A 56,715-nucleotide genomic window follows, 5' to 3' on the forward strand; every position below is an offset into this window, starting at 1 on the left:
CTTGAGCGTGGTCTCGAGGCCGACCTCGACCTCGATGTAGTCGGCACGCTGGGACAGCTGGAAACCGGCGTGGTCGCCCGACTGGCCGATGCCGACCCGGCCCGCGCCGCAGATCACCTGACGGGAGACGAAGAACGGGGTCAGTCCAGCGATGATGTGGCTGAACGGGGTGTCGCGGCTCATCAGGTAGTTCTCGTGGGTGCCGTAGGAGGCGCCCTTGCCGTCGACATTGTTCTTGTACAGCTGCAACCGTGGCGCGCCCGGCACGCTCGAGGCGTGCCGCGCGGCCGCCTCCATCACCCGCTCGCCCGCTTTGTCCCAGATGACCGCGTCGAGAGGGTCGACGACCTCGGGCGCGGAGTACTCCGGGTGCGCGTGGTCGACGTAGAGCCGGGCGCCGTTGGTGAGGATCATGTTCGCCGCGCCCACCTCGTCGGCGTCGATCACCGGGGCGGGTCCGCTCATCCGGCTCAGGTCGAATCCACGCGCGTCACGCAGCGGGGATTCCACCTCGTAGTCCCACCGGGTCCGCTTGGCTCGCGGCACTCCCGCGGCGGCGGCATAGGCGAGAACGGCCTGCGTGGAGGTGAGGATCGGGTTGGCCGTCGGCTCCGTGGGGGTCGAGATGCCGTATTCGACCTCGATTCCGATGATGCGCTGCATAGCGTCGAGCCTAATGGGTGCGGACGCGCAGCGGTCCCAAGTCGAGAGCGCACGGCCGGGGACGTCCCCCGAGAGGAGGACCCGGAAATGGTCCTCCTGAGCGATCCGGTGGGCAGGTCGACGCACTGATACTCGGTGCATGACCGATGCCGTCGCTCCCGCCACCGAAGCGCCCGCCGCGCCCCGGCCCGCTCGCCTGATCGCGCTGGACGTGCTGCGCGGCATCGCGATCTTGGGCACCCTCGGTACCAACATCTGGATCTTCACCAGTCCGGCAGGCATGATCGGCTACCTCGACGAGCTCGGCGCGACCCCGGAGAACGCCTGGATGTGGTCCGAACGGGTGCTCCAGCAGCTCGCGCAGGGCAAGTTCCTCGGGCTGCTGACCGTGATGTTCGGGATCGGGCTGGCCATCCAGCAGGCCTCGGCGCGGCGAGGTGGACGGCCGTGGCCCGGCAAGTACCCGTACCGGGCGGGACTGCTCTTCCTGGACGGCCTGCTGAACTTCCTGTTCGTCGCGGAGTTCGACGTACTGATGGGTTACGCGGTCACCGGCCTCGTGGTCGCCTATATCCTCGCGACGAGCGAACGAGCACAACACCGTTGGCTGATCATCGCCGCCGCGGTCCACGTGACGATGCTGACGTTGATCGCGGCCGCACTGGCGTTCGCGCCACAGCGGGAGGGCGCCGACCCGGCGCCGCTGGATCCGAATCCCTACGCGGACGGATCCTTCTGGGATCTGGTGCTGTTCCGGCTCGACCACGCGCTGATGTTCCGGCTCGAGGCTGTCTTCGTGTTCCCGATGTCGATCGCGCTGTTCCTGGTCGGTGTGCGACTGCTGCGCGCGGGCGTGTTCCTGCCCGAGGGCGCACGCATTCGCCGGTGGCTCATGGTGATCGGATTCGGGGTGGCCGCGCCGCTGGATCTGACGGTCGGCATCGTGGGCGGCGGGGATCTCCTGCTCTTCACGCGATACGGGACGGCACCGTTGTTCGCCCTGGGCATCCTGGCGGCGGTCGCCGAGTTCTACCTGCGCAGGTCTCGCGTCGGATTCGCCGGCGCACGCTTGAGCGAAGTCGGCCGCACCGCGCTCAGCTGCTACATCCTGCAGAACCTGATCGCCGGAATACTGTGCTATGGCTGGGGTTTCGGCCTGGCGGCGCGGGTCTCGGAGTCGGCGCGAGTGCCGTTCACCGTGGGCATCTACCTACTTGTCTGTGCCGCGATCATCGTCTTCGCACACCTGTGGTTGCGCCGTTTCGAGCGCGGGCCCGTCGAGTGGCTGTGGAATCGAACCTATCGCGCGGTGGCCGGTTGAGCGCAGTGGCCGGTTGAGCGCAGTGGCCGGTCGAGCACAGTGGCCGATCGAGTCAGCGCAGGCGCTCGGCGGGCGGCGGGGCCGCGTCCGGTGCGATGAGCAGGTCGGACACCAGCGAATCCCGTTGCAGCGGAACACCGAGACTGCGCGCGTTGCCCTCGAACAGCGACAGCACCGACTCGGTCAGAATGCCCTGCACCTGCTCGGTGGTGAGTACCGGCTCCGATTCCGCACGCCAACTCGCCACCACACCGTCGACGAGACCGACCATGCCGAAGGCCATCGGACGCCCGCGCGCCGGGTCGATACCGAACCTGGCCAGGGTGGCCGCGAAGATGTCGGCGAGCTGTCCGCCCACCGCGCGCCCGGCGCCGCTGAGGCTCGGCGCGCTCCCCTGCGGTGCGGCGTCACCGAGGAAGCGGTGCAGGTTGGGGTGGCGTTCGATCCAGCCGAGGTAGGTGCCGATCGCGCCGCGCACGGCGTCTTTGAGCGTGCCGTCGGACTGCAGAGCGGGCAACAGCTCCGCGAGCAACAGTTCCAGGATCCGCTGACGCGACAGCGCGTCGAGTTCGGCCCGGCCACCGACGTGGCGGTAGACCACCGGTCGGGGCAGCGCCAGATGCTCGGCGATCAGCTGCACCGAGATCTCGAGGCCGTGTTCCTCGATCACCTCGATGGCGGCGTCGATCATCTCCGCACGACGCCGCTCCTTGTGGCCGTGCCAGCGGGTGGCGCGACCGTCGCCGGCGTTCTGATCGGCGTGCGCGGATGGTGCAGTCACAGGGCCAACGATACCCGTGCCGATATTGACCGTGACATGGCGTTCCAGATATCTTGACGTTACTCGCCGTAACATTGAATGTCGCCCCGGTGACGCCGAGATCCGGGTCGCGACGTCGAACCTATCGCCTCCCCCCGCGAGGCCTTGTCCCGGCCCCGCGCTCTGCGTCATCGCCCCTTCCTTCGCCCCGGTGGGTCGGCCTGCGCTCGCGGGGTGACCACGAACACCGCGAGCACCCCGCCGTCCGCCTCCGCCGTCGGTATGATCGCTGACATGCAGGCACGGGCGATGGTCATGACGTACGCGGTTCTCGCGTGCGTGCTGCCCGCCTTCGTGCTCATCACCATGCCCGGTGGCGAGGCCACCCGCATGCTCGCGTTCGGTGCTGTCGCCGCCGCGATGGTATGTGCGCTGGTCGCGGTCACCGGCCGCGGTCAGGCGCCCGTCCGGGTCGCGTGTGCGGGCCCGCCGCGATCGGCGCAGCGCCGATTGCGTGGTTCCTTTCTGCGACAGAGCAATCCGGATGCACCCGGTCGTCCACGTCCACGAGCTCCGGGGATCGATCACCACTGACAGGTGCCGCGCCGTCGGCGCCGCCTGTCGGATTTCGTGATCCCACTCCCCCTCTCGTGCGTTCGCGCACGCTGCACTGACAGGTCGTTCCGTCATGCTCGATATCGTCTATTTTCCCGTGTCCGCGCTGCTGTGGTGCTGGCATCAGGTCTTCGCGATTCCCCTCGGCGCGGCCAGCGGTCTCGCGTGGCTACTCGCCGTGGTCGCTCTGGTCGTCACCGTCCGCGCGCTGCTCGTGCGCACCGCACTCCGACAGGCCCGGTCTCAGAAGGTCCTGCGTTCACTACAACCGCGGATGGACACCATTCGCCGCGCCCATCGCGACGACCCGCGCGCCCAGGCCGAGAAGATCCGGCTGCTCCATCGTGAGCACGGCGTCAGCATGTTCGCCGGATTCGTCCCGCTGATCGCCCAGGGGCTGGTCTTCCTCGGCCTGTTCCACGTGCTGCGCTCGTTCGACCGGACCGGCACCTACGCGGTCGGCCCGTTCTCGTCGACGGACAGCCCGTTGTCGCCCGAGGTCAACAGCGCCACCGCGAACTATCTGCTCGGCGCACCCGAGGTCCGCGCGTTCCTCGAAGCCAGGTTGTTCGGCGCACCGCTGTCGGCGACCCTGACCGGCGCGGGGGACGTGGTCGTCGCGGTCGCCGTCCTCGCCGTCCCGCTGGTACTGATCGCCGCCCTCGCCACGCATGTCACGGCCCGTCTCACCCCGGCCGTCGGGGACAACACCACGGCCACGATCATGCGCAATCTGTCGCTCTGGGTGTTCCCCGCGGGTGCGCTCATCGGCGGCGCGATCCTGCCGGTCGTCGTGCTCACCTATTTCGCCACCAACGCGCTGTGGACCTGCGGTCAGCAGTATCTGATCCACCGCACCCTCGACGCTGAGACAGCCGCCGCCCAGTCGCTGCTCACGACGACCGATCGCGCGTCCGCACCACGGCCGGGGGTGAAGCCGCAGCGTCGAAAGCGGTGAACATCCCCGGCGGTTACCCTCGGGCGGTGTCAGCGAATCCGGAGGCCGAACTGCTCGCCGTCTACGATGCCGAGGGCTTGGTGATCGGCGAGGCCGATCGAGGCACTGTCTACCGCGAGGGGCTCTGGCACGCCAGCGCCGGCGTCCTCGTGCGATCGACCGACGGAACCCGGGTGTACGTCCATCGGCGCACCGACAGCAAACTCGTTTTCGCGGGCATGCACGACTGTCTCGCGGGCGGCGTGGTCGACGCGGGCGAGAACCCGGCCGACACCGCGATCCGCGAACTCCGCGAGGAACTCGGCATCGTCGTCCCTGCCGACACGGCGCTTCCGCTACGAGCCACCGCATCCTGGGACGGCCGATGGGCGGGCCGCGCCCTGCGCTGCCACCTGGTCGGCTACGAGTACCGCTGCGACGGTCCGATCGTCCACCAGCCCTCCGAGATCGCGGACGGCTGGTGGTGGACCGATGCCGAACTCCGTGCGCACCTGCGTGATCCGGCGTGGCCCTTCGTGCCCGACACACGCGCCATCCTGGAGGGCCTGCTCATCGGCGAGAAAGGCCACCGACGCTGACCGGGCAGCCGACCACGGACCAGCGCAGTTTCGCAGTGGTGGTCGACGTGTGGGCCTGCTGCCACGATCAGCCGAGGGAGCGCAGTGATTGCTCGTCGCGAGCCAGCACCGCACCGCCGTCGGCGGTGAGCACGATCGGCCGCTGGATCAGCTTCGGATGCTCGGCCAGAGCGTTCAGCCACTGTTCCCGATCGGCCGGCGCGCGCCCCCAGCCGGCCATCCCGAGATCCTTGGCGATCTGCTCGGACGTTCGCGTGATGTCCCACGGCTGCGCGCCCAGTCGCGCCAGCACCGCCCGCAACTCCTCGACCGTCGGCGGATCGTCGAGGTAGCGGCGAACGGTGTACTCCACCCCGGCGGCATCGAGGTGCGCGGTGGCATTGCGGCTCTTCGTGCAGCGGGGGTTGTGCCAGATCTCGGTCTGCCCAGATGTCATCTCCGCAGCGTAAGTGAGTGCGGTGCGCCCGAAGGCCGCGCGGTCCCATACTGGGACCATGAGCGAGAGCGCCTCTCCCGAAAACCCCTATGGCACACCGACGACCACCGGTCCTGAGCCGATTCGTTCCTATCAGGCCGCGGTCGATTCCGTCGTGCGCAGTCTGCTGAAAGTGCCGGTGTTGTCCGGCATCGTCGGCAAGCGGCTGGCGACACTGCACGTCGTCGGCCGCAAGTCCGGCACGGTCTACGACGTCCCGGTGGCCTACACCGAGCACGACGGCGCCCTGCTGATCGGCACCTCGTTGCGTCCGTGGGTGAAGAACCTTCGCGGCGACGGCCGGGTCACCCTGTCGCGCGGCGCGGGTCCCGAATCCTTCACCGCCACTGTGTACACCGATGAAGAGGATGTCATCGAACTGTTCGCGGTGATCGCCCGCGACAACAAGCAGAACGCCGGATTCAACGGCATCGGCTACCTCGCCGACGGCGAACCGTCCAAGGCAGATATCTACCAGACCTGGCAGCAGGGTGGCGTGGTCATCGGCCTGACCCCGCGCTGACACGACAGCCCTACTTGCCGCCCTCGGTCGGGGTGATCTGGTAAGTCCGCGCCCGTGACCTCGACGCCTTCCCCGACGCGGCCGATGGTCATGAGTCGCCCGCTACCCGAGTCGCGGTCACCGGCTGATGCAGTCTCGGCAGAATCTGCTCGCCGTACGCGTCGAGCGTGGCGGTCTTGGCATCGTGCTGCAGATACACGGCGAACTGATCGACGCCGAGCTTGTCCAGCTCCCACAGTCGGGCGAGTTGCTCGTCCGGGGTGCCGATCAGGCAGAACCGGTCGACGATCTCGTCGGGAACGAAGTCGGCGTGCGTATTACCCGCCCGCCCGTGCTGGTTGTAGTCGTAGCCCTGCCTGCCCGCGATGTAATCGGTCAGGGCCGCCGGAATATCACCGTCCGCACCGTATTTCGCGACGATGTCGGCGACGTGGTTACCGACCATGCCCCCGAACCACCGGCACTGGTCGCGCGCATGCGCCGACGCCTGCGCCGACCCGTCGGTGACGTAGGCGGGCGCGGCGACACAGATCGTCACCGAGAGCGGATCACGGCCCGCCGCCTCCGCCGCCGCACGCACCTTGGCGATGGTCCAGGCGGTGATGTCGGGGTCGGCGAGTTGCAGGATGAACCCGTCGGCGACCTGCCCGGTGAGTTCGAGCGCCCTGGGTCCGTATCCGGCCACCCACACCTCGAGCCGCGAATCGGCCGCCCAGGGAAAGCGCACCTCGGTGTCGCCGATGCGCGCGCTACCGCCGTTGCCGAGTTCCCTGATCACCTCGACCGATGCGCGCAGGGTCGCCAGCGTCGTGGGCTTGCGGCCGAGGGCCCGCATCGCCGAGTCGCCGCGCCCGATGCCGCAGATCGTGCGGTTGCCGAACATGTCATTGAGGGTGGCGAGGGTCGACGCGGTCACCGTCGGGTCCCGAGTGGCCGGATTGGTGACCATGGGGCCGACGATCACCTTGCGGGTGGCGGCCAGGATCTGGCTGTAGATCACATACGGCTCCTGCCAGAGCAGGTGCGAGTCGAAGGTCCACACGTGCGAGAACCCATGGGTCTCGGCCACTCTGGCCAGCTCGATCACCCGCGACGCGGGCGGGGTGCATTGCAGGACCACACCGATGTCCATGGGCACTCTCCGTTTCGCCGTAGGTTCTACAGAAGGTTCTGCGAGAGGCCGCGCCGGATGAACCGGCCGTGCCCGGCGCGACCGTGGTAGGCGCCGTTGTCGACGATCACCCGACCACGGGACAGGACCGTGTCGACATGACCGTCGATCTCGAACCCCTCCCACGCGGAGTGGTCCATGTTCATGTGGTGGGTCTTGCCCAGCCCGATACTGGTGTGCCCGTTGGGGTCGTAGATCACCACGTCGGCGTCGGCGCCCGGGCTGATCACGCCCTTGCGCGGGTACATGCCGAACATCCGGGCCGGGTTGGTGCAGCACACCTCCACCCATCGTTCGAGGGAGATCCGTCCGTCCTTGACACCCTGGAACAACAGGTCCATCCGGTGTTCGACCCCGCCGATCCCGTTCGGGATCTTGCTGAAATCGCCTACGCCGAGCTCTTTCTGGTCCTTCATACAGAACGGGCAGTGGTCGGTGCTCACCGCGGTGACGTCACCGGTGCGGACGAAACGCCACAGCTGGTCCTGATGACCCTCGGCGCGCGAGCGCAGCGGGGTCGAGCAAACCCATTTGGCGCCCTCGAAACCCGGTGCGCCCAACTGCTCTTCGAGCGAAAGGTACAGGTACTGCGGACAGGTTTCGGCGAAGACGTTCTGCCCGTTGTCCCGTGCCGTCACGATCTGTTCCATCGCCTGCCTGGCCGACACGTGTACGACATACAGCGGGGCACCGGTCAACTGCGCCAACATGATCGCGCGATGGGTGGCTTCCTCCTCCATCTGCCACGGACGGCTCGTGCCGTGGAAGTAGGGCGAGGTGTCACCGCGCGCGAGGGACTGTTCGACGAGCACGTCGATGGCGATGCCGTTCTCCGCGTGCATCATCGTCAGCGCGCCGAGCTCGCCCGCGGACTGCATGGCACGCAGGATCTGGCCGTCGTCGGAGTAGAAGACACCCGGATAGGCCATGAACAGTTTGAAGCTGGTGACGCCCTCGCTGACGAGCTCGCTCATACCTTTGAGGGATTCGTCGTTGACATCGCCGATGATCTGATGGAACCCGTAGTCGATCGCGCACTGTCCGGCGGCCTTGCCGTGCCAGTCGGCGAGGGTGTCCTGTACGCGCTGGCCCGGTTTCTGGACGGCGAAGTCGACGATCGTGGTGGTGCCACCCCAGGCGGCGGCACGGGTCCCGGTTTCGAAGGTGTCGCTGGCCTCGGTGCCGCCGAACGGCAACTGCATGTGCGTGTGCCCGTCGACGCCGCCGGGGATCACGTACTTGCCGGTCGCGTCGATCACCGTATCGGCGTCGGCGGCGAGATCGGAGCCGAGCGCGGTCGAATCCGGTTGCAGGACAGCGACGATCGTCTCGTCGGAGATCAGCACGTCGAGGAGCTGGGACCCGGTGGCGCTCACCACTGTCCCGCCGTGGATGAAAGTGCGCATCAGGGGTTCACCAACGGTCCGTAGGCATCCGGGCGACGATCGCGATAGAACGCCCATCTCTCGCGAACGATCTTGATCAGATCCATATCGAGATCACGAACAACCAACTCCGGCGCGGTGTCGGAAGCGACCTCACCGACGAACTTGCCCTCTGGGTCGACGAAATAGCTCGTGCCGTAGAAGTCGTTGTCGCCGTATTCGCTCTCGATACCGACCCGGTTGATCGCGCCGACGTAATACTCGTTGGCCACCGCCGAGGCGGGCTGCTCGAGTTTCCACAGATAACCGGACAGTCCCCTCGAGGTGGCCGAAGGATTGAACACGATTTCCGCTCCCGCGAGTCCGAGCGCCCGCCAGCCCTCCGGAAAATGGCGGTCGTAACAGATATAGACGCCGACCTTGCCGACCGCTGTGTCGAATACCGGCCAGCCCAGATTGCCCGGTCGGAAGTAGAACTTCTCCCAGAATCCGGTTACCTGCGGGATGTGGTGTTTGCGATATTTTCCCAGGTAGCAACCATCGGCGTCGATCACGGCCGCGGTGTTGTAGAGCAGGCCGTCCATCTCGCGCTCGTATACCGGCAACACCATCACCATGTTCAGCTCGGCGGCCAACGCGGCGAACCGCTCCGTCGTGGGACCCGGCACCGATTCGGCGTAGTCGTAGAACTTCGTGTCCTGTCGCTGGCAGAAATACGGACCGTAGAACAGCTCCTGGAAACAGATCACCTGCGCGCCCTGCGCCGCGGCCTCCCGCGCGTAGTCCTCGTGCGCTGCGATCATCGACTCTTTGTCACCGGTCCAGGTGGTCTGGACGAGCGCCGCTCTGACGATTCCCATGCTTTTTTATACTGCACCCACAACTCGTTCTGTTGCGTTCCAAGAGTGCCGAACAGTTTCGGTGCCGTAAATCTTGTCGGCGCCATCGGTCGCCGCATCCACTCGGGCGCACTCGGCCCCGGCACACCCGGCTACCCGCCGTGCGTGAGGTGGCCGCGAACCAACTCGCGGCTATCGGGCTCGCCTTCTGGCCACATGGTCGGCATTCGGGCACGTGCGGCCCGGAGCCCCGCCCTAGATGACGTCAGCCTGGGGCGATGCGGCAGAATAGGGCGTCCCTCCCGCGGAAAGGCAGCAGTGGTGACGCTCGACACGGCGCTCGGCGACGCAGTCGGTCGCATTCCGACGCGGTAGCGGCCGACCGACGTCGGCGGCGCGTTCGGCGTCGACGTACTCGAGTCACCAGCACCGTCGATCACCGGGAGCAGCCCTGTCCACCATCGCATGGACCGACGACCATCGTCAGCACACCGCCGTCTGGCATTCGGAGAACGGTGCGCCCGCACCACACACCGTGACCATCGCCGACGACCGGCTCTCCGCCGATCAGGCCTACCGCCGCATCAGAGCGGGCGAGGCCCTGCTGTGGCAGGGCGACTACAACAACGGCCGCCAACTGTTGCAGGCGCTGGGCCGTCGCGCCGACCGCAAGCCGACGAGGAAGCCCGCCACCGGCGATCTCCGCGCACTCTATGAGCACGAACGGATCAGAAGGCGTACGCGTGCAGCCGTTCTCGGTAGTCTGCTGATCCGCCTCGGCGCGGGCTACGAGCTCGATCTGCGCCGGGCGCCCGACGTGGCGGCGGCGTGCGCGGCGGCTTACGGTGCCGCGAATGCCGAACGGGTGGTCACCTTCACCGAGTTGCTCGGCGTCGTGAGCGCGTATCGCTGGCAGCAGCAGGGCGTGGACGTGCCTGCGCTCGGCGCGCGGGTGTACCCCGGCTACGGCGTATTCTCGCCCACCCGAAGCGAATACGTCGATCTCGTCGCCGACGCGCCACTGGATCCCGAGATTCGCACCGCTTTCGATCTCGGTACCGGCACCGGCGTGCTGGCCGCCCTGCTCGCCAAACGCGGCGTCCCCGAGGTGGTCGCCACCGATATCAACCCGCGAGCCCTGCGGTGCGCGAAGGACAACGCCGAGCGCCTCGGCTTCGGCCGGTCGATCGCCGTCACCGGGCCCGCCCTGTACCCGCCCGGGCGCGCCGACCTGGTGGTGTGCAACCCGCCGTGGCTGCCCGGCACGCCGACCTCGGACCTGGAACGTGGTGTCTACGACCAGGATCAGTCGATGCTCACCGAGTTCGCCCGCGACCTGCGTGCGCACCTCACCCCCCACGGCGAGGGCTGGCTGGTGCTGTCCGACCTCGCCGAACTGCTCGGCCTGCGCCCGGCCGACCACATCCCGCGACTACTCGACGACGCCGGCCTCTACGTACTCGGAAAGCTCACCACGCGTCCGCGCCACCCGCGGGCGACCGATCGCGAAGACCCCCTCGCCGCGGCGCGCACCGCCGAGACCACCACGCTGTGGCGCCTTCGGACGCGCTAGCGCGCTCCTCGTCGGCGCGAAGGCCCGCCTCGATGTGGCGATCACCCGACGAGCAGACCGGATCCGGTGGTCTGTCCCCACGCGGGCGGGTCCGACTGGCAGGATGCGCGGTACATCGTCCGCCAGCACCCGTTCTCGAGGAGATCCCGCCAAGGTGACCAGCATTTCGCAGGACCGACCCTTCATTCGCGCGCTGCTCGGCGCCGGCATCGCCGCGGCCGCCCTGGTGGCACTCGCCCCCGCCGCGCAGACCACCCCGATGCCTCGCGACGTGATCGCCGGCTGCACCCCGGCCGCGGCCGGTCAGCCCAACGGCAAGCAGTGGCCCGTGGAACCCGCGCTCACCATCGACACCGCCGCGAGCCACACCGCCACCCTCGAAACGACCTGCGGCACGATCACGATCGCGCTCGACGTCGCCGCGGCCCCGCGCACGGTGAACTCGTTCGCGTTCCTGGCGGGCGAGGGCTACTTCGACCACACCCGCTGCCACCGGCTCACCACCCAGGGCATCTTCGTGCTCCAGTGCGGCGACCCCACCGCCACCGGCATGGGCGGGCCCGGCTACAAGTTCGGCGACGAGAACCTCGCCGGCGCGGTCTACCCCGCGGGCACCGTCGCGATGGCCAACGCGGGTCCCGGCACCAACGGTAGCCAGTTCTTCCTGGTCTACCGCGACACTCGACTGCCGCCGAACTACACGCCGTTCGGCACCATCACCGAGGGCATGGACGCGCTCGCCAACGTCGCGAACGCCGGGGTAGCGGGCGGCGGCGCCGACGGCGCCCCTGTCGCCGACGTGGTCTTCAACGCGGTCACCACCGCACAGGGCTGAGCAACGACCGAGGGCCGCGTCTCCCGGGTTCGGGAGACGCGGCCCTCGTCGTGCGGCTGGTGGATCAGCCGGCGCTGATCGAACTGAACAGGTTCTGAATGGTCTGCAGGATGATCTCGGTCAGCAATTCAGCGGCGGAACCGGCCATGACAACGCTCCTCGTAAGTCCTCATCAAGTAAAACGAACAAGTGAAGCGTGCCCTATTCACTTGGCTTCGCGCAGCGTTTTCGGTGAAAAAAGTGAACCGAACCGCGAAGGCCGCGCCCCCGTCGGGACGCGGCCTCCACAGATCGTGACTACAGGTACTGACCGGTGTTGGACTCGGTGTCGATCGCCCGGCTCGCCGAGGCGTTCTTTCCGGTGACGAGCGTGCGGATGTAGACGATCCGCTCACCCTTCTTACCCGAGATCCGTGCCCAGTCATCGGGATTGGTGGTGTTGGGCAGGTCCTCGTTCTCCGCGAACTCGTCCACGATCGAATCGAACAGGTGCTGGATCCGCAGACCCGGGTTACCCGTGTCGAGCACCGACTTGATCGCGTACTTCTTCGCCCGGTCGACGATATTCTGGATCATCGCGCCGGAGTTGAAGTCCTTGAAGTACAGGACCTCCTTGTCACCGTTGGCGTAGGTGACCTCCAGGAAGCGGTTGTCGTCGCTCTCGGCGTACATCCGCTCGACGACCTTCTCGATCATCGCCTCGACGCACGCCTGCTTGTCGCCGTCGAACTCGCGCAGGTCGCTCTCGTGCAGCGGCAGCGTCTCGGTGAGGTACTTCGAGAAGATGTCCTGTGCCGATTCCGCGTCGGGGCGCTCGATCTTGATCTTCACGTCGAGACGGCCCGGTCGCAGGATCGCGGGGTCGATCATGTCCTCGCGGTTGGACGCACCGATCACGATGACGTTCTCGAGCCCCTCCACGCCGTCGATCTCCGAAAGCAACTGCGGCACAACGGTGGTCTCCACGTCGGAGGAGACGCCGGAGCCGCGGGTGCGGAAGATCGAGTCCATCTCGTCGAAGAACACGATCACCGGGGTGCCCTCGGAGGCCTTCTCGCGCGCCCGCTGGAAGATGATGCGGATGTGGCGCTCGGTCTCGCCGACGAACTTGTTGAGCAGCTCGGGGCCCTTGATGTTGAGGAAGAACGACTTCGCTTCCTTGGCATCCTGACCACGCGATTCGGCGATCTTCTTGGCGAGGGAGTTGGCCACCGCCTTGGCGATCAGCGTCTTACCGCACCCGGGCGGACCGTAGAGCAGCACACCCTTGGGCGGGCGCAGCGCGTACTCGCGGAACAGATCCTTGTGCAGGAACGGCAGTTCCACCGCATCGCGGATCTGCTCGATCTGGCGACCGAGACCACCGATGTCGGTGTAGTCGACATCGGGAACCTCTTCCAGCACAAGGTCTTCGACCTCGGCCTTGGGAACCCGCTCGAACGCGAAGCCCGCCTTGCTGTCGACCAGCAGCGAATCACCGGGGCGCAGTTTACGAATCGGCGAATCGGGGTCTGCCATGTCGTCGTATTCGGCGATCTTGGACAGCGGACCCGACAGCCACACCACCCGCTCCTCGTCGGCGTGGCCGACCACCAGAGCGCGCCTGCCGTCGTCGAGAATCTCACGCAGCGTGCCGATTTCGCCGATGGCGTCGAAATTGCCTGCCTCCACGACGGTGAGTGCCTCGTTGAGGCGCACCGTCTGGCCGTATTCCAGTGCGTCGGCGTCGATGTTGGGCGAGCAGGTCAGGCGCATCTTGCGACCGGAGGTGAAGACATCGACCGTCTGATCCTCGTATGCGTGGATGACGATGCCGTAGCCGCTGGGCGGCTGGCCGAGGCGATCGACCTCCTCGCGCAACGCGATCAGCTGTTGGCGCGCTTCTTTGAGCGTGTCCATCAACTTGCCGTTGCGGATGGTCAGCGAATCGATCCTGGCTTCCAATTCGCGTGCGCGATCCGGCGAATCGGCGAGTTGCCTGCGAAGAGCAGCCGACTCGGCACGTACCGCCTCGAGCTCTCGCCAGGCCGCCGAATCCGAATTCTCGTTGGGGCTCATGATGCTGCTCCTCCCAGTCCCGGTCTATCAACGCTACCGGGCGCGGTCCGTTCTCGCTTTCCGACATGGTTTCGTCGTGATCACATCTTGTACGGTCGGTACGACATCAACCACACATTTGCACCTGTTAGGCTCCCCTAACACCCCGTACGGGGCACTCGCCCGAACGAGTCGAAAGGTTGCTGAACATGCTCCTTCCTCCCCGCACGATCCGTGTCGCCGTCGCCGCCGCCGCGGCGGCGCTCGCCGTCACCGTCGGACTGGCCGGTTGCGGCGACTCCGACGATTCCTCGACGAACGCCACCACGAGCAGTACCAGTATCGCGGCCGCTCCGTCCAGCGTTTCGGCAACTCCTGCGGACGACAACGCCGCCGCCCCCACCGCCGATTCCCTGAAGGCGACGCTGATCGAGTTCGCCGATCCCGCGGTATCCACCGACGACAAGGCGAAACTGATCGTCAACGGCGATGCGCGCAAGGCCAACATCGATCAGATGAACGGCATGCTCGCCGGCTACACCCTGACTTTCGCCGTCGACAACGTCGCGACCGGTGATGACACCGCCACCGCCGATGTGACGATCACCTCGCCGCACGGCACCGCACCCGCGTTCCCGGTCACCTGGCAGCGCGACGGCGGCACGTGGAAGCTCTCCGACACCAGCGGCTGCCTGCTGCTCGGATTCGCACAGGCGCCCTGCACGCCCGCCTGACCGATCGACAGCGCCTGGATGGTCGGCGAGTACCATCCGGGCGCCGTAGTCGCCCTGCGCGGCGCACAGGCCACAAGATCACCCCAGCGTGCTCGGTCGTCGCTTCTCCGGGCGGTGCCCCCACGGTTTTCGCTCGCACCCGCGGTCTCGAGTAGTTCCACCCGGGAACCCCGTATTTTCGCGCTGTGTCCGGAACGCGAATTCTGCGATCGTCTGTGCCATGAGTGCTGTCCCCAGTGTCGCGGTGGTCGCCGCGAACACCCCCGCCGATCGCGATCGATTCCTTGACCTGCTGCGCATTTCGTCGCTGGTGATCGTCGTCGTCGGCCACTGCCTGATGCTCACCGTGACGGTCTCGGGCACCGAGGTGCATTTCGGCAATGTACTCGCCGACCTGCCGATCCTGCGACCGCTCACCTGGATTCTGCAGGTACTCCCCCTGTTCTTCTTCGCCGGTGTGGCCGCGGGAGCACGCCGCCTCGAACCCGGGACATCTTGGGGCGCTTGGCTTTTCCGGCGCACCCAGCGACTGGTGCGACCGCTCGGATACTTCGTGGCCGCCTCGGCGGCACTGCTCGCGGTGGCCGATCTCGTGCTCGAGCCGGGATGGCACCGTCCACTCGCGGTGACGAGCGTGCAACTGCTGTGGTTTCTCGGGATGTACCTGGCGGTGCTGGCGTGTGTGCCGATGCTCGCGGCGCGGATCACCAGCACTCGCCGGATGTTCGCCGCGGTGGCGGTGATCGTGGTCGGCACCGCGATCGTCGACGCGGTGCGGCTGACCGGTGGGCCGACCGAGCTCGGGTATCTGAATGTCGTCGTCTGGCTGGTGCCCGCGGCGCTCGGGATCGGCTATCTGCGCGGATTGCTGTCTCGACGGACCGCGGCGGCGCTCGCCTGCGTGGCGGTGGTCATCGACGTGCTGCTGGTGCTGGCCGGTCCGTACGAGGCGAGCCTGGTCACCGTGCCCGGGCAGCGACTGTCGAATCTGGCGCCGCCGTCGTTGCTGCTGGCCGGGCACGCGGTGATGCTGTGCTGCGCGGCCGTCGCCGCGGCGCCCTGGCTGCGTCGCCTCGCCGCGCGCCCGCGGGTGTGGTGGTGGACGGTCATCGGCAACACCGGTGCCATGACGCTGTACCTGTGGCACATGCCCGCGCTGCTCACCGTGCTCGCGCTCGGTCACTCGGCGGGGATCGACCGTTCCACACCCGCCGAGTCCGGGTTCTGGCTGCTCACCGCGGTGCAGCTCGCCGCGACCATGGTGCTCACCGCTGTCCTGTTCCGCACGCTGCGCGGCCTGGAGAACACTGCGCTGCGCTGGTGGGACGGACCGGTCGCCGCGGTGCGCGGGGCCCGCTCGACCACCGTCGTGCTCGCCGTCGCCGCGGCCGGGATCATGATCCTGCAGGCCACCCGCTGGGGGCTCACGGCGCAGGGTTGGGCGTGGTTCGCAGGCGCCGCGGCGGCGTTGCTCGCCGCGCGCCTGCTCACCCGTGCGTGATCAGCCCTTGGACGGACGCCGCTGCGGCTTGGGCGTGACAGTGCCCTCGGCCAGGCGACGTGCGCTCACCAGGAACGCGGTATGGCCCTGCATGCGATGCTCGGGCCGCACGGCCAGACCGACCACGTGCCACCCACGCACCATCGATTCCCAGGAGCGCGGTTCGGTCCAGCATTCCTGCTCACGCAACGCCTCGACCACCTTGGACAGCTGGGTGACGGTGGCGACGTAGACCACCAGCACACCGCCGGGAACCAGCGCCTTCGACACCGCGGGCAGCGCGTCCCACGGTGCGAGCATGTCGAGCACGACGCGATCGACCTGCGGGCCTTCGTAGGCGGCCACGTCGGCGATGGTGATCGACCAGTTCGGCGGACGTTCGCCGAAGAAGGTCTCCACATTGCGAACCGCGTGTTCGGCGTGGTCGTCGCGGATCTCGTAGGAGATCACCTCGCCCTCGGGGCCGACCGCGCGCAACAGCGAGCAGGTCAGCGCACCCGAACCGGCGCCGGCTTCCAGGACCTTGGCACCGGGGAACACGTCACCCTCGTGCACGATCTGCGCGGCGTCCTTGGGGTAGATGACCGCGGCACCGCGCGGCATCGACAGCACATAGTCGGTGAGCAGCGGGCGAAGGGCCAGATACGGGGTGCCGTTGACCGACTTCACGACGGTGCCCTCGTCGTTGCCGATGAGGTCGTCGTGCTTGATGCCGCCGCGATGGGTGTGGAATTCCTTACCCTCCTCGAGCACCACGGTGAAGAGGCGTCCCTTGCCGTCGGTCAGCTGCACGCGGTCCCCGATAGCGAATGGACCGGTTCGTCTGGCCGTCATTGATCTCCCGTTCTTCGAATGGACCTGTCAGCCTGCCAGGCGCGGCGATCCGCGCACTCGACGGGTCAGCTATTTCGCGGCGGCCAACGCTCGGTGCTGTTCGCCGGTCAGCGAGTGCGCTTCGCTCTGCGACGTCGCCCAGATCTGCGCGACGTGGCGGCCCGCGGACACCAGGCAGGCCCACCGACTCGCGTCGGAGTCGGTCCAGCAGGCGGCGCCGGGAACGCCGTCCGGGGCGGGCGCACCCTTCCAGCCTGCCGTGGCGAGAGTCTGCGCGGCGGTCGCGGCGGACAGTTTCGCCGCGGCGGCCGCATCGGCGGTGCGGTAGACGGCACTGTCGTCGACGCCCATTGCGACCAGCCCCACCTCGCGATACAACGCCACCGCCGCCTGCTGATCGTCGGTGAAGATCAACGCGCCACGCGGCCCATAGGCTCCGCTGCTCACAGTGCCGTCACCGACCGCCAGCGCCTGGATCCCGTCCGGGTCGTAGGGCACCTTCGCGAGGTCGGCGACGGGCGTGGCCGCGAACGAATCCAACAGGGGGCGTTGCCGTTCCAGCGCCGCGCGAACGATCCGTTGGATCTGCGCCGGTCCGCCGAGGCGAGCACGGGTGAACACCACGAACTCCCGGTGCGCGGTGAACGCCATGCCCTCGAGCCGATCGCGTTCCTCCATGGTCACGAACCGGGTCTCCGACGCGCCGGGAAGGTCGGTGGCGGTCCAGTCACCGGTCTGCAACATCCCGCTCTGCTCGATCGCGGCGGCCGCGAGGGCAGGGGCCGCCGCTGTCGCCGAAGCGGTGTCCGGAAAGCGCAGGATGCCGTGGGTGAGCCAGTCGGTGTCGGCGCTCGTGGCACCGCCGTTGGAACGCTGGCTGACGAATCCGGTGAGCAGGCCGTTCGCCGCGGCGGCCGCGCTGATCGCGGTGTTGTGCCCGGTCATGATGGTGAGCATCGGTTCGGTGAGCACGCCCGCCTGACCGTGGCGCACGAAAGCGGGATCGATATCGGTCGACAGCGCCAACACTTCCGCCATCCGATGACCTTCGGCGAGGGTGCCCGCCCATAGCTGCTGCTCGTCGGTCTGCGCGGCCGTCGTGGTGGTCGTCACCGCTGTCGCCGTGGTGGTCACCGGCACCCGGACCACCTTTCCCGGTTCCTCGCACGCACTCACCATGATCACCGCGGCCGAGACCGCCCCCACCCGGAACATCATTCGCATGCCGCGAATCCTGGCAGAGTCGGCCCACGATCACCGAATCCCGCGTCGGTCGCGGATATCTGGCGTCCGCGCCGATCCCGCGCGTGCCCGAATCGGGCAACCCTGTCAGTGGCTGCCGTTAACCTGCGCACTATGTCAGTGCCCTTGTCCGTGCCCCTTGCCGACACCGCCGCCGCGCCGGTCCATCGGTCGCGTCCGGCGTTGTCGCCCTCGCGGGCAAGCGATTTCAAGCAGTGCCCGTTGAAGTACCGGTTGCGGGCGATCGATCGGGTGCCGGAACCGCCGTCACGAGCCGCGGTGCGCGGAACCGTGGTCCACGCGGTCCTCGAAGATCTGTTCGGGTTGCCCGCGGCCGAGCGTCAGCCGGAACGGGCCGCGCAGTTGGTTCCCGCGGCGTGGGAGCGAGTGCGGGCGGAACGGGACGGGGTGGACGAGCTCGTCGCCGAGGGCGGGCCGCAGGCATTGTTCGACGAGGTGCGCAAGCTGGTCGCGAGCTACTACGAGCTCGAGGATCCGCGGCGATTCGAACCACACGCCCTGGAGGAACGAGTCGAGGTCGACCTCGACGGCGATATTCCGCTGCGTGGTTTCGTCGACCGGATCGATGTGGCGCCCACCGGCCTGCTGCGGGTGGTCGACTACAAGACCGGGCGCTCGCCCGGGCCGATGCACGAAGCGCGCGCCCTGTTCCAGCTCAAGTTCTACGCGCTGATGATCCTGCGCACCCGCGACATCGTCCCGGCCCAACTCCGCCTGATCTATCTGGCCGACAAGAACATCCTCACCTACACGCCCGAGCGTGCGGAATTGGATCGCTTCCAGCGCATCCTCACCGCACTCTGGCAAGCCATCATCGACGCGGGCAGAACCGGGGACTTCCCGCCGACTCGCAACTCGATGTGCAAGTTCTGCGACTTCAAGCCCTTGTGCCCCGAGTACGGCGGCACGCCGCCGCCCTACCCTGGTTGGCCTGTCCAGGCCGCGGTCCCGGTCGACCTGGTGACAGAACGCCTGCCCGAGGACGTGTGACCGCGATCGGCCTCGTTCGCACCGAACTGCTCGCTTCGGCACCTCGACTCGGGTGGTCCGGGTTACGCTGCGAACACCCTATGCAACTCGTTGAATATGAGGTGAGCTGACAGATGCATCCTTTCCGCGCGGCGGTCGAAGCACGAGACGAAGCGGCCATCGAGGCACTGCTGGCCGAGAACGTGGTCTTCACCAGCCCTGTCGCCTTCCAGCCCTATCCCGGCAAGGCCATCACCGCGGCCATCCTGCGCGCGGTGATCCGCGTGTTCGAGGACTTCCACTACGTGCGCGAGATCGGCGAGGGACGCGATCACGCCCTGGTGTTCGAGGCCACCGTGGACGGCAAGCAACTGTCCGGCTGCGATTTCATTCACCTCGACGACGACGGCAAGATCGACGAGTTGACCGTGATGGTCCGTCCGCTGTCCGCTGCGACCGCCCTGGCCGCGAGGATGGGCGAGCAGTTCGAACGCATCAAGGCCGAGGCGACCGCGAGCAGCCCGGCCGATTCCTGAGGCTGCCCGCGGCGAGCCCTCACCCCGCGAGTCGCGGGAACAGCAGCGCCGAAAGCGTCGAGGCCACAGCTGGATTCACGGCAATCGCCGAGCCCGGCGCGACAGTCGGCACTAGCGCAGGCGGCGTTCCTCTTCTTCTTCCAGGCGGCGCCGCTCTTCTTCGCGCTCGACCTGCTCCTTCTCGACCTTCTCTTCGTGCTCGTTCTTGTTCGACATGTTCGCCCCGATCAGTGATTGTCCGGACACATCTGCGATCCAGCCTACCCGCGGCGGTGCGCCCCTCGGCGCATCGATAAGCGAGGCAGCGACAGTAGGGCGACTACCTTCGGACCGACGGGGAATCCCTTCGACAGCGCGCTCGCAGCGAAGTGTTCGCCTCGGGTCGTTGTCCACCGAGTCGAGGAGAGAAATGAAGCGCACCCTGTCCAGGGCCATGGCCGCTGCCGGTATCGCACTGGCGATCGGGACCTGTCCGACCGTCGCCTCGGCCGATCCGCCGGCCGGGCAGAGCGGCGCCCACCCTGTCATCGGCGGCGGGCCGACGGCACCGTTCGACCCGCATTGCCCGTTGTGTTTCGTGCGTGAGGCGCTCGAAAGTCTCTCCGCGCAGTAGATGCGGTCGCCATACGGCCGGAAGCCCCATCACCTGGATGAACGCAGGTGATGGGGTCCCGTGCGCCACTGCTCAGAAGGCGCGGCAGGAGCGGATGTCGGTGGCGAGGATGGCCTTGGCGCCCAGGTCGGCCAGCCGGTCCATCAGTTCGTTGCCCTGCTTACGGGGGACGAGGGCGCGCACGGCCACCCAGTCGGGGTCGGTCAGCGGGGAGACGGTCGGTGATTCCAGGCCGGGGGTGATCGCTACTGCCTGGTCGAAAAGTGACTTGGGGCAGTCGTAGTCGAGCATCAGGTACTGCTGGGCGAACACGACGCCCTGGATGCGGTTGATCAGCTGGTTGCGCGCGCGGTCGTCGCGGTCGGACCCGGTGCGTTCGATGAGCACGCCTTCGGAGTCGCACAGGGACTCGCCGAACGCGATCAGATTGTGCTGACGCAGGGTGCGGCCCGAGCCGACGACGTCGGCGATGGCGTCGGCGACCCCGAGCTGGATCGAGATCTCCACCGCGCCGTCGAGACGGATCACCTCGGCCTCGATGCCGAAACGCGCGAGGTCGGCACGAACCAGGTTCGGGTAGGAGGTGGCGATGCGCTTGCCCGCCAGATCCTCGACCTTCCAGTCCTCGCCGGCGGGGGCCGCGTAGCGGAAGGTGGAGCGGCCGAAGCCGAGCGAGAGCCGCTCGCTCACCGGGGAACCGGAGTCCAGTGCCAGGTCGCGGCCGGTGATGCCGAGGTCGAGCTCACCGGAGCCGACGTAGATGGCGATGTCCTTGGGACGCAAGAAGAAGAACTCGACTTGATTCGCGGGATCGAGGACGGTGAGATCACGGGAATCGGTCCGCCTGCGATATCCGGCCTCGCTCAGGATGGAGGTAGCGGATTCCGACAGCGAGCCCTTGTTGGGAACGGCGACGCGCAACATGGGGATGGGGTCCTTTCGGGGAAGTGAGAACGTGTCGATCGGGACGGATCAGCCGTCACAGATGTCGGTACACGTCCTCGAGCTTCAGCCCACGACCCAGCATCATCACCTGGACCCAGTACAGCAGTTGGGAGATCTCCTCGGCGAGCGCTTCATCGCTCTCGTGCTCGGCGGCCAGCCAGATCTCACCGGCTTCTTCCAGGACCTTCTTGCCCTGGAAATGAACGCCTGCGTCCAGCGCGGCCACGGTGCCAGATCCCTCGGGACGGGTCTGGGCACGCTCGGTCAGCTCGGCGAACAGGGATTCGAAGTTCTTCACGAGTAGAGATTGTTTCATACCCGACCCAGCGGTTTTCCCGGCGCACCGCGCGGCGCGGCACGCCGGGAAACGATCACGCCGGTGGAGCGAGCAGTTCGCGCAGGTCGGCTACGGCCGTGCGCAGGTGGTCGGCGAAGGCGTACATCTGGTCGGACACCGACTTCGGCGTGGCCAGGTAGACGTTCCACCGATCCGGCAGCAGTACGTAGGCGATGCCGATGCAGCGCGGGCTGGTGGAGCCGAAACCGAAGTAGCGGATGTACTTCGACGGAGCCGAGCTGGTCGACAGGTAGTCGTCGCGCATGACCGTCCAGCCGGGGCTGTCGAACAACGCGATCCGCTCCCCTGCCACCCCGAGCTGTTCGCCACGGCGACGCTGGATCCATTCCAGTTCCCACAGGTGCTGCTCGGGCGCCTGCCCGGCCTGGCATTCCTTCGCCCGCGCGACGTGCGCGGACGCGGCGGTGCGCGCCGCGGCCAGCTTGGTCTCGGCGTCGGTGTCCTCGGACACCATCGCGTCGACGAAGGCCACCATCTCCGGGGTGACCACGCGCATGGCCTCGGTGCGGCCGTTGCGGAACTGCCGGGTGGCGATGGACTCGTAGGTGGCGCCGGTGAGCCCCTTGCTGCGCCGGTGGGCGAGCTGGTAGCTGAGTTGAGCGAAGGCATCGGGTGAGATGCCCAGCTTCTTGGCCTCGCCGGTCCCGAAGTCGTCGAACGACACCAGCGAGGTGGCCGTCTCGGCGGCGAAGCGGGCGAAGTCGGCGCCGGCCGCGGCGATGTCGGCGCGGGCGGCGGAGTCGAGCACGAACTCGATCGGCTCCACCGAGGGCAGTCCCTGCGATTGGGCCCCGCTGGTCGCCGCGTGGTCCTGGGCGGTCCGCTCGAGCAGCGCGTCGACGAACGACAGCACGGTGGTGCCGTCGAGCCCGCAGTGTTCGATGTTGATACCGGCCTGACCGTCGGCGAAGACGATGAACGACACCGACTTGTCGAAGTAGCGGTTGCCGCTGTCACCGTGGAGCAACTGATCGCAGGCGTGCAGTTCGTCGCGCGGCGCGAAGTCTTCCAGGCACACCGAGAACAGCGCCGTCTCCACCGCGTCGAAGGCCTCGACATTGGCGGGTTCGGCGCGCAGCGTTTCCCTGCTCCGTGCCCACAGCGCCCGGGCTTTCGTGGTGAGATGCCCGACCGAGGTGTCGGTCGCGGCGGGCTTGGTGCCGCCCTTGATCACCGCGCGCAGCCCGTCGACCACGTCGTCGAACGCGTACGGCGCACCGTCGGGCCCGATCACATCCATCCGGAAGATGTTGCCGCGGTAGAAGACAGCGATGTGGCGGGCGTCCGAGGGCCCCGGCCATTCCGGGCTGTAGGGCTTGCGCACGCTGTCCTGGATCTCACCAGGAATCCGGGTCTCGGAGAACAGGTACTTGTTCTGCCACATCGACAGCGCCTGGCCGCGCTGGGTCACCGGCGCGATCTTCTCCGCGTCCAGCGCCAGCTTGTAATCGACAGCCGCCCCGATGATCGCGGCTGCCCGCTCTGCCTGACCGGCCACGGTCGACGCGGCCAGCGGGGTGTCGTCGCGGAACAGGAACACGAAGTTGGCGTTGATCGCGATCCGGTCCCGACGGCCCAGATACCGCGACGGCCAGAATTCGTCGAGCCAGCTGCCGACGCCGGGAGTGGCGTCGTAGTCGGCCAGCGCGGCATGCAGGGCGCGTCCCGCCCCACCGGGGCGCAGCAGCTCGGCTACCGCGCCCTCGGTGGTGGCGTATTCTTCGGCGCCGAGCAGCGGCTGACACCACTGCAGGAACCGCGCGCAAGTGTCGTCCAGACTCGGCAGCGGTACCCGGGGCAGCGTGTCTTCGGCGGCGAACGTGGGTTGGTTCAATCCAAGTCCTCAGGTTTCGATGGGATGCGGGCGGGACAGGAACAGGTTGGCGTAGAGCCAGCCTTCTGCTTCGTGGTCGGTGGTGTCGATTCCCTTGGCCGCCAACGCATCCAGCACCTGTTGGCGTTCTTGTGCCGAAGCGAACCTCCGCTGCTGGAACATACCGGGACGTTGCTCGCTGCGATAGCCGAGCGCGGCCAGTTCCTCGGCGATGGGACCGAAATCGAACATCCGCAACACGAAATGCGCCATCCACGGTCGCTTGCGTGGATCGGCTTGGGCGACCCTGGACAGGGTTTTCTCGGTGATGTAGCCGACGCATCCGGTGGAGATCACCAGATCGGCGGAGGCGAGCACACGGCGCTGTGCCTCGGTGGGCTCGGTGGCCTCGAGGTCGGCGTGCACGTAATCGTGCAGGAGTCCGGCGGCGTGGGCGTAGGTCAGCGCCGGGCGTGCGGCGTCCATCCCGATGAAGCGTACGTCGGGCATCAGATCACCCCGCAACCGCTCCCGGTCGGCGGCGATCAGCCCGATCTTGTCGGTGTCGGCGTGATCGCGGTAGTGCCGGGCCAATTCGTCGACGGTCGTGTCGCTGCGCAGCAGCGCCGCGTTCACCCCGTAGGAACAGCCGAGGTCCAGAACCGTCGGAATCCGGTCCGGCCGTGCGACCCGCAGCTGGCGCAGCTGTTCGGCGAAGTGTGGCTTTGCCAGTTCCGGGATCCGGTAGTCCAGGTCGTTCATCCGCTCGAAATAGGCACGCGGATCGGGACTTTCATAGATGTCGTCGAAGGATGCTTTGCCGGTGGTGTGCAACGGAACGGACATGGGCGGTTCCTCTCAGTCGAGCAGTCGGTCACCTCGGACGGCGTCGGCCGCGGCGGCCACATGGTCGGGCAGGACACGGCCGAACAACTGCCTGGTGCGTTCGACCGTGCCGATCACCCCTGGTCGGTCCGTGTAGGCGAAGATCGCCGAATGTCGTTGCCCCGCACCGGCCACCTCGGTGACGCGATGCAGGGAGAAGCGGCCCTTGAACAGCTGCAGATCGCCGGGGCGCAGTTCCAGCGCGCGGATGAAGCCGGTGCCGTCGCCGGTGAGCACGGCGCGGACGTCGTCGAGGTGCTCGGCGTGCGGATCACGAATATTGGGGCAGTACTCGAACACGCCGCCGGCGTCGGGCTTGCGCGTGAGCATGCTGACCGTGAACTCGTTGGTGTCGAAATGCCACGGATGCGACATCCCCGGCTCGACCACGTTCAAGCACAATCCGGCCAGCGGGTCGGCGAACTCGTGCAGATCGTCGAGTTCGAAACAGTCGGCGACGAACCGCTGGAACACCGGATCGGTGTAGAGGCGTTGGATCAGCGCCTCGGCGGGGATGCGGTCGCGGGCCACGAAGGCATTGCCGCGGTCGAGCACGATCCGCGCCGGATGGTCGGCGGGCAAGTCGGCGTCGAGGGGAATGTTGTAGGCGTTGACGCGCTCCACCTTGTAATGAGCGTGCGGCGCGATCGCCTCCCCTTCGGCGCGCAGCGTATCGAGCAGCTGCGGCCGGATGAACTCACGCAGGACCGTACAGCCGTCCTCGGCCAGCTCGGCACGGGCGGCCTCGATGGCCGCCCGCCTACCCGAACCACCGAGATCGGTGAGTGGATACCGTGCGATGTCGACGATTTCGTCAAGCCCCCGCGTGCCCGTCATGTACTCAGTTTGCGGGAATATTCGGGCGCGCGCTCGCGGTTTCGGCAAATCGGGCATATCCCGGGAAGATCACAATCGGGCGAAATCAACTGTGCGGCAATCGTTTTCGCGGATTCAACCTGGGTTTCGGTACTATCACGGTAGGGTATTACGCCCTATCACGTGGTGCCGTCGAAAGATTCAGACGCGAGCGTCGAGTGCGGCGCGCAGATCGTCGACCGACAAGCCGATCAGCGACTCCCGGAATACCCGTCCGGGCGCCTCGGGAACCGCGATTTCGCACGGAATCACAATCAGACCGCAGCCCGCGCCCTGTGCGGCGAGCGAACCGGTCGGCGAATCCTCGATCGCCACACAGTCACCCGGGTCGACCCCGAGCAGTTCGGCGGCGCGGCGGTAGATCGCCGGATCGGGCTTGCCGTGCGCCACTTCGTCACCGCAGACGGAAGTGTCGAAGAAATCGCGGCCGAGGGTGTCGAGGCCGAACTCGGTGAGCGAGCGCTTGGTGTTGGTCACCAGCGCGCATTTCAAGCCGGCGGCGCGCACCATTCCCAGCGCGTCCTTGGCGCCGGGACGCCACGGGATCGGGCCGAGCATCAACTCGGTGACCCGGCGTTCGAGAAATTCCCCCGCCTCGACGATCGCCGCCGCCGTCGGCACCACCCCGATGCCGTCGAAGAGCATGCGCAGCGCATTAGGACCGGAGGCGCCGATCAGGGCGTGGCGGACCTCGTCGGTCAGCTCGCAGCCGTGCTCGCGGGCCAGTTCCCGAACCGCGATGTCCCACAGCTTCTCCGAGTCGAGCAGCGTGCCGTCCATGTCCCACAGCACCGCGGCCGGTCGCGCGCTCACCTGTTACTCGCCTCGTTCTCGTCACACATCCGCGGAAGTGACCGGCGGTCGCCGGGCCCCGTTCAGGGTAACGGGTCCGCCTCAGACGCCCGATCCGGCGATCTGCAGCTTGCCCGCGTCGCCGGAGACCTGGATCCAGCGATTCTCCGAGGTCACCGTGCCGTTGGCGAGCCGGTAGGTGAGGGTGACGACCGCGCGGTTCGGCCCGCTGGGGGTGATCGAGCCGACAGTCACCGACCGTACCGACGACCAGAACGACGAGTACTGCCCGAATCCGCCGGTCTGCGCCTGGTAGCCGGGAGCCAGCTGCGCCCACGCCCCGCTGATATTGCCGGGCAGCATGCCGTAGTACCCGGCGATGAACTGGTTGACCCGCTCGGGGGTAGGTGGGCCGAACGGTGTGGTCGTGCTGGTCGGTTTCGGTGTGGTGGGGGTCGGCTCGGCCGTCGTGCTGGTCGGAGGCGCGCCGGTGGTCGTCGCACCGCTCGGCACCGCCGCGGGTGGGGCCGAGACGGTGATCGTTTCCTGCTCGGGCACGATGACGACGGTGCTCACCTTGCCGTCGACCATCGTCGTGACGGTGACCGGCGATGCGGGGGCCTGCGCCTGCTCCTCGGGCTCACCGCCCCGGTCGCGGGTCGCCACCAGCACGACGAGCATCACCGTGAAGGCCGCGACGGCCGCGGCCAGCAGCAAGACGGCGCGACTGTTGTTCGCGCGGTCGGTGCGCGAGGGCGGGGTGGGAAACGACGGGTGCAGGCCGGAACCGTCCGTCGGTCCGGCTGCTGCCCTGGCCCGCGCCTGCGCCTGGGCGCCCGCGTGTTCGACACTGTCCGCGTTCGAGGACCCGCGGTCGCGGTCTGCGTTCGAGGGCGCGAGGTCGCGCGGCCGCACGAGGCCTGGATCGCCTGCCGCCGCCTGGCCGACTGCGTCGGTCCGGGCTGCCGTGTCCGCCGCCACCGACCCCACGACGCCGGATGCCGCCTGCCCGAGCCGACCCGATTCCTGCGGTGCGCCCGAACCCGCACCCGTCGACGTTCGACCCGAGATCGCCGAACGCGCCGCCTTGGCCATGGCCAGCCCGCTGCCGAACAGCGCGGCCGCACCCGATTTCGCCGCCGCTTCCCCGTTCGCGGGGTCGCCGAGCCCCGGGGTCGGCGACGTCGCGCTGATCGGCAGAATCTTCGTCGCCGAAGCAGGCAACACCGGAACCCGGCCCGCGGCAACGTCTTCCAGCGCTGCCCGGGCCTGCGCCATCGTCGGCCGGTCCTCGGCGGACGCGGTCAGCAGCCACATCAGTACCGGAGCGAGCGGGCCCGCGTTCCTCGGCTCGGGCACCACACCGCGCGCGACGGCGTGCAGCACGGCGAGCGGATTGTCCCCCTCACCGAACGGGGGCGCGCCCTCGGAGGCGGCGTACAGCGTCGACCCCAGGGCGAACACGTCGGCCGCGGGCTTCGGGTTGTCACCACGTGCGATCTCGGGCGCCAGATACGCGGGGGTGCCTGCCAGGAACCCGGTGGCGGTGACGGTGACGTCGCCGGTGGCGTGCGAGATGCCGAAGTCGGTGAGCTTGACCGTGCCGTCGTCGCCCACGAGCAGGTTGGCCGGTTTCACATCACGGTGCATGATCCCGGCGTCGTGCGCGGCGGACAGCGCCGCCGCGGCCTGGGCACCGATTCCCGCCACTTCGATCGGTGGCAGCGTCACACCGCCTGCCAGCTTCGCCGCGAGACTCGGGGCGTTCATGTACTCCATGACCAGCCACGGCTGGCCGTCCTCTTCGGCGACATCGAAGACGGTGATGGCGTTGGGGTGGTGCAGGCGAGCCGCGATCCGGCCCTCCCGCATCGCGCGCAGCTTCCCTTCGAGGGCCTGTGTTCCCGTGAGTCCGGGCGCGAGTAGCACCTGCTTCACGGCGACAGTGCGTCGCAGCCGAACGTCGGTGGCGCGCCACACGACGCCCATCGCGCCCGTGCCGATCGGGTCGGTGAGTCGGTAGCGTCCCGCGATCAACCGATCCGATGTCATATTCTGTGCCCCTCCTGCTTACCGCTGAGTCGTCTCGCCCTCCGCGCCACAGCGGGATGAAACTTTCGAAAATCCTACGTGCTGAACTGCTTCGGTCCTGTTGCGAGACAGCCCGGCCCATGGACGCCGCGCCGCATCGTGACCAGACTCACAAGCGCCGCGACGACAATCGGACCGGTCCACCGGACCGATCCGACTGCCGTCGCGGTTGCCAGTCTCTCAGGCGTTGAAGTATTTCGCCTCCGGATGCAGCAGCACGAACGCGTCCGTCGACTGCTCGGGATGCAACTGCAGTTCCTCCGACAGCGTCACCCCGATCCGGCCCGCGTCGAGCAGATCGACCAGCTTGGCGCGATCTTCCAGGTCAGGGCAGGCACCGTAACCGAAGGAGTACCGCGCGCCCCGGTAGCCGAGTTTGAAGTAGTCCTGCACGTCGGCGGGGTCCTCGGCGGCCACCGACTTGCCCTCCACGGTCAGCTCTTCGCGCACCCGGCGATGCCAGTACTCGGCCAGCGCCTCGGTGAGCTGCACGCCCACACCGTGCACCTCGAGATAGTCACGGTAGTTGTCGGCGGCGAACAACTCGTTCGCGAAATCGGCGATCGGCTGACCCATCGTCACCAGCTGGAACGGCAACACATCGACCTGCCCGGTCTCGCGAGCCTGCTCACGCGAACGGATGAAGTCGGAGATACACAGGAACCGGTCGCGCTGCTGGCGCGGGAAGGTGAACCGATACCGTTGCGGCGCATCAGGTTTCGGCTCGGTCAACACGATGACATCGTCACCCTCGGACACCGCGGGGAAATACCCGTACACCAGTGCCGCGTGCTGGAGCACGCCCTCGGTGGCCAGGCGATCGAGCCAGGCCCGCAACCGCGGACGCCCCTCGGTCTCCACCAGATCCTCGTAGGTCGGGCCTTCACCCTTGCGCTGTCCGCGCAGACCCCACTGCCCCAGGAACAGTGCCCGCTCGTCGAGCAGACCCGAGTACTCCGCCAGCGGCAGACCCTTCACCACCCGGGTGCCCCAGAACGGGGGCGTCGGCACGGGGAGGTCCGTGGCGACATCCGAGCGATCGGGCACCACGATCGGCACCTCGGCGGCCTTGCGCTCGGCGGCGATCCGCTGGGACCGCTCGTGGCGGGCCTTGCGCTCGGCCGCCTTCTCCCTGGCCGCGATCGCCGCGGGGCTGTCGGGGTCGAGGCCACCGCCACGCTTGACGGTCATGATCTCGTCCATCAACCGCAGGCCCTCGAACGCGTCACGGGCGTAGTACACGTCGCCGTCATAGACCTCGGTCAGGTCGTTTTCCACATAGGACCGGGTCAGCGCGGCGCCACCGAGCAGCACCGGGAACTGTTCGGCGACACCCTTGGTGTTGAGTTCGCCGAGGTTCTCCTTCATCACCACCGTCGACTTCACCAGCAGCCCGGACATGCCGATCACGTCTGCCTTCTTGTCCTGCGCGGCGTCGAGGATGGTCGCGATCGGCTGCTTGATGCCCAGGTTCACGACCTCGTAGCCGTTGTTGGACAGGATGATGTCGACGAGGTTCTTGCCGATGTCGTGCACATCACCTTTGACCGTGGCGAGCACGATCCGGCCCTTGCCCGCGTCGTCGGTGGCCTCCATGTGCGGTTCCAGGTGCGCCACCGCGGTTTTCATCACCTCGGCCGACTGCAGCACGAACGGCAACTGCATCTGCCCCGAACCGAACAGCTCACCGACGGTCTTCATGCCCGAGAGCAGGGTCTCGTTGATGATCTGCAGCGGCGGCACCGTCTGCATCGCCTCGTCCAAGTCGTCACCGAGGCCGTTGCGCTCGCCGTCGACGATGCGCCGTTCGAGTCGCTCGAACAGCGGCAACAAGGCCATCTCCTCGGCGCGCGAGGCCTTCGACGACGCCGTCGAAACACCCTCGAACAGTGCCATCAGCTTCTGCAGCGGGTCGTAGTCCTCGGTGCGCCGGTCGTAGATCAGATCCAGGGCCACCTGCTGGTGTTCCTCGGGGATCCGGCTCATCGGCAGGATCTTCGACGCGTGCACGATCGCCGAGTCCAGGCCCGCTTCGACACATTCGTGCATGAACACCGAGTTCAGCACCTGCCGGGCGGCCGGATTCAGGCCGAAGGAGATATTCGACAGCCCCAGCGTGGTCTGCACCTGGGGGCGGCGGCGCTTGAGCTCGCGGATGGCTTTGATCGTCTCCTCGCCGTCCTTGCGCGACTCCTCCTGCCCGGTGCCCAGGGTGAAGGTCAGGGTGTCGATGATGATGTCGGACTCGGCCAGGCCCCAGTTGCCGGTGATGTCGTCGATCAGCCGTTCCGCGATCGCGACCTTGTGATCGGCGGTGCGGGCCTGGCCCTCTTCGTCGATGGTCAGCGCGACGACGGCGGCACCGTGCTCGGAGACCAGGCGCATGATCTGCTGGAACCGTGAGTCCGGGCCCGCGCCGTCCTCGTAGTTCACCGAGTTCACCGCGCACCGACCACCCAGATGCTGCAGACCTGCCTGCAACACCGGCACTTCGGTGGAGTCGAGCATGATCGGCAACGTCGAGGCCGTCGCCAGCCGCGAGGCCAGCTCGTTCATGTCGTCGGCCCCGTCACGGCCCACATAGTCGACGCACAGGTCGAGCATGTGCGCGCCGTCGCGGGTCTGGTCCTTGGCGATCTCGAGGCAGCGCTGCCAATCCGCGGCCAGCATCGCGTCACGGAAAGCCTTGGAGCCGTTGGCATTCGTGCGCTCACCGATCATCATGATCGACGCGTCCTGCTCGAACGGCACGGCGGTGTACATGCTCGATACGGCCGGTTCGTGCTCGGGGTGACGACGATCGGTGATCGGGGGCAGGGTCTTCTCGACCTCGCGCACCGCCTCGGCGACCTGGCGAATGTGCTCAGGAGTGGTGCCACAGCAACCACCCACCAGCGACAGCCCGTACTCGGAGACGAACCCACTCATCGCGATGGCGAGCTCTTCGGGCGAGAGCGGGTACTCGGCGCCGTTGGCACCGAGCACCGGCAGGCCGGCGTTCGGCATCACCGACACCGGGATGGTCGCGTGCCGCGACAGATGCCGCAGGTGCTCACTCATCTCGGCCGGGCCGGTGGCGCAGTTCAGGCCGATCATGTCGATGCCGAGCGGTTCCAGCGCGGTGAGCGCCGCGCCGATCTCACTGCCGACCAGCATGGTGCCGGTGGTCTCCACGGTGACGTGGGTGATGATCGGGATCCGGCGCCCGGCGGCGATCATCGCCCGGCGGCTGCCGGTGATCGCGGCCTTGACCTGCAGCAGGTCTTGGCAGGTCTCGATGAGAATCGCGTCGGCACCGCCGTCGAGCATGCCGAGCGCGGCCTCGGTGTAGGCATCACGCAGCGACACGAACGGCGCGTGCCCCAGCGTCGGCAGCTTGGTGCCCGGCCCCATCGAGCCGAGCACATAACGCGGGGTGCCGTCGGCCGAGGGGCCCATCTCGTCGGCGACGTCGCGGGCGATGCGCGTGCCACGCTCGGACAGGTCCCGAATTCGGTCCTGGATGTCGTAGTCGGCCAGGTTGGGCAGATTGCAGCCGAAGGTGTTGGTCTCCACCGCATCCGCGCCGGCGGCGAAGTAGGCACGGTGGATGTCGGCGAGCACGTCGGGGCGAGTGTCGTTGAGGATCTCGTTGCACCCCTCGAGGCCACGGAAGTCGTCGAGCGACAGATCCGCAGCCTGCAACATCGTGCCCATCGCACCGTCACCGATGACGACACGCCGGCGCAGCGTGTCGAGGAGCGTGGTATCGAACCCGGTGGGCAAGGACGCAGACATGTTTCAAGACTAGAGGGCGCCTCCGACGAACAAGAGCACTGTGGGTGAATCGAGTGGTCTCGGCCACACCGATCGGCGGAAACACGCAACACCGTCGGTCACCGCAAAACAATTCGCACGAGACACTAGGCTGACCGGGTGGATGCCAGTGAGACCCCCGAGACGGAACTGCCGACCTTGCGCAATCCCGTCATGGTTGCCGCCTTCGAGGGCTGGAACGACGCCGGCGATGCAGCCAGCGGCGCCGTCGAACATCTGGAACTGATCTGGGATGCCGAGCCGCTGGCCGAACTCGATTCCGAGGACTATTACGACTACCAGGTGAACCGGCCGACCGTGCGTCAGGTCGACGGGGTGACCAGGGAGATCCAGTGGCCATCGACGATGCTGTCGGTGTGTTCCCCGCCCGGCAGCGACCGTGACGTGGTCCTGCTGCGCGGCATCGAACCGAACATGAAATGGCGCAGCTTCTGCGACGACCTGCTCGAGTTCATCGAGCAACTGGGCGTGGAGACCGTCGTGATCCTCGGCGCACTGCTGGCCGATACCCCGCACACCCGCCCGGTGCCGGTGACCGGTTCGGCCTACAGCCCCGAGGCGGCCGAGCGGTTCAATCTGGAACAGACCAGGTACGAGGGCCCGACCGGGATCACCGGCGTGCTCCAGGACCAGTGTGTGAAGGCCGGTGTGCCCGCGGTGTCGTTCTGGGCCGCGGTTCCGCACTATGTGTCGCAGCCGCCGAACCCGAAGGCCACGATCGCGCTGCTGCACCGGGTCGAAGACGTCCTCGACATCGAGGTTCCGCTCGGCGAGCTGCCCAAACAGGCCGAGGAGTGGGAAGCCGCGGTCAACGAGATGACCCTCGGCGACGAGGAGATCAGCGAGTACGTGCGCTCGCTCGAGGAGCGCGGCGATGCGGCGATCGATCTCAACGAGACCATGTCCAAGATCGACGGCGACGCCATCGCGGCGGAGTTCGAGAAGTATCTGCGCAGGCGCGGCCCGGGTAGTTTCGGCCTGTAGTTCCGCGCGCCCGGCTCTGATCCTGCGCCGGCATTCGTTCGGCCGCTGTCGCGACCGCGAGATCGTGTTGTCACCGCTGGCCTGTTGGTACTTAGTTCTCGGCTGGGCCGGAACGAAGGCGACGGCAGTCTGGCAGCGGCTGTTCGTCAGCGCCGTGCTGCTGGCTTGTGTGCCCGGATATTTCGGCGTCGCCGAACGGGAACACCTTGTCGTGGCGGGCATCCGGTGTTCGGCGACCAGCGACCGCTCGCACTGGCGGTCCGGCCGGCCGCCGGTGCGACCGCTACCGAGATGGTGGATCGGCGCAGGCGTCGGATCCCATGGCTAATGCTCCAGAGTCAGCACTTGAGCGGCCGCCTCGTGCGCCAGCTTCGCGATCAGCAGGTCGCGCGGAATCGTCTGACCGGCAAGGTGATCGAGTGACGGCACCACCACGTGGTGGGCATCGGCCCGCTTCAATTCCTGGGTGAGTTCGGCGAAGGCAGCACCGTCACCCGAGGGTGCTTCGTGGAAAGTCGCGGCGAAACACATGCCCGCGGTGCGTGCGAGGCTGCGTAGCGCATCCTCCAATTGGTCGCTCTGGCCATCGGCCAGATCGTCCCGCAAGTATCCATAGATCAACGCTTCCACCCGAACCTCCGTTGGATTGGGATCGCTGTTCTGTTGTCGGACCTGGTGTGTACCGATCCCCCCGCGCCACGCGGTGCGCCGCGCGGGGGTACTGCGTTGCCCTGCAAGCTCTCCTGCACAGCGGGTATCCGGTTGTCGGGCCGAGTACCTGCTTCCATCATGAACATTCGCGGTCCTCGGCAGCAGATGTCAATACGATGACATCTACATGCCCTATCCGGGACGCCGAACGTTAACTGGTGGAATACTACCGCCGTGACCGCAACTGATGATCGACCCGTCTGGGCTGTTCGGATGCGCTCGGAACGTGACGCGAGGGGGTGGTCGCAAGCCGATGCTGTTCGCGCTATGCGTGCCAAGTCCTCCCACAACCTGCCGACGGACAGTACCCTGCTGCGCAACTGGCGCCGCTGGGAATCCGGGGAATCACGACCTGACGAGTTCTACGCGCCGATCATCGCGGCCGCGTTCGACACCGTCACCGCCGCGTTCTTCCCCAAGGCCCGCCCCAACCGGGATGACGAGCTGTTATCGGCAACCGGCATGGACACCCTGGAGTTCATCGGACGACTCAGGATGTCCGACGTCAACAGCGCGACCCTCGACGCGGTGCGGATCACCGCCGAAAGGCTGTGCTGCGAATACGCCTACGCCGACCCGTACGCACTGCACACCGAGGGGACCGCGTGGCTGCGCCGGATCACCTCGCTGCTCGACGGCCGACTCACCCTGAGCCAACATCGGGAGATCCTCGTACTGGCCGGCTGGGTGGCGTTGCTGGTCGGTTGCGTCGACTACGACCTCGGCCGTCGAGGTGGCGCGGAAGCCACTCGGCGGGCGGCGGATTCGCTGGGGCGCGAGGCAGGCAATGCCGAGATCGTCGGGTGGGCCGCGGAGATGTCGGCCTGGTTCGCGTTGACGCAGGGCAACTTCCGTGGCGCGATCGATGTCTCGGAGAAGGCGATGGCGGGCACCACCTCGATGAGTGTCGGGGTGCAGTTGGCGGCGCAGCGCGCCAAGGGCTGGGCCCGTTTGGGTGATCGTCGCAATGTGCAGACCGCGCTCGACGAGGGCAGGGCGATCCTGTCGCGGATGGGTCATCCGGCCGATCTGGACAACCACTTCGTCGTCGACGCCACGAAGTTCGACTTCTACGCGATGGACTGCTGCCGAGTGGCAGGCCAGGACCGACTGGCCGAACGCTACGCCCAGCAGGTGATCAGCGATTCGACTCGACCGGACGGTTCGATCCGCAACCCCATGCGGGTCTCGGAGGCGCGGCTGACCCTGGCTGTCGTCGCCGTCCGCGATCGCGATCTCGAGCGCGCGGTCGAGGAGGGCGTCGCGGCGTTCTCCGCGGGGCGCAAGTCGCTGCCGTCACTGGCGTGGATCGCGGGCGAGGCGGCCAGGGAGATCATCGAACGCTACCCAGGAGACCACCGCACCCAAACGTTTCTCGACCAGCTGCGATCCCTCAATGTCGGGTGAGCTCGCCGGCCCGTGCCACGCCGATCGGGGACGGGTCCGGCGGAGCACGGGAAGGCCACCACTAACCTGTCTACGGTGACCGACTCCGCCGACGGCCTGCCCAGCGCCGTACCCGCCCTGTGGGACGAACGTCTGCGGTTGTTCTCGTTCGCGACCGCCGAGAAACGCGCGGACTACCTGCGGGTGCTGCGCGCCTTCGACAGCGCTCGGGCCGCCTACGTGGTGCTGTTGCACGCCGACGACGTCGCCGAGTGGATTTCGAAGGCCGAGGTGGGCGGCCGGGTCGAAGCGGCCGCGGGTGTCCCACTGCCCGCGGTCGAGATCGGCCCGCTGCTCGAGCAGTTGCATCGCTGGGGCGTGCTGGAACGCAGCTACGACGGCACCCGCGCCGCCACCCTGGCCGAGTACCGCAACCGGCACTACGTCTACCAGTTCGCGCAGGCGGGGTTCCAGGCCTATCGCGCGGTGGCCGGGGTACTCGCGGCCAGGATGGAGGACGCGTCGCTGTCGCGGCTGGTGCTGCCCGAGTTGCTCGCCGATCTGCGCACGTTGGCCGCCGCCAACCGAGACGGCGACGCCGAGCGGGTCTACACGACGCTGCGCAGGCTCGACGCCGCGCTCACCGACATGGCCGCGCGGGCGGCGCACTTCTACCTGTCGCTGGGCGACCTGGTGCGCACGACCGAGATCACCCCGGAATCGTTTCTCGCGCACAAGGACGCCCTCCTGGCGCACATGCGCGAATTCAGCATGGATCTGGCCCGGTTCGCACCGCGGCTGGCGGCGGCCATCGGCGAGGTCGAGCAGACCGGCGTCGAGCTGTTGATCGGTCGCGCGGCCCGGTGCGACGAGCGGGTGTTGTTGAGTTCGGCCGAGCGCGAAGCGGATTGGCGCTCGCGCTGGGACGGCCTGCGCACCTGGTTCGTCGCCGCGGGCACCGAATCGTCGGACACCTGCGAGGCCGACCGGTTGCGCGAGGCGACCATGAGCGCGATCGCCGCGGTGCTGTCGCTGTTGCGTCGGGTCACCGAGACCCGACGCGGTGGGATCAGCCGCGAATCGGCGTTGCGCCACCTCGCCGAGTGGTTCGTCGCCACGCCCACCGCGGGCAGCGCGCACGCGCTCTACGACGCGGTGTTCGGGCTGGGCAAGCCGCGTCATCTCTCGCTCGAGCATCCCGATGCGGAGCTGATCCCCACCAGCCGATCATGGTGGGAAGCACCGCCTTTGGAGATCTCGCGCACCCTGGCCGAAACCGGGCGCGCGCCCACCGCGGGTGCCCCCGCCCGGATCGCGCGCAACGACGCGGGCGTGCGGCGGTTGCGGGAAGCCCAACTGGCGGCGCAGCGGGAACGCGCCGCCGCCGCCGCTTCGCTGGCCGCGGGCAATGTGCACGAGCGGGTGCTGGATCAGCGCGAGACCGAGGTGCTCTTGCGCCTGCTCGACGCGGCCTCGACCGCCTGGGTGCCCGTGAGCGGAAAGGTCGACGGCACCACGGGTTCCGACAACGGTGTCACGTTGACGGTGCGACCCTGCGACGGGTCGACAGTGATCCGCACCGCGGCGGGACTGCTCCATCTGAACAACCGCAGGCTCGAGGTGCGCGGCGGTTCGGCGCGACGGGGGGTGACGCGATGAGACAGCGTCAGATCCACGCGCGCGGCTTCGACGTCCATCGCGTGGCATCCCGGCGGGCCTCACCCACGCCGACACGACACGGGGCACCCCGATGAAGCGGCAGCGCATCGACGCGCTCGCCCTCGACAGCTATCAGCGTGCGGCCCGGGTGATGCTGGCCAACCACCTGGTCACCCGGGTCTACCCCGATCGGATCGCGTTGCCGTTGATCCGGCGCTGGGCGACGGAATTGCGCGAGGATCTGGCCGAATTGTTCGGTTACCGCCTGGAGGTCACCGAGACCACGGCGCGGCTCTACCCGGTGCACGACCGGCTCGACGACGCCCGGCCCGCCCGGAGCGTCAACGACCGTGTCTTCGATCGTCGCCGCTACGCCTACCTGTCTCTCGCGCTCGCCGCCCTCGGCCGGGCGGGCGATCAGATCACCCTGTCCGAGTTGGCCGAGCACGTCGCCGATTACGCGAGCCGGATCGAGGGCCTCGACCTGTCGACCGAGCGGGCCGCCGATCGCGACGCCTTCGTCGATGCCGTCGGCTGGCTGGGCGCGCGGGGTGCGCTGACATTGGCCGACGGCGACGCGGGCGGCTGGGCCAGCGACCCGGAGGCCGGCGAGGCACTCTACGACATCGACCGGCCGGTGGTGTTCGCCCTGTTCCGGCCCCCACGAGCACTGCAACATCTGCACAGCGTGCGCGGACTGCTGGCCGACGACGCCGACCAGGCCTCGCCCGATCAGGCCCGCCGGGTTCGCCGGGCACTGGTGGAGCGCCCCGTCGTCTACCTCGACGAGCTGTCGCAGGCCGAGCGGGCGCTGCTCGGCCAGGACCGGCTGCTCGGCGAGGTCGAATACTGCACCGGCCTGCGGGCCGAACGCCGAGCCGAAGGTGTGGCCCTGATCGACACCTCGGGTCGACTCTCGGACACGCGCTTTCCCGGCACCGGAACCCTGGCGCAGGTGGCGCTGTTACTGATCGGCGAGATCGCCGACGCGGTCCTCGACATCGACAATCCGGTCCCCCGCCGCCCCGGCGCGCTGCGCGCCGACGATGCGCTGCTCGACCAACTCGATGCGTCCATCCCCACGGCGGGCGTGTTCGCCCCGCTCGCCGACGACATCGAAACAGATTTCGTCGACGAAGCGGTCGAGTCCACCGAACCGGTCACCTATCCGTTCCTGGACGACGGGTGGGTCCGCGCCACGGTCAACGCGCTCACCGACCGCTACGGCGCGACCTTCGCCGCGCAATGGCAGGCCGATGCCGGCGGGCTCACCACCGAGGTGCTCGCGCTGCTCACCAAGCTGCGGCTGATCAGCCCGGTCGACGACGGGCTTCTGGTGTTGCCCGCGCTGGCCAGATATCGGGGCGCGGTGGTCACCGTGCGCGTGCGCAAGACCGAGGAATTGTTCGTCACCGCCGCCGACACCGACGGCAGCACCGGAGAGGCAGTGGTCTGAGCATGTCACTCGTTCACGGCGGAGTGCGGTTCGTCCCGACTCGGGCGGGCATCGTCAACCTGTGGGATTACCGCGATCAGGAGTTCAGTTTCGCCGACGGGCGCCTGGTGTTGCGCGGGCCCAACGGCTCCGGTAAGACCAAGGCGCTCGAGGTGCTGTTCCCGTTCGTGCTCGACGGGCGGATCGAACCACGCAGACTGAACCCGTTCGCGGGAGAAGAACGCACCATGAAGTCGAATCTGCTGTACCGCAAGCAGGAGTCGGCCTACTCGTATGTGTGGATGGAGTTCGCGCGCGGTAGCTGGGAGGACCCCGAGACGGTCACCGTCGGCATCGGCATGCGCGCCACCCGCTCCTCGGACAAGGTGACCCGCTGGTACTTCGTCGCCGACGGCCGCGCCGGAGTGGACTTCTCCCTCATCGGTCCCGACGATCGCCCCCTCACCCGCAAGCAACTGGCCGAGCAGATCGGCAGCGACGCCATCGTCGACCGCCCCGTCGAGTACCGCGCGGCGATCGACGCGCGCATGTTCGGACTCGGCGTGCAGCGCTACGACCAGTTGATCAACCTGATCCTCACCCTGCGCAGGCCCCAACTGGCCAAGAACCTCGACCCGCGCGGCCTGTCCCAGGCACTCACCGACGGCCTGCGCCCCCTCGACGAGCAGTTGATCCTCGACGCCGCGCGCTCGTTCAGCGACATGGAGGAGGTCGGGCGGACCCTCGACGGCCTCGTCCAGGCCGACACCGCCACGCGCCGTTTCGTCGACGTCTACCGCAAATACCTCGCGGTTCAGGCGAAAACCGATGTCGACCAACTCCGTGCCCGCCTCGACGCCGTCACCAACGCCGCGACCGCGCTCTTCGCCGCGACAGCCCTGCGCACCCGCCGCGAGACAGACCGCACCGAAGCCGAGACCAGGGCCGAGAACGCCGACCAGGCCTACGAACAAGCCATCGCCGACCGCGAAAACCTGCAACGTTCCAGCGCCTACGAGGGCAAACAGCAACTCGACGACCTGGCCGACGCCGTGCGACGCCTCGAAACCTCCGCCGCGGCCCACCGCGACAAGGCCGCCGAGGCCGCCCACACGCTGCAACGCCGCGCCGAGGAAGCCTCCCGCGCCGCCGAGGCGGTGCGCACCGCCTCGGCCGCACTCGTCCGCGGCGAAGACGCCGTCCGCGCCGCCGCCGAAGAGGCGGGCATCGAGTGGACTCCACCCGGCGCCGACGGCCGCGGTGACCACATCACCACGGCAGTGCGCGGCAACGCCGAAGAACGTGACGCCGACGTCCGCGCCGTCCGAAAAGCGCTGGGCAAGTGGGAGACCGCCGCGGCCGACCGCACCCGTTCCGAACGCCTCGCCCAACGCGCCATCGAACTGCGAGACTCCGCCGCCGCGGAAGTGGCCCATGCCGAAGCCGCGGTAGCGCTGGCCCGCAGTGAGTCCGCCGCTGCCCTGCGCTCCTGGTGGAACACCAACACAGACGTGTTCGCCGCCGTCGCGACACCGGTGAGCGCTACGGCCGACGACTCCCGCGCCACCGAAGGCAGCGACCGGTCCGTCGACTCCGCCTGCGGCGAGGTCGAGTCCGGTAGAACCGTGGGCTTGTTCGAGGCACTCGAAGCGGCCATGGCCGGTGCGGGTGTGGCCGACATTCCGTCCGCATCGGAGGTTTTGGCCGAACGGTGCGAACCATTGCGGGAGCAGATCCGCACCCGAGTCCAGGAAGCCCGCTCCCGCGCCACCGCAGCCGCGGCTCGTGTCGACGCACTGGGTGCCGAACGCGCGCAGATCGCCGCCCAGCGCGACGACGCTCCCCCACCACATCCCGCCAGAACCGGTGTCCGAGAAGGTCTTCCGGGCGCGCCGCTGTGGCAGTTGGTGCGCTTCGCCGACGCGGTGTCCCCGCAGGAGGCCGCCGGGATCGAAGCGGCGCTGCAGTCCAGCGGTCTGCTCGACAGCTGGGTCTGTGGCCCGGCCCTGCCCACAGACATCGAGTCCGACCACTTCCTGCTCCCCCTCCCCGTCGACCAGCGGCCCACCGGCCGAACCCTCGCCGATGTCCTTGTCGTCGAAGAGGATTCGGCAGACCTGACGGTCCCGACGGAGACCGTCGCCGCGGTGCTCGCCTCGATCGCGTTGCGCGAGGATGTCGCCACTCTCGGGGCTGATGCCCGCGCTGAGCGCACACTTTCCACCGAAACGGTCGATATCGCGACGCCGCGAGCGATTGGTGAACGCTCAGCGCGGTACACCCCGCCGACCGGCACCGCACTCACCGCACTGACCACCGCCGACGTACCCCACCTCCTGGTCGCCGGCACCGGCACCTTCCGCCAAGGCGTAGTCGTCGGCCACCATCACAAGACCGAAGCCGAGTTCATCGGCGCGACCGCGCGAGCACGCCGGCGTGAGTCCCGCTTGGCCGAGATCGAGGCCGCGATCGAAGCGGCCGCTGCCGAGCAGCAGGCCGCCGAGGCGGCCGATGCTCGCGCCAGCGCGGAATCGGGTGCGCTCTCGGCCGCGGCAAAGGCGCTGCCACGCCCGGCGGCGGTGAGCGCGGCACTGCGCGCCGTGGCCGAGACCGCGGGTCTGATGCGATCCCGGGTGGAGGCGGCGACGCAGGCCGAGCGTGAACTCGACCAGGCCGTCGCCGAAGTCGCGGCCATGGACAAGAAGGTTCGCGCCGCCGCCGCGGCACACCGAACCCCGCGTGAGGCACGCGAACTCGACGCGCTGGCCGCCGCCATCCGTCATTTCGAGAACACCGGCACCGGCCTGCTTCGCCTACGGGCCGAACACGAGCGCGAACGCGAACGCGAACGCGAGGGCGCCGACCGTCACGACGAGGCGCGCGCGCTCGCCGAGGCTTTCGCCGAAGAGGCCGAGGCGGCCCGACTCGGCTTCATCGAGCAGCAGCGCAAACTCGACACGCTGCGTGCAGCGTTGGGTGCCGGCGCCGCCGATATCGACCGCGACCTGGATCTCGCGCGCAGTGCCATCGAAGCGGCCAAGGCCGAACAGCGGGCCGCGCGCAAGGCCGCCAATGCCGCCATCGAAGCGGTGGGCGACGCCGAGGCCGCCTATCGCACCGCCAACGAAGCACTCGCCACCGCTCTCGGCGAGGTGCTCGCCGAGGTGCGTTCCCTGGCGCCTTACGCGCGACCCGATCTGTTGAGCCTGCTCGGCGCTTCCGTCGAACACCGGTGGCCCGGTAGCGATGCCGCGTGGTCCACCCCGGAGCAGTTGCAGTACCGCATCGTCGCCGCGGGCCCGGACGCCGATCCGGTGGTGCTGCCCGACGAGGTGGCCGCCCTGTTCGCCGATCTCGACACCGCCACCAGCCAGGTTCGTGCCACCGAGGCCGGGCGCAAGTCCACCCGGTCCGCCGTCACCACCGCGCTCCAGGAGTTCGACGCCGCCCTCACCGCCTCCGGCCGCGACTATCGCCTGAACTGGGACGCCGCCGACGGGCTCACCGTCGTCGCGGTCCACGACGAGAACGGCCAGGCCGCTCTCGCCGACTTCGCCGCCCGCATCGACACCGCCCGCCGCGACCAGGAACTCCTGCTCACCGATGCCGAACGGCGCATCCTCGAAGACGCGCTGCTGACGGGCCTGGCCCAGCAGATCCACGAACGCACCACGGACGCGCGCGAACTCATCTCCCGGATGGGCGCGGAGATGAAGCAGCGGCGGATGTCGTCGGGCAACACCATCGGCGTGCACTGGATCCTCGCCGACGGCCTGTCGGAGTCGGCCCGATCCATCTGCAAACTCCTCGACCGCGACACCACGGCGCTGAGCTCGGACGACCTCGGCTCGGTGCGCGCCCACTTCGCCGCCGAGATCCGTGCCGCCCGCACCGCCCACCCGGAACGGTCCTACCCCGAAATCCTCGCCGCGACCCTCGACTACCGCACCTGGCGAGTCTTCTCCTTCACCCTCATCTCCGGCGACGGCACCGAGGACAAACTCACCGTCGCCCGCCACAGCGCCCTCTCCGGCGGCGAACAATCCGTCTCCCTGCATCTGCCTCTGTTCGCCGCCGCCCACGTGATGCTCGACTCCGCCGACCCCCAGGCTCCTCGCCTGCTGGCCCTGGACGAAGCGTTCGCCGGTGTGGACGACAACGGCCGCAGCGAATTGCTCGGCCTCAGCGTGCAATTCGACCTCGACCTGTTCATGACCGGCTACGACCTGTGGATCACCTACGCCCACGTGCCCGGCTGCGCGCACTACGACCTGGCCCACTCCACCGCCGAGAACACCGTCAGCGCGACGCTTCTCGTCTGGGACAGCGGTGAGTTGCTCGCCGAACACGACGGCGGCGACCTCACCGCGGCGCTGGGCTCGCCCAACCGCCGCCGCGTGCCCAACACCATCGAGGGCGGACTGACGCTGGAGGGCATGCCCGGCGAACCGGCATCGGTGAGCTGAACTGTCGGTAGGTCGAGAGCCGCTCTCGTGATGACTCAGCTGACTGGCTGTCGCCCGACATGCCGTGTCGCGTTCCCGCGACAATCGACTGGCAGCTCAGGAGTCGTAACAGCCGGCGAGCGCGACGGCACGGTCGCGTAGCGAGTCACGCAGCCACTGCGGGGCCAGCACTTCCGCGTGCGTGGCCAGCTGCCAGATCGCCCATTCCGCGTGCCTGGAATCCTGGAACGTCACCTCCAGCCGCACTCGGCCATCTGCGCTCACTTCGTCGCCGCGGACAGCCAGTGCGGTGGCGACCAGTTCCTCCCGCCGCGTCGGGTCCACCCGAACCAGCACGGTGACCAGGGCGCCGCCGGCGCGAAACCGCGCACTGCGCTCCTGCCACGCCTGGTCCAGATCGACCCGGTCGGGTCGCTCGGCTGATTCGGCCAGTTCCTCGGCGGCCTCGACCCGCGACAGCCGGTAAGTGCGGTCCTCGCCGGATCTCGTCGCGAGCAGATAACCCTGACCTCGGACCGTGACCAGGCCGATCGGGTCCACGGTGCGCCACTCGGGGGCCTGGTCCACGGCCGCGTAGAGGATGCGCAGCTTGTGTCCGGCGAGCACCGCGCGCCGGACCTCGCTGACGATCGTGTCCGGCAGTTCCTCGGGGATCAGCCGGCGAGACAGGAGGTCGGCTTCCGGGTCGATGAGCAACCGCTGGGCGGCGTCGTTGGCGGTGTCCCGGTAGCTTTCCGGCAGCGCGTCGACCACCTTGAGCATGGCCGACGCGAGCGCGGACCCCAGGCCGAATGCTTGGGCGCCCCGCCGGGATCCGGCGATCAGCAAGGCGAGCGCCTCATCGTGGTTCAGGCCGGTGAGCTCGGTCCGGAACCCCGGCAACAACGCGAACCCGCCGTGCCTGCCGCGTTCGGCGTAGACGGGAACACCGGCCGTGGACAGCGCCTCGATATCGCGCAGCACGGTCCGGGTCGACACCTCCAGCTCGCGCGCGAGCGTGTCCGCCGACAGCCGACCGTGCCGCCGCAACAGCAGCACCAGTGAGACCAATCGGTCAGCGCGCATACGAAAACTATGCCAGGAATACACGACACAGGATGTCGGGTATTCCTGGCAGGTTCATCGGCATGACAAACACCGAACACACGCTCCCCACGGCCCACACCCTCGTCAACCCGGACGGACTGCACGACCCCACCCCCTTCGGCTACAGCCACACCGCCACCGTCCCGGCGGGAACCGAGCTGGTACTCGTCGCCGGACAGTACGGTTCCAGCCCCGACGGCTCCGTCGTCTCGGCCGACTTCACCGACCAGGTCGACCGGACATTCCGCAACATCGGCACCGCCCTGGCCGCCCACGGACTCGACCTCGGCCACGTCGTGCAACTGCGGACCTACGTCGTGAACCACGACGTCGGCAAACTCGGGCCGATCGCCGGCGCCATCCAGGCGAACTGGGGCGACAACCCGCCCACCCAAACCCTCATCGGCGTCGCGAGCCTGGCCACCCCGGACGTCCTGTTCGAGGTCGAGGCACTGGCTGCCCGCCCCTGACTTTTCCGCAGCTGTAGGACGGTCGACACCATCGGTGACCCGACACCCAGGTCGCGGCTGAGGAGCCGCCTCGCGGGCAGAGCAGCCTGCCTCCGAGGCGGCTCCTGGTCAGGGACCCCGGTGTTCTACCAGCTCGAGCAGATTCCGCACCGACGGCATTGCTTTCAGCAACTCGCGCGCAGGAACAATCGCCCGCTGCGGGTCGAACTCTTTGTGGACGACTTCGCAGAGGGGGCGCCCGCCGCGAGCAGCGTTCGCACGACCCCGATACGGGTCGTTCGGGATCGTCACACGGCGCTGTGTCGATGCCACCGAACTCGGCCGGCACATGTCACCGGAGGCGAACAGAAACCCCGGGGGGCTCATCCGCACCGAAAGCGCACTCACTCGGCCAGCGCGCTGTTCAATCGACCGGCGAGAACACGCAGTTGCGCGGCCAGAGTCGGCGAATCATGAACGCGGAACGGCACTCCCAGGGACAGCAACCGAGCGGCGAGCCAGGCGGGGTCGTCGTCGCGGGTGGCGGTGAGGCGGCAGGTGGTGTCGCCGCCGGGGTGCAGGGTCTTCGGTTCCTCGCCGAGGCGACCGGCGATCCGGCCGTGTGGGGCTTCGATGGTGACATCGACGTGGTATTCCGTGGTGGCCCAGTCGGTTCGGTAGCCTGCGACGTAGTCGGCCGGGTCGGCGGCGGGGAGGTCGCGTGGGGTGATGCGGGCGCCGGTGGGGTGGGGGTTGTCGATGCGGTCGGCTCGGTAGGTGCGCCAGGCGTCGCGATCGAGGTCGTAGGCGACGAGGTACCAGCGGCGGCCCGCGGCGGCGACGCCCACCGGCTCGGCATGGCGGCGGGATTCGGTGCCGGTGGCGTCTCGGTAGGTGAAGCGCAAGCGTTCGCGGTTGGTGACGGCGGCGGCGAGGGTGGTGAGAAGCTCCGGGTCGACGGTGGGGCCGTCGCCCACACGGACCGCTACCGCCGAACCGACCGTGCGCACCCGTCGGCGCAGTGCGGCGGGTAGAACCTGCTCGAGTTTGGTCAAGGCCCGTACCGAGGCGTCCTCGATGCCCGCAACCGCCTGTCCCGCGGCGACTCTCAGGCCGACAGCGACGGCGACCGCCTCGTCGGCGTCGAGGATCAACGGCGGTAGCGCGGAGCCCGCGGTGAGCCGGTATCCGCCTGCCGCACCCATCGCGGCGACCACCGGATAGCCCAGCTCGCGCAGCCGGTCCACGTCGCGTCGCACGGTCCGGTCGGTGACGCCGAGCCGATCGGCCAGTTCGCTGCCCGGCCACTCCCGTGGCATCTGCAGCAGGGAGAGCAAACGGAGCAGTCGGGCGGCGGTGTCGGTCATGGGGCCGATTCTCTCGCAGAACTAGGACCGATCCTGTCCTATATGGCCGATAGCGTCGAAACCACACCGACAACGAGGAGTACCGATGACCACCATCCGCCCGTTCCGCATCGAGATCCCCCAGGCCGACATCGACGACCTGCGCGCCCGACTGGGCAGGGCGCGCTGGGCGGCTCCACTGCCGGGCGAGGGCTGGGAACGCGGCGTCCCCACCACGTACCTGCGCGAGCTCGCCCAATACTGGGCGAACGAATTCGATTGGCGCGCACAGGAAGCCGCGCTGAACACCTTCCCCCAGTTCGTCACCGACATCGACGGCCTCGACGTCCATTACGTGCACGTGCGCTCCCCCGAGCCGAACGCGGTGCCGCTGCTGCTGACCCACGGCTGGCCCAATTCGTTCGTCGAATTCACCCGCACCATCGGACCGCTCACCGACCCGCGCGCCCACGGCCTCGATCCGGCCCTCGCCTTCGATGTGGTGATCCCGTCGGTCCCCGGCTTCGCCTTCTCGGCGGGACCGCGCGAGGCCGGGATGACCACGGCCGCGGTGGCACGGATGTGGGCCACCCTCATGGGCCGGCTCGGTTACGACCGCTACGGCACCCAGGGCGGCGACCTCGGCGCCTACGTCGCGCCGGAACTGGCGCTGGCCGCCCCCGAACACGTGATCGGCGTGCATCTCGACGGCGGCATCGGCATGCCGAGCGAGGCCGACGTCCCGGCGATGTCGGCCGAGGACCGTGCCGAATGGGACCAGATGCAGCAGTGGATGACCGGCGGCGTCGACCATCACGAACTACTGAAAGCGGCGCCGCAGACCTTCGCGCTGGGCTGGAACGATTCCCCGGTGGCACTGCTGGCCTGGATGATGCAGAAGTTCCACGAGTTCACCCCGATGGCCGAGATGGTCGAGGACGTGATCGACCGCGACCACTTGCTCACCAACATCGCCCTGTACTGGTTCACCCAGACCACCGGCACCTCGTCGTGGCCGATGTACGTCGGCCTGCGCGACGGCGGTTTCGGCTGGCCGACCGACCAGAACCTGGTGCCGACCGGCGTCTACGGCGGCGGCTCGCCACTGATGCGCAAGCTCGCCGACCGTGACAACAAGATCACCCATTGGCCGTCACAGAACCCGGGAAACCACTTCGTCGCGATGGAGGAACCCGCGGCACATGTCGCCGACATTCGGACATTCTTCGCCGAACTGGTCTGAGAGCACCACGGTGTGGCAGCGTGCGCACGCAATGCGCTGCCACACCGGTCGCGCGGGTCCACCCGCAGCCCCCGCGAGGAGCTCGGGTCTAGCGTTGGCTGGCGTCGGGCACCCGGGGCGGACACGGTGCGCCGGGTGCGGTGACCAGCTCGAAGTGCCACCACTCGTTGTCGAACGTCCGACAAAGTCCCCAGCGGTTGCCGTTGGCCTCGAGCCACAGCGCGCCTTCCTGGGGGCCGACGTCGACGGCGTGTCCGGAGACGTGGGTGGACTCTTCGGGCGGAAGCACCCAGCGGCGGGCTTCGTCCGGGCTGCCGTAGGTGGCGAGGCCGTCCTGCCACAGCCATTGCTGCTGTTCGTAGGTGCGGTAGCCGGAGGTGACCGACAGCGGCACGTTTTCGGCGTGCGCCTGCTGTTCGGCGAGGGTGTAGGCGGCGGCGAGGGGCGGGTCGAGGCCCTCGGTGCCCGCGGCCGACTGGAATTGTTCGCGGGGGTCGGGTTGAGCGACGGCGGCACCGATGCCGAGGGTGGTGACGGCCACGGCAGCCGTGATCGTCACCAGGATCCGGTCGGCCGTGCGGCCGAGCACAGTGTTCATGGGGCGGATTCTATCGACCGAGCTGATCACCCGAGCCGCGGCGCCACTGCTCGATCGCCCGGCCGGTTTCGGTCCGGGCGGGCTCGTCGTAGAGCCATTCGCGGGCGAGCTGATGCCAGTTGGCGGTGACGCGCAACTGGCCGAGCGTGGCGAAGGTGAACAGATCGGCGCGGCGGGAGAACACGTGCTCGGGCGGCAACAGTTGCTTGTGCATGCCCTGGAAGTCGGACGCGCGCGGGTCGACAGCGAGAAGCAGTGCGCCGGTAGCCAATTCGGGGGTGATGGTGACCTCCTCGTCGAGCAGGTGCCAGCCTGTGGCGGCCCAGACGTAGGCCAGGCTCTCCTCCACGGTGACGGCCGAATCGGGGTCGATGATGCCGCGTCCCACCCACGCCGCGAACAGATCGTCGCCCCGCCCCTCCGCGGCTGCCCGCAGGACATAACGCTCGAACTCGACGTGCGCCGGGTCCATCTGCTTGTAGAGACCGAAGTCGACGAAGGCGAGTTTGCCGTCGGCGGCGAGCAACACATTGCCCGGATGCGGGTCGCCACAGAACTCGTTGTCGGCGAACAGGCCGGCGATATAGAAGCGGTAGATCAGCTCGCCGAGCCGGTCACGTTCGGCGGCGGGCAGTGTTTGGATGTGCGAAAAGGGTTGTCCGTCGACGAATTCGGTGACCAGCACATTGTGGGTGCAGAATTCCTCGACGCTGTCGGGCACGGTGATGAAGGGATGGCCGCGATAGCGCTGCGCGACCCGATGCTGGGTTCGGGCTTCGCGCTCGTAGTCGAGTTCGCTGCGCAGGTTGCTGGCGACCTCCTCCAGCACGCTCGTGTCGGCCAGGCTCGGCAGCACGGATCTGCCCATCTTGGCGAGGAATTCGAGATTGCTGATATCGGCGTGGACGGCGCGTTCCACCCCGGGGTACTTCACCTTCACCGCGACGACGCGCCCGTCGTGCAGTCGGGCCCGGTGCACCTGGCCGATCGACGCCGCCGCGATCGACGTCTCCTCGAACTCGGCGAAGACCCGGGCCAGTGGGCCGAGATCGTCCTCGATCACCTGCCGCATCGTCGAGAACGGCATCGCGGGCGCCCGGTCCTGCAGGGCTGCGAGCTGGGCGCGGAACTGCTCGCGGTGCGCTTCGGGCACGAAGTCGAGATCGAGCACCGAGCCCATCTGCCCCAGCTTCATCGCCGAGCCCTTCATGCTTCCCAGCACCGCGACGATCTGCTGGGCCTTCATCATCGCCGACCGCTCGGCCAGTACCTGCCGCGCCTCCTCGGTGCGGCCGATCATCGACAGCCGCCGCCCGACCGTGCGCACGGCCTGCCCGGCGATGTACTGGCCGACCTTCGCACTTCGCGCCGCCCGACCCCCGGGAACTCCACCGCCGGCCAATCCGCACCCCTGTCAGGCTCTGTACACCGTATGCCGTGCGTCACACTACACCGGCGCGACCCCGGCCGCCGGGCGGCGGAAGGCACGAATGCCCGGTGCCCGCCGAAGCGGACACCGGGCATCGGTGCGGGCGAACTACACGCGTTCCTTGGAGCGGGTGCGCACGCGCAGGGCGAGGGGTTTGGCGGTCTCGGCGAAGAAGTCGTTGCCTTTGTCGTCGACGACGATGAACGCGGGGAAGTCCTCCACGTCGATCTTCCAGACCGCTTCCATGCCGAGTTCGGGGTACTCGAGGACCTCGACGTTCTTGATGCAGTCCAGGGCGAGGCGGGCGGCGGGACCGCCGATGGAGCCGAGGTAGAAGCCGCCGTGTTCGTTGCAGGCCTTGGTGACCTGGGCGGAGCGGTTGCCCTTGGCGAGCATGACCATCGATCCTCCCGCGGCCTGGAACTGGTCGACGTAGGAGTCCATGCGTCCCGCGGTGGTGGGACCGAAGGAGCCCGACGCGTACCCCTCGGGCGTTTTCGCCGGACCGGCGTAGTAGACGGCCATGTCGCGCAGGTACTGCGGCATGGGCTCGCCGGCGTCGAGACGTTCCTTGATCTTGGCGTGGGCGATGTCGCGCGCCACGACCAGGGGGCCGGTGAGCGAAAGTCGGGTCTTCACCGGGTATTTCGACAACTCGGCGCGGATCTCGTCCATCGGACGGTTCAGATCGATCTGCACCACATCGCCGCCGAGGATGTCGGCGGTCTGCTCCGGAAGGTACTGGGCCGGTTCGGTTTCCAGCTGCTCCAGGAAGATGCCGTCCTTGGTGATCTTGGCCAGCGCCTGGCGATCGGCCGAGCAGGAGACGGCGATCGCGACGGGGCAGGACGCGCCGTGGCGGGGCAGGCGGACCACGCGCACGTCGTGGCAGAAGTACTTGCCACCGAACTGCGCGCCGATACCGAACTCACGGGTGAGCTGGAAGACCTCTTCTTCGAGCTCCACGTCGCGGAACGCGTGACCGGTGATCGAGCCCTCGGTGGGCAGATTGTCGAGGTAGTGCGCGGACGCGTACTTCGCTGTCTTCAAGGCGAATTCGGCGCTGGTGCCGCCGATGACCACGGCGAGGTGGTACGGCGGGCAGGCGGCGGTGCCGAGCGAGCGGATCTTCTCGTCGAGGAACTCGAGCATGCGCTCGGGGTTCAGCACAGCCTTGGTCTCCTGGTACAGGAACGACTTGTTGGCCGAACCGCCGCCCTTGGCCATGAACAGGAACTTGTACACCGGGTTGTCGGCGTCGCCCTCGGTCGAGTACAGCTCGATCTGGGCGGGCAGGTTGGTGCCGGTGTTCTTCTCGTCCCACATGGTGATCGGGGCGAGCTGGGAGTAGCGCAGGTTCAACTTCGTGTAGGCGTCGAAGATGCCGCGGCTGAGCCATTCGGCATCGTCGACACCGGTGAGCACGCCCTCGCTCTTCTTGCCCATCACGATCGCGGTGCCGGTGTCCTGGCACATCGGCAGCACGCCACCGGCGGAGATGTTGAGGTTCTTGAGCAGGTCGAGCGCGACGAAGCGGTCGTTGCCCGAGGACTCGGGGTCGTCGATGATCTTGCGTAGCTGCCGCAGGTGCGCGGGGCGCAGGTAGTGGCTGATGTCGTGGATCGCGGTCTCGGTCAGCAGCCGCAGCGCCTCGGGCTCGACCTGCAGGAAGGTGCGACCGTTGTGTTCGAAGGTGCTGACCCCCTCGCTGGTGAGCAGGCGGTAAGGCGTCTCGTCGGCGCCGATGGGCAGCAGATCGGAATAGCGGAACTCCGGCGCGGTCACGGATCGCACTCCTTCGGGCAGGGCGGGCACCGCAAACGCTGCGGAGCACCAGGCAGGGCTGGTCACTGAGCAATCCGCAGCCTAACGACCACCCACATCCGCACGGTGGTTAGGCAACCCTATGTTAGGTTACCCAGTGACCGGAACCAAGATCGAGGTTGCACGTTCAACCCAAACGGTGCTACCCATTCTCCGGGCGGTGGCGGGCGTGCACCGTTCAATCCGAAGCCTGCACTTTCAGAATCTGGAGCTCGATCGTGACCGATCCACAGTGGCTCGATGATGTCGAAATGCGTGCCTGGCTTGGCTATGTCCGGACCCGCGACCTGATCGCCGCGGCGATCGGACGTGACGCCGGCCGGGATGCCAACCTGAGCTACGTCGAGTATTCCGTCCTGGTCTACCTAGCCGACGCCCCAGGCCAGCGGCTCACCTTCGCCGATCTGGCCTGCGCGCTCGAATGGTCGCAGAGCAGGCTCTCGCACCAGATCACCCGCATGCAGAAGCGCGGCCTGGTCTCGCGCGAGACGATGCCACACGACCAGCGCCGCACCGTCGCCAAACTGACCACGGCCGGTGGGCAGCTGCTCACCACCGCCGCACCCGCTCACGTGCGCAGTGTGCGCAGGCACATGATCGACGTGCTCGATCGCGACCAGCTCGCCACTCTCGCCGAGATCTACGAGGTGCTCGTCGACCATCACCGTGGTGCGAAGGAGGCCGACCCGCTCGCTCGCCTGCAACCCACCGCGCCCGGCGAGGACTAGGACCCGCCGCTGTCGCCGGAGGAGTCGGGACGGGCCTTGCCCAGACCGCCGCGCGCGACGGCGCCACCCTTCGCCGGCGCACCGCGATCGAAGACATCGCCGCTGTTCGGGCGCGAGAAACTACCCGCGGCGAGGGCGACAGCGACGCCGATCGCCGGATACACGAAAGTGTCGGTGTGCCGATACCAGAAGCGGGAGTGGGTGGTGTCGGCGGTGTCGCATTTGTCGTCGGCCACACGCACATTGGTCGTCTTGTCCACACAGACACCGACCGACGTGGTCGCGGCGGCAGCCGACGTCGTGATCGCCCGTGATGTCGTCGGCGGCGGCTTCGAGGAGGTCGTGAGGGTGGTCGAGGCCGCGCGCGGTGCCGGTTTCGGCGTGGCGGTGCCGCACCCGGCCGAAACCAGCGCCACCGCCACCACCGCGGGCAGCGTGTAGGACACGCTGCGCGACATCATGATTCGACTGCGCGAACCCCCGATTTCCGAAACCACACTCACGAATTCCCCCTCAGGCGGCGATCACCAACCGCCGATACTATCCAGCCGCGGCGCCGCTGACGACCGTTGCGTCGGACGCGAAATCCCGGTTGCCGCAATCGGTGTGCCCCGATCCCACTCCCAGCGCGCGTTCGAAACCGGCGGGAACGACGATGTCGTCTCGGGTCAGGTCGGTGATCGAGGTCTTGCGCAGACCCAGCAGCGCGGAATCGATACCGCCACGCAAGATGTCGAGCACGTTTTCGACGCCGGCCTGACCGTTGGCCGCCAGACCCCACAGGGACGCGCGCCCGATCAGTACCGCGCGCGCACCCAGCGCCACCGCCTTCACCACATCACTGCCGCGCCGGATGCCGCCGTCGAGGAGCACCTCGATCTGGTCGCCGACCGCGTCGGCGAGCACCGGCAACGCGCGAATCGCGGCGGGGGTGCCGTCGAGGTTGTTGCCGCCGTGATTGGACACCGAGATGCCCGCGACGCCCGCGTCGACGGCGCGCAGGGCATCGTCGACCCGCATCACGCCCTTGAGCAGCACCGGGCCGTCCCACTGGGCGCAGATCCAGGCGACATCGTCCCAGTCGGGTGCCGGTGTCTGCATCCATTCGCCGTAGGCACCGAAGAAGCCGGGTGCCGCGCCGCCGCCGACCGCCATATTGGGTGCGGTGAGATCGGGGATGCTGCCCGAGCGCAGGTAGGTCGCGAGCCAGCGCGGCCGTGCGAGGGTCTGTGGTGCGAATTTCATCATCGCGCGCAGGTTCAGCGATTCCGGGATCACCGGGCTGCCCCAGTCACGCCCGTGCGAGAACGACCAGTCCAGGGTGAGGATCAGGCCCACCGCGCCCGCCTTCTTCGCCCTGGCCATCCGCTCGAGGATCTGATCCTTGTTGCCGCACCAGTACAGCTGGAACAGCGTCGCCGGGTTGGCGGCGACGACCTCCTCGACCGGCTTGCTCGCGAAAGAGCTGAGCCCCATGGCGATTCCGCGCGCCGCCGCGGCACGAGCGACAGCGACCTCACCGTCGGGGTGCACCGCCTGCACGCCGGTCGGCGAGATCAGCACCGGCATGGACACCTGCTGACCGAGCACGGTGGTCGATTGGTCACGCTCGCCGATCGGGCCCGCGCAGTGCGGCGCGAAACCGAGTTCGGTGAACGCGGCCTGATTGTCTTCGATGGTCTGTCCGCGTTCCGAGCCCGCGATCAGCGCGCCGTACACCGACTTCGGCAGTCGCTTGCGGGCGCGTCGCTGCGCCTCGGCGACGGTCTCGAACCAGGGATTCATCGGGGTCCTTCCTCATGATCCTGCGGCCACCATCGGCGCAGGTCTTCCAGCAGTGCGGTCGTGGCGACCCGCAACAGGTCGGCGCCTTCCTCGGCGCTCGATCCGGTGGGGTCGCCGAGGATTCCGTTGGGGCTACAGGCCCGCACACCGCCCGCGCGCAGCAGCGGCAGCAGTTCGGTGAGCGGGCGGCGGTCCCCCGGTTCGGCGAGTTCGGTACGAACCAGGGCGGGGCGCAGGGCGAGCTGGATCGAGGTTTCGGTGCGCCCGGCGTGTGCGTCGCCGCCGTAACCGGGCGAGAACAGGCGCACATCGCGCGACTCCGACCGCAACAACGCGACGGCGCGCCGCAGTGCCTCCACATTGCCGCCGTGCCCGTTGACCAGCACGATCCGGGAGAAGGTGTCGGTCGCGGAGCGACACAGCTCCACGACGAGCAGTTCCAGCGCGACCTGCCCGATCGACAGCGTGCCCGCGAATCCCGCGTGCTCGCCGCTGGCTCCGTAGGGGACGGCGGGCGCGATGAGGACGTCGGACCGCTCGGCCGCGATCCGCCGGCACAGCGCCGAGGCGATATCGCTGTCGGTCGACAGCGGTAGGTGCGGGCCGTGCTGCTCGGTCGCGCCGAGCGCGATGACCAGGATCACCCCCGCGGCGGCGCGCACACCTGCCTCGGGCGATGTGAGGTGCGCCACGAACATGGGGCAAACATTAACGTCAGTCACTGACATAATCAATAGCTCGCGCAGGTCGAACGCTCGCCGAGTCTCTATTCTGTATCCATGTCCGCCCCGATCCCGCGCGTCTCGCGCTCCGCCCCGAAGCAACCGGGGCACCGCGGTCGCCCGCCGCGCACCACGCGCCGCGAGCTCGAGGTGATCGCGATGAAACTGTTCGCCGAGCACGGGTTCGACGATGTCACCGTCGAACGCATCGCCGCCGAGGCGGGCGTGAGCGAGCGCACCTTCTTCCGCTACTTCCCCACCAAGGCCGAGGTGCTGTGGCACCAGTTCGACAACGAGGTCGACGACCTGCGCGCCGCCTTCGCCGCCGTACCGCTCGACGAGCCGATGATGGCGGCGGTGCGACGAATAGTGGTGGCGGCCAACCGGTATCGCGCCGAGGACATCCCCGAACTGCGCACCAGGATGCGGCTGGTCTCCGGAGTTCCCGCGCTCTCGGCGGGCGCGGGGGCGCACTACGACGCGTGGGAACGCACCGTCGGGGAGTTCGCCGCGAGCCGCCTCGGCGCGAACGTCGGCGACCTCGTTCCCCTTGCGGTCGGGCGCACCACCCTGGCCGCCGCGCGAGCCGCCTTCGACGCCTGGCTCGAGCGCGGCGATACCGATCTGACCGTCTATCTGGACCAGGCTCTGCGCGCGCTCGAACGTGGGTTCGCTCCGGAACAGCCGACAGCACCACGTTTGGGCAGCACCACAGAGGGGGTATGAGTAGGCTCAGGCTCAACGCGCGCAGTGCGCACCGAGCAACATCCGTCGTCGAAAGGGGCAGGGGTTTCCATGTCCGAGGTGTCCACGAGTCTTTCGGCGGATTCGCTGCCGGCGCAGCCGCTCGACAATCTGCTCCCGCAGCTGGTCGAGCACCTGCGGCAGAACCGCACCGGGCTGCGGGAAGAGTGGGCACGGCGCATCACCGAGGCCGAACTGCTGACCGCGATGACCCCGGAGGAGATCTTCTCCGAGGCGACGTCGATGTACGACAACTACGTCGAGGTGCTCGTCACCGGTAGCGTCGAGGCACTGCAGGCCTACGCCCGCGACCTGTCCGAGCGCATCATTCCGCGAGGCGTCGAGACCGACGAGGTCATCGGCATCGTGCTGCTGCTGCGCGACGTGCTGGCACGCAGCCTCTTCGAGAAGTACCAGTCCAACTTCGAGCTGCTCAACCGCGTGCTCGACGCCTACGAGCCCGCCGCCAACCGCATCGCCAACACCGTGGCCGTGTCGTTCGTGCAGGAGCGCGAGCGCGTCATCAGCCGCCAGCAAGAGGCCATCCGCGAGCTGTCCACCCCGGTGTTGCAGGTCCGCGAGCAGCTGCTCATCCTGCCGATCATCGGTGTGCTCGACTCCCAGCGCGCCCGCCAGCTCACCGAGCAGCTGCTGCGCGCCATCCGCGCCAACCGCGCCAAGGTGGTCGTCATCGACATCACCGGTGTGCCCGCGATCGACTCCGTGGTCGCCAACCACCTCGTGCAGACCGTCGACGCGTCGGGCCTGATGGGCGCCAGCGTGATCATCACCGGCCTGTCCTCGGAGATCGCGCTGACCCTGGTGACCATCGGCCTCGATCTGTCCAAGATGAACGCGGTCGGCGACCTCCAGGGCGGTATCGAAGAAGCCGAGCGTCTCCTCGGATACGAGGTCTCCCGAGTCACCGAGCGCTTGAGCGAGCGGGACGGGCGCTGACCAAGCCACCATGCCGGTACCTATTCTCAAGCAGGGCACGTACCTGATCGCCTCGGTACAGTCCGCGTTGACCGATGCCGACACCGAGCGGTTGCAGGACGACCTGATGAAACAGGTCAGCCGCTACCGCGCGACCGGCATCATCGTCGACGTCACCGCCATCGACGTGATGGACTCCTTCGCCGCGCGCTCCTTGCGGACCATCGCGCACATGACCCAGTTACGTGGTGCGGAAACCGTCATCGTCGGGTTGCAACCCGAAGTCGCTTTCGCCATGGTTCAACTGGGCCTTACATTCGAAGACATGCACACCGCGCTGGATCTCGAGGAAGGCCTCTCCTGGCTGAATCGGCACCCGCGGCGACGAGACGGTCGCGACAGTGGCCGCTGAGCAGGTGGCGATCGCGGTCAAGGTGTCCGAGGACATCGTCACGGCCCGGCAGGCCGGTAGCGAGTTGGCCGGTGACCTCGGTTTCACTCTCACCGACCGCACCATGATCTCTACCGCCATCTCCGAGATCGCCCGCAACATCACCAGTTACGCGGGCAGCGGCGAGATCAGGCTGCTCATCGACTTGCGCGAGGGTCGCCGCGCACTCGTCATCCAAGCCGAGGACCAGGGCCCCGGCATCCGTGACATTCCCCGCGCGCTGGAAGACGGCTACTCCACCGGCCGTGGACTCGGCCTAGGACTGCCCGGCGCGCGCAGGCTGATGGACCGCCTCACCATCGATTCCGCCCCGGGTCGCGGGACGTTGATCGAGATGTGGAAGTGGGTACCCGACGTTGCATGAGGACGGGATCATCGGGCGCATGGAGTGGTCGACGGCCGGCCGGGCACTGCCCGGCCAGCACGTCTCCGGTGACCGTGCGCTCGTGCTCGACACCGGCGCCGGTGTGCTGTTCGCGATGCTCGACGGGCTCGGTCACGGCGCGCCCGCGGCCGAGGCCGCCGATCGCGCGACGGCCATCCTCACCGAGAACTGTGGCGAACCGCTGGATGTACTGATGGTGCTCTGTCATCGCGCGATGGTCGAAACCCGCGGTGCCGCGGTGTCGTTGGCCTTGATCGAGCCGGGCGGGACGCTGCAGTGGCTGGGTGTGGGCAACGTCGATTCCCGGCTGCTCACCCTCGGTCCGGCCGGTCCGGAGCTGCGGGCGACGATGCTGCTCACCGGCGGCATCGTCGGCTACCGGCTGCCTTCGCACCTGCAGCCACAGACCCTGCCGATCCGTCCCGGTGATCTGCTGCTGATGGCGACCGACGGCATCGTCGCGGTCGGCCCGGAATCGCTGGATCTGGCCAAATCCGCCACTGCCATCGCGGGCGACCTTCTCGCGCGCGACGCGAAGGACACCGACGACGCCCTGGTGCTCGCGGCGCGATTCCGCGGGCCCTGCCCG

53 protein-coding genes (2 of these 53 cut by a window edge) are annotated in these 56,715 nt (G+C 68.2%); 26 read left to right on the forward strand and 27 right to left on the reverse strand.

Annotation, left to right across the window (positions count from 1 at the left end; translation table 11 throughout):
- Positions 1 to 663, reverse strand: partial view of a depupylase/deamidase Dop gene (gene dop, locus ACFWUR_RS03465; protein WP_378901210.1) — the beginning only. 837 nt of this gene lie to the left of the window's left edge; the window shows 663 of its 1,500 coding nt (coding positions 1–663); its start codon is at positions 661 to 663; the stop codon falls past the left edge of the window.
- Between the two features lie 139 nt (positions 664 to 802).
- Here dop and ACFWUR_RS03470 point away from each other — a divergent pair, with 139 nt between their 5' ends.
- Positions 803 to 1,984, forward strand: coding sequence for a DUF418 domain-containing protein (locus tag ACFWUR_RS03470; protein ID WP_378901211.1), 1,182 nt, complete (start codon positions 803 to 805; stop codon positions 1,982 to 1,984).
- A gap of 52 nt (positions 1,985 to 2,036) precedes the next feature.
- Here ACFWUR_RS03470 and ACFWUR_RS03475 read toward each other — a convergent pair whose 3' ends face one another.
- Positions 2,037 to 2,765, reverse strand: coding sequence for a TetR/AcrR family transcriptional regulator (locus tag ACFWUR_RS03475; RefSeq protein ID WP_378901214.1), 729 nt, complete (start codon positions 2,763 to 2,765; stop codon positions 2,037 to 2,039).
- A gap of 213 nt (positions 2,766 to 2,978) precedes the next feature.
- Here ACFWUR_RS03475 and ACFWUR_RS03480 point away from each other — a divergent pair, with 213 nt between their 5' ends.
- The 3 genes from ACFWUR_RS03480 (at position 2,979) to ACFWUR_RS03490 (ending at position 4,895) form a co-directional block, all read left to right on the forward strand.
- A complete protein-coding gene (locus ACFWUR_RS03480) occupies positions 2,979 to 3,338 on the forward strand; it encodes a DUF6412 domain-containing protein (RefSeq protein ID WP_378901217.1) in 360 nt (119 codons plus the stop codon).
- Positions 3,339 to 3,432: 94 nt separating this feature from the next.
- Complete coding sequence (gene yidC / locus ACFWUR_RS03485; protein WP_378901220.1) at positions 3,433 to 4,317, forward strand: membrane protein insertase YidC; 885 nt, start codon at positions 3,433 to 3,435, stop codon at positions 4,315 to 4,317.
- A gap of 26 nt (positions 4,318 to 4,343) precedes the next feature.
- The gene (locus ACFWUR_RS03490) at positions 4,344 to 4,895 is read left to right on the forward strand and encodes an NUDIX domain-containing protein (RefSeq protein WP_378901223.1); all 552 of its coding nucleotides are present in this window, start codon (positions 4,344 to 4,346) and stop codon (positions 4,893 to 4,895) included.
- Between the two features lie 67 nt (positions 4,896 to 4,962).
- Here the strand turns inward: ACFWUR_RS03490 and ACFWUR_RS03495 are convergent, their stop codons facing one another.
- Positions 4,963 to 5,331, reverse strand: a complete 369-nt coding sequence (locus tag ACFWUR_RS03495) for an arsenate reductase family protein (protein ID WP_378901226.1) — start codon at positions 5,329 to 5,331, stop codon at positions 4,963 to 4,965.
- A 58-nt stretch (positions 5,332 to 5,389) separates the two neighbouring features.
- On the opposite strand from ACFWUR_RS03495, the gene ACFWUR_RS03500 reads away from it, so the two are divergent.
- Positions 5,390 to 5,893 (forward strand): nitroreductase/quinone reductase family protein, encoded by a 504-nt coding sequence (locus tag ACFWUR_RS03500; RefSeq protein WP_378901229.1) that lies wholly within the window; start codon positions 5,390 to 5,392, stop codon positions 5,891 to 5,893.
- An 88-nt stretch (positions 5,894 to 5,981) separates the two neighbouring features.
- Here the strand turns inward: ACFWUR_RS03500 and ACFWUR_RS03505 are convergent, their stop codons facing one another.
- Genes ACFWUR_RS03505 through ACFWUR_RS03515 form a run of 3 tightly spaced genes read right to left on the reverse strand, consistent with a single transcriptional unit; the run spans position 5,982 to position 9,309 of the window.
- Entirely contained in the window at positions 5,982 to 7,025 is a 1,044-nt protein-coding gene (locus ACFWUR_RS03505) for a TIGR03842 family LLM class F420-dependent oxidoreductase (RefSeq protein ID WP_378901232.1), read from the reverse strand.
- 26 nt (positions 7,026 to 7,051) lie between these two features.
- Complete coding sequence (gene hydA / locus ACFWUR_RS03510; protein ID WP_378901235.1) at positions 7,052 to 8,470, reverse strand: dihydropyrimidinase; 1,419 nt, start codon at positions 8,468 to 8,470, stop codon at positions 7,052 to 7,054.
- Positions 8,470 to 9,309, reverse strand: coding sequence for a nitrilase-related carbon-nitrogen hydrolase (locus tag ACFWUR_RS03515; protein WP_378901238.1), 840 nt, complete (start codon positions 9,307 to 9,309; stop codon positions 8,470 to 8,472). The genes hydA and ACFWUR_RS03515 overlap by 1 nt, the downstream gene beginning before the upstream one ends.
- Before the next feature lie 514 nt (positions 9,310 to 9,823).
- Between ACFWUR_RS03515 and ACFWUR_RS03520 the strand changes: the two genes are divergently transcribed.
- The gene (locus tag ACFWUR_RS03520; protein ID WP_378901241.1) at positions 9,824 to 10,861 is read left to right on the forward strand and encodes a methyltransferase; all 1,038 of its coding nucleotides are present in this window, start codon (positions 9,824 to 9,826) and stop codon (positions 10,859 to 10,861) included.
- 154 nt (positions 10,862 to 11,015) lie between these two features.
- Positions 11,016 to 11,696, forward strand: a complete 681-nt coding sequence (locus tag ACFWUR_RS03525) for a peptidylprolyl isomerase (RefSeq protein ID WP_378901244.1) — start codon at positions 11,016 to 11,018, stop codon at positions 11,694 to 11,696.
- Positions 11,697 to 11,993: 297 nt separating this feature from the next.
- Here ACFWUR_RS03525 and arc read toward each other — a convergent pair whose 3' ends face one another.
- Entirely contained in the window at positions 11,994 to 13,754 is a 1,761-nt protein-coding gene (gene arc / locus ACFWUR_RS03530) for a proteasome ATPase (protein WP_378901247.1), read from the reverse strand.
- A 188-nt stretch (positions 13,755 to 13,942) separates the two neighbouring features.
- Between arc and ACFWUR_RS03535 the strand changes: the two genes are divergently transcribed.
- Together ACFWUR_RS03535 and ACFWUR_RS03540 are read left to right on the forward strand one after the other, a co-directional pair.
- Positions 13,943 to 14,467: a hypothetical protein gene (locus ACFWUR_RS03535; protein WP_378901249.1), complete on the forward strand. Its 525-nt coding sequence runs from the start codon at positions 13,943 to 13,945 to the stop codon at positions 14,465 to 14,467.
- A gap of 220 nt (positions 14,468 to 14,687) precedes the next feature.
- A complete protein-coding gene (locus ACFWUR_RS03540) occupies positions 14,688 to 15,968 on the forward strand; it encodes an acyltransferase (RefSeq protein WP_378901252.1) in 1,281 nt (426 codons plus the stop codon).
- Here ACFWUR_RS03540 and ACFWUR_RS03545 read toward each other — a convergent pair whose 3' ends face one another.
- Complete coding sequence (locus ACFWUR_RS03545) at positions 15,969 to 16,802, reverse strand: tRNA (adenine-N1)-methyltransferase (protein WP_378901254.1); 834 nt, start codon at positions 16,800 to 16,802, stop codon at positions 15,969 to 15,971.
- Positions 16,803 to 16,871: 69 nt separating this feature from the next.
- Positions 16,872 to 18,026 carry a hypothetical protein gene (locus ACFWUR_RS03550; RefSeq protein ID WP_378901257.1) on the reverse strand — a complete coding sequence of 385 codons (1,155 nt, stop codon included), beginning with the start codon at positions 18,024 to 18,026 and terminating at the stop codon, positions 16,872 to 16,874.
- A gap of 132 nt (positions 18,027 to 18,158) precedes the next feature.
- Between ACFWUR_RS03550 and ACFWUR_RS03555 the strand changes: the two genes are divergently transcribed.
- Together ACFWUR_RS03555 and ACFWUR_RS03560 are read left to right on the forward strand one after the other, a co-directional pair.
- On the forward strand, positions 18,159 to 19,055 hold the full coding sequence (locus tag ACFWUR_RS03555; protein ID WP_378901260.1) for a RecB family exonuclease: 897 nt from the start codon (positions 18,159 to 18,161) through the stop codon (positions 19,053 to 19,055).
- Between the two features lie 113 nt (positions 19,056 to 19,168).
- Entirely contained in the window at positions 19,169 to 19,570 is a 402-nt protein-coding gene (locus tag ACFWUR_RS03560; RefSeq protein ID WP_378901263.1) for a nuclear transport factor 2 family protein, read from the forward strand.
- A 111-nt stretch (positions 19,571 to 19,681) separates the two neighbouring features.
- On the opposite strand, the gene ACFWUR_RS03565 is transcribed toward ACFWUR_RS03560, so the two are convergent.
- Complete coding sequence (locus ACFWUR_RS03565) at positions 19,682 to 19,816, reverse strand: hypothetical protein (protein WP_378901265.1); 135 nt, start codon at positions 19,814 to 19,816, stop codon at positions 19,682 to 19,684.
- 163 nt (positions 19,817 to 19,979) lie between these two features.
- Here ACFWUR_RS03565 and ACFWUR_RS03570 point away from each other — a divergent pair, with 163 nt between their 5' ends.
- Positions 19,980 to 20,183 (forward strand): hypothetical protein, encoded by a 204-nt coding sequence (locus ACFWUR_RS03570; protein WP_378901268.1) that lies wholly within the window; start codon positions 19,980 to 19,982, stop codon positions 20,181 to 20,183.
- Positions 20,184 to 20,255: 72 nt separating this feature from the next.
- Here the strand turns inward: ACFWUR_RS03570 and hisG are convergent, their stop codons facing one another.
- From hisG to metH, 8 genes are all read right to left on the reverse strand, one after another.
- On the reverse strand, positions 20,256 to 21,107 hold the full coding sequence (gene hisG, locus ACFWUR_RS03575) for an ATP phosphoribosyltransferase (protein ID WP_378901271.1): 852 nt from the start codon (positions 21,105 to 21,107) through the stop codon (positions 20,256 to 20,258).
- A 55-nt stretch (positions 21,108 to 21,162) separates the two neighbouring features.
- On the reverse strand, positions 21,163 to 21,444 hold the full coding sequence (locus ACFWUR_RS03580) for a phosphoribosyl-ATP diphosphatase (RefSeq protein ID WP_174562637.1): 282 nt from the start codon (positions 21,442 to 21,444) through the stop codon (positions 21,163 to 21,165).
- Between the two features lie 55 nt (positions 21,445 to 21,499).
- Entirely contained in the window at positions 21,500 to 23,320 is a 1,821-nt protein-coding gene (locus ACFWUR_RS03585) for a choline/carnitine O-acyltransferase (RefSeq protein WP_378901274.1), read from the reverse strand.
- Between the two features lie 9 nt (positions 23,321 to 23,329).
- Entirely contained in the window at positions 23,330 to 24,145 is an 816-nt protein-coding gene (locus tag ACFWUR_RS03590; protein WP_378901277.1) for a class I SAM-dependent methyltransferase, read from the reverse strand.
- Between the two features lie 12 nt (positions 24,146 to 24,157).
- Complete coding sequence (locus ACFWUR_RS03595) at positions 24,158 to 25,021, reverse strand: arpA protein (RefSeq protein ID WP_378901280.1); 864 nt, start codon at positions 25,019 to 25,021, stop codon at positions 24,158 to 24,160.
- A 180-nt stretch (positions 25,022 to 25,201) separates the two neighbouring features.
- Entirely contained in the window at positions 25,202 to 25,873 is a 672-nt protein-coding gene (locus ACFWUR_RS03600) for an HAD family hydrolase (protein ID WP_378901282.1), read from the reverse strand.
- 81 nt (positions 25,874 to 25,954) lie between these two features.
- A complete protein-coding gene (locus ACFWUR_RS03605) occupies positions 25,955 to 27,904 on the reverse strand; it encodes a serine/threonine-protein kinase (RefSeq protein ID WP_378901285.1) in 1,950 nt (649 codons plus the stop codon).
- 219 nt (positions 27,905 to 28,123) lie between these two features.
- Positions 28,124 to 31,720, reverse strand: coding sequence for a methionine synthase (metH, locus tag ACFWUR_RS03610; protein ID WP_378901288.1), 3,597 nt, complete (start codon positions 31,718 to 31,720; stop codon positions 28,124 to 28,126).
- A 192-nt stretch (positions 31,721 to 31,912) separates the two neighbouring features.
- On the opposite strand from metH, the gene ACFWUR_RS03615 reads away from it, so the two are divergent.
- A complete protein-coding gene (locus tag ACFWUR_RS03615; RefSeq protein WP_378901575.1) occupies positions 31,913 to 32,743 on the forward strand; it encodes a PAC2 family protein in 831 nt (276 codons plus the stop codon).
- A 324-nt stretch (positions 32,744 to 33,067) separates the two neighbouring features.
- Here ACFWUR_RS03615 and ACFWUR_RS03620 read toward each other — a convergent pair whose 3' ends face one another.
- Positions 33,068 to 33,373, reverse strand: coding sequence for a hypothetical protein (locus ACFWUR_RS03620; RefSeq protein ID WP_378901291.1), 306 nt, complete (start codon positions 33,371 to 33,373; stop codon positions 33,068 to 33,070).
- A gap of 348 nt (positions 33,374 to 33,721) precedes the next feature.
- On the opposite strand from ACFWUR_RS03620, the gene ACFWUR_RS03625 reads away from it, so the two are divergent.
- From ACFWUR_RS03625 to ACFWUR_RS03640, 4 genes are all read left to right on the forward strand, one after another.
- A complete protein-coding gene (locus ACFWUR_RS03625) occupies positions 33,722 to 34,861 on the forward strand; it encodes an XRE family transcriptional regulator (protein ID WP_378901294.1) in 1,140 nt (379 codons plus the stop codon).
- Between the two features lie 132 nt (positions 34,862 to 34,993).
- Entirely contained in the window at positions 34,994 to 36,499 is a 1,506-nt protein-coding gene (locus ACFWUR_RS03630; RefSeq protein ID WP_378901578.1) for a TIGR02677 family protein, read from the forward strand.
- A gap of 91 nt (positions 36,500 to 36,590) precedes the next feature.
- Positions 36,591 to 37,955, forward strand: a complete 1,365-nt coding sequence (locus ACFWUR_RS03635; RefSeq protein ID WP_378901296.1) for a TIGR02678 family protein — start codon at positions 36,591 to 36,593, stop codon at positions 37,953 to 37,955.
- 2 nt (positions 37,956 to 37,957) lie between these two features.
- Positions 37,958 to 42,400, forward strand: a complete 4,443-nt coding sequence (locus ACFWUR_RS03640) for an SbcC/MukB-like Walker B domain-containing protein (protein WP_378901299.1) — start codon at positions 37,958 to 37,960, stop codon at positions 42,398 to 42,400.
- Positions 42,401 to 42,496: 96 nt separating this feature from the next.
- Here ACFWUR_RS03640 and ACFWUR_RS03645 read toward each other — a convergent pair whose 3' ends face one another.
- Entirely contained in the window at positions 42,497 to 43,465 is a 969-nt protein-coding gene (locus ACFWUR_RS03645; protein WP_378901302.1) for a helix-turn-helix transcriptional regulator, read from the reverse strand.
- 62 nt (positions 43,466 to 43,527) lie between these two features.
- On the opposite strand from ACFWUR_RS03645, the gene ACFWUR_RS03650 reads away from it, so the two are divergent.
- On the forward strand, positions 43,528 to 43,956 hold the full coding sequence (locus tag ACFWUR_RS03650) for a RidA family protein (protein WP_378901304.1): 429 nt from the start codon (positions 43,528 to 43,530) through the stop codon (positions 43,954 to 43,956).
- A 383-nt stretch (positions 43,957 to 44,339) separates the two neighbouring features.
- Here the strand turns inward: ACFWUR_RS03650 and ACFWUR_RS03655 are convergent, their stop codons facing one another.
- Complete coding sequence (locus ACFWUR_RS03655) at positions 44,340 to 45,302, reverse strand: helix-turn-helix transcriptional regulator (protein ID WP_378901306.1); 963 nt, start codon at positions 45,300 to 45,302, stop codon at positions 44,340 to 44,342.
- Between the two features lie 85 nt (positions 45,303 to 45,387).
- Between ACFWUR_RS03655 and ACFWUR_RS03660 the strand changes: the two genes are divergently transcribed.
- Positions 45,388 to 46,524, forward strand: a complete 1,137-nt coding sequence (locus tag ACFWUR_RS03660; protein WP_378901308.1) for an epoxide hydrolase family protein — start codon at positions 45,388 to 45,390, stop codon at positions 46,522 to 46,524.
- Positions 46,525 to 46,612: 88 nt separating this feature from the next.
- Here ACFWUR_RS03660 and ACFWUR_RS03665 read toward each other — a convergent pair whose 3' ends face one another.
- From ACFWUR_RS03665 to ACFWUR_RS03675, 3 genes are all read right to left on the reverse strand, one after another.
- Positions 46,613 to 47,122: a M15 family metallopeptidase gene (locus ACFWUR_RS03665; RefSeq protein ID WP_378901310.1), complete on the reverse strand. Its 510-nt coding sequence runs from the start codon at positions 47,120 to 47,122 to the stop codon at positions 46,613 to 46,615.
- Between the two features lie 10 nt (positions 47,123 to 47,132).
- Complete coding sequence (locus ACFWUR_RS03670) at positions 47,133 to 48,524, reverse strand: ABC1 kinase family protein (RefSeq protein ID WP_378901312.1); 1,392 nt, start codon at positions 48,522 to 48,524, stop codon at positions 47,133 to 47,135.
- A 135-nt stretch (positions 48,525 to 48,659) separates the two neighbouring features.
- Positions 48,660 to 50,336, reverse strand: a complete 1,677-nt coding sequence (locus ACFWUR_RS03675) for a fumarate hydratase (protein WP_378901314.1) — start codon at positions 50,334 to 50,336, stop codon at positions 48,660 to 48,662.
- A gap of 257 nt (positions 50,337 to 50,593) precedes the next feature.
- Between ACFWUR_RS03675 and ACFWUR_RS03680 the strand changes: the two genes are divergently transcribed.
- Positions 50,594 to 51,103, forward strand: coding sequence for a MarR family winged helix-turn-helix transcriptional regulator (locus tag ACFWUR_RS03680; protein ID WP_378901316.1), 510 nt, complete (start codon positions 50,594 to 50,596; stop codon positions 51,101 to 51,103).
- Here ACFWUR_RS03680 and ACFWUR_RS03685 read toward each other — a convergent pair.
- Complete coding sequence (locus ACFWUR_RS03685) at positions 51,100 to 51,363, reverse strand: hypothetical protein (protein ID WP_378901318.1); 264 nt, start codon at positions 51,361 to 51,363, stop codon at positions 51,100 to 51,102. The genes ACFWUR_RS03680 and ACFWUR_RS03685 overlap by 4 nt on opposite strands.
- On the opposite strand from ACFWUR_RS03685, the gene ACFWUR_RS03690 reads away from it, so the two are divergent.
- Positions 51,356 to 51,544, forward strand: a complete 189-nt coding sequence (locus tag ACFWUR_RS03690) for a hypothetical protein (RefSeq protein ID WP_378901320.1) — start codon at positions 51,356 to 51,358, stop codon at positions 51,542 to 51,544. The genes ACFWUR_RS03685 and ACFWUR_RS03690 overlap by 8 nt on opposite strands.
- 99 nt (positions 51,545 to 51,643) lie before the next feature.
- On the opposite strand, the gene mftD is transcribed toward ACFWUR_RS03690, so the two are convergent.
- Together mftD and mftE are read right to left on the reverse strand one after the other, a co-directional pair.
- On the reverse strand, positions 51,644 to 52,888 hold the full coding sequence (mftD, locus tag ACFWUR_RS03695; RefSeq protein WP_378901323.1) for a pre-mycofactocin synthase MftD: 1,245 nt from the start codon (positions 52,886 to 52,888) through the stop codon (positions 51,644 to 51,646).
- Positions 52,885 to 53,586 carry a mycofactocin biosynthesis peptidyl-dipeptidase MftE gene (gene mftE / locus ACFWUR_RS03700; protein ID WP_378901326.1) on the reverse strand — a complete coding sequence of 234 codons (702 nt, stop codon included), beginning with the start codon at positions 53,584 to 53,586 and terminating at the stop codon, positions 52,885 to 52,887. Before mftE ends, mftD begins: the two co-directional genes overlap by 4 nt.
- Positions 53,587 to 53,667: 81 nt before the next feature.
- Here mftE and mftR point away from each other — a divergent pair, with 81 nt between their 5' ends.
- The 5 genes from mftR to ACFWUR_RS03725 all read left to right on the forward strand — a co-directional run.
- Positions 53,668 to 54,336, forward strand: coding sequence for a mycofactocin system transcriptional regulator (gene mftR / locus ACFWUR_RS03705; RefSeq protein ID WP_378901328.1), 669 nt, complete (start codon positions 53,668 to 53,670; stop codon positions 54,334 to 54,336).
- 69 nt (positions 54,337 to 54,405) lie between these two features.
- Positions 54,406 to 55,311, forward strand: a complete 906-nt coding sequence (locus tag ACFWUR_RS03710) for an STAS domain-containing protein (protein ID WP_056809988.1) — start codon at positions 54,406 to 54,408, stop codon at positions 55,309 to 55,311.
- Positions 55,312 to 55,321: 10 nt separating this feature from the next.
- Positions 55,322 to 55,702 carry an STAS domain-containing protein gene (locus tag ACFWUR_RS03715; protein ID WP_056809990.1) on the forward strand — a complete coding sequence of 127 codons (381 nt, stop codon included), beginning with the start codon at positions 55,322 to 55,324 and terminating at the stop codon, positions 55,700 to 55,702.
- Positions 55,692 to 56,105, forward strand: coding sequence for an ATP-binding protein (locus tag ACFWUR_RS03720; RefSeq protein WP_056809992.1), 414 nt, complete (start codon positions 55,692 to 55,694; stop codon positions 56,103 to 56,105). Before ACFWUR_RS03715 ends, ACFWUR_RS03720 begins: the two co-directional genes overlap by 11 nt.
- Positions 56,106 to 56,124: 19 nt before the next feature.
- On the forward strand, positions 56,125 to 56,715 hold the 5' portion of the coding sequence (locus tag ACFWUR_RS03725; RefSeq protein ID WP_378901331.1) for a SpoIIE family protein phosphatase. It continues 3 nt past the right edge of the window; only the first 591 of its 594 coding nucleotides appear in the window; it begins with the start codon at positions 56,125 to 56,127; the stop codon falls past the right edge of the window.

This window comes from Nocardia sp. NPDC058633, from assembly GCF_042717045.1.
In the GTDB taxonomy this organism is placed as follows: Bacteria; Actinomycetota; Actinomycetes; order Mycobacteriales; family Mycobacteriaceae; genus Nocardia.

Bases quoted from the DNA above. Each gene is read 5' to 3' on its own strand.
- ACFWUR_RS03605 (WP_378901285.1), bottom strand. From the start codon at position 27,904: ATGACATCGGATCGGTTGATCGCGGGACGCTACCGACTCACCGACCCG.
- yidC (WP_378901220.1), top strand. From the start codon at position 3,433: ATGCTCGATATCGTCTATTTTCCCGTGTCCGCGCTGCTGTGGTGCTGG.
- ACFWUR_RS03540 (WP_378901252.1), top strand. From the start codon at position 14,688: ATGAGTGCTGTCCCCAGTGTCGCGGTGGTCGCCGCGAACACCCCCGCC.
- hydA (WP_378901235.1), bottom strand. From the start codon at position 8,470: ATGCGCACTTTCATCCACGGCGGGACAGTGGTGAGCGCCACCGGGTCC.
- ACFWUR_RS03640 (WP_378901299.1), top strand. From the start codon at position 37,958: ATGTCACTCGTTCACGGCGGAGTGCGGTTCGTCCCGACTCGGGCGGGC.
- ACFWUR_RS03550 (WP_378901257.1), bottom strand. From the start codon at position 18,026: ATGCGAATGATGTTCCGGGTGGGGGCGGTCTCGGCCGCGGTGATCATG.
- ACFWUR_RS03710 (WP_056809988.1), top strand. From the start codon at position 54,406: ATGTCCGAGGTGTCCACGAGTCTTTCGGCGGATTCGCTGCCGGCGCAG.
- ACFWUR_RS03655 (WP_378901306.1), bottom strand. From the start codon at position 45,302: ATGACCGACACCGCCGCCCGACTGCTCCGTTTGCTCTCCCTGCTGCAG.
- mftD (WP_378901323.1), bottom strand. From the start codon at position 52,888: ATGAATCCCTGGTTCGAGACCGTCGCCGAGGCGCAGCGACGCGCCCGC.
- ACFWUR_RS03650 (WP_378901304.1), top strand. From the start codon at position 43,528: ATGACAAACACCGAACACACGCTCCCCACGGCCCACACCCTCGTCAAC.
- ACFWUR_RS03495 (WP_378901226.1), bottom strand. From the start codon at position 5,331: ATGACATCTGGGCAGACCGAGATCTGGCACAACCCCCGCTGCACGAAG.
- hisG (WP_378901271.1), bottom strand. From the start codon at position 21,107: ATGTTGCGCGTCGCCGTTCCCAACAAGGGCTCGCTGTCGGAATCCGCT.
- ACFWUR_RS03590 (WP_378901277.1), bottom strand. From the start codon at position 24,145: ATGTCCGTTCCGTTGCACACCACCGGCAAAGCATCCTTCGACGACATC.
- ACFWUR_RS03635 (WP_378901296.1), top strand. From the start codon at position 36,591: ATGAAGCGGCAGCGCATCGACGCGCTCGCCCTCGACAGCTATCAGCGT.
- ACFWUR_RS03665 (WP_378901310.1), bottom strand. From the start codon at position 47,122: ATGAACACTGTGCTCGGCCGCACGGCCGACCGGATCCTGGTGACGATC.
- ACFWUR_RS03505 (WP_378901232.1), bottom strand. From the start codon at position 7,025: ATGGACATCGGTGTGGTCCTGCAATGCACCCCGCCCGCGTCGCGGGTG.
- ACFWUR_RS03570 (WP_378901268.1), top strand. From the start codon at position 19,980: ATGAAGCGCACCCTGTCCAGGGCCATGGCCGCTGCCGGTATCGCACTG.
- ACFWUR_RS03580 (WP_174562637.1), bottom strand. From the start codon at position 21,444: ATGAAACAATCTCTACTCGTGAAGAACTTCGAATCCCTGTTCGCCGAG.
- arc (WP_378901247.1), bottom strand. From the start codon at position 13,754: ATGAGCCCCAACGAGAATTCGGATTCGGCGGCCTGGCGAGAGCTCGAG.
- ACFWUR_RS03555 (WP_378901260.1), top strand. From the start codon at position 18,159: ATGTCAGTGCCCTTGTCCGTGCCCCTTGCCGACACCGCCGCCGCGCCG.
- ACFWUR_RS03545 (WP_378901254.1), bottom strand. From the start codon at position 16,802: ATGACGGCCAGACGAACCGGTCCATTCGCTATCGGGGACCGCGTGCAG.
- ACFWUR_RS03470 (WP_378901211.1), top strand. From the start codon at position 803: ATGACCGATGCCGTCGCTCCCGCCACCGAAGCGCCCGCCGCGCCCCGG.
- mftE (WP_378901326.1), bottom strand. From the start codon at position 53,586: ATGTTCGTGGCGCACCTCACATCGCCCGAGGCAGGTGTGCGCGCCGCC.
- ACFWUR_RS03715 (WP_056809990.1), top strand. From the start codon at position 55,322: ATGCCGGTACCTATTCTCAAGCAGGGCACGTACCTGATCGCCTCGGTA.
- ACFWUR_RS03515 (WP_378901238.1), bottom strand. From the start codon at position 9,309: ATGGGAATCGTCAGAGCGGCGCTCGTCCAGACCACCTGGACCGGTGAC.
- ACFWUR_RS03560 (WP_378901263.1), top strand. From the start codon at position 19,169: ATGCATCCTTTCCGCGCGGCGGTCGAAGCACGAGACGAAGCGGCCATC.
- metH (WP_378901288.1), bottom strand. From the start codon at position 31,720: ATGTCTGCGTCCTTGCCCACCGGGTTCGATACCACGCTCCTCGACACG.
- ACFWUR_RS03625 (WP_378901294.1), top strand. From the start codon at position 33,722: ATGCGTGCCAAGTCCTCCCACAACCTGCCGACGGACAGTACCCTGCTG.
- ACFWUR_RS03500 (WP_378901229.1), top strand. From the start codon at position 5,390: ATGAGCGAGAGCGCCTCTCCCGAAAACCCCTATGGCACACCGACGACC.
- ACFWUR_RS03645 (WP_378901302.1), bottom strand. From the start codon at position 43,465: ATGCGCGCTGACCGATTGGTCTCACTGGTGCTGCTGTTGCGGCGGCAC.
- mftR (WP_378901328.1), top strand. From the start codon at position 53,668: ATGTCCGCCCCGATCCCGCGCGTCTCGCGCTCCGCCCCGAAGCAACCG.
- ACFWUR_RS03660 (WP_378901308.1), top strand. From the start codon at position 45,388: ATGACCACCATCCGCCCGTTCCGCATCGAGATCCCCCAGGCCGACATC.
- ACFWUR_RS03595 (WP_378901280.1), bottom strand. From the start codon at position 25,021: ATGACGGGCACGCGGGGGCTTGACGAAATCGTCGACATCGCACGGTAT.
- ACFWUR_RS03615 (WP_378901575.1), top strand. From the start codon at position 31,913: ATGGTTGCCGCCTTCGAGGGCTGGAACGACGCCGGCGATGCAGCCAGC.
- ACFWUR_RS03535 (WP_378901249.1), top strand. From the start codon at position 13,943: ATGCTCCTTCCTCCCCGCACGATCCGTGTCGCCGTCGCCGCCGCCGCG.